We start from the raw sequence: 54,867 nt of genomic DNA, 5'->3' as shown, positions 1-54,867 counted from the left end.
CATGAGCTGTGCCTGGCAGGCAGTGAGACGGCGCTCGATGATTTCTTTGAACAATGCAGGGGCCTAGGCGATCGCCTCGGTTGTTTGTTGGTGCAGTTGCCCCCGTCACTGGCGTTTGATGACGTAATTGCCCAAGGGTTTTTCAGCGCATTGCGCGAGCGTTTTGCCGGGGCGGTGGTGCTTGAACCGCGTCACGCGTCGTGGCTTGCTGCCGAGCCGTTGTTGATGGCTCATCAGATTGCTCAAGCGGCGGTCGATCCCTCGCGCATCGGCAGTGACTCGTCTGCGAGTGGATGGACCGGCATTCAGTACTGGCGATTGCACGGTTCGCCGCGCATTTACCACAGCGCCTACGATTTGCCGTACCTGCAAAGACTTGCGCAGACGTTGCATATCGCAAGTGCCGAAGGCGGCTCGACCTGGTGCATCTTCGACAATACCGCCAGCGGCGCCGCGATCGGCAATGCGTTGACCCTGGCGAAGGAGCTCAACCAGTACGCGGCCATGACGCCGTCGAAACCCTCTCCCTGAGGGAGAGGGCTGGGGTGAGGGGGAAAGTCGAACGGACATCGCAAAAATCTCAGTTCCCGTCCGCCACCTTGCGCTCAATCTCATCGACCTTGCGTTGCAGCTCTTCGGCATCCTGTTCCTTGACCCGAGTGGAGGAGGGCGTGATGACCTCGTCCACAGCCTTGGTGTCATCGTCTCTGTCCGCCAGATCACGCTCGACCACATTTACTGGTTTGCCGGACGTATCGGTGGGCGGGGCATTCGGGGTTTTGCTGTCGTTGCTGTTCATATCGCTGACCTCCGTTGGTGTAAAACATTGGAGGAGGCGCAAAGGTGAGCGTTCGATTTTTCTACGAATCGCCAAATGAATCGAAGCAAAGAACCCATGTAGGAGCTGCCGCAGGCTGCGGCAGCTCCTGCACGCGGATCAGCGTCAATCCTTGAGAATGTCGCGATCCTTGGTTTCCGGCAGGAAGAACGTGCCGAGTATCGCCGTCATCACCGCAATCACGATCGGGTACCACAGCCCGTAGTAGATATCACCTGTGGCCGCGACCATCGCGAAAGCCACGGTCGGCAGGAACCCGCCGAACCAGCCGTTACCAATGTGATAGGGCAGCGACATCGAGGTGTAGCGGATGCGGGTCGGGAACAGCTCGACCAGCCACGCCGCAATCGGGCCGTACACCATGGTCACGTAGATCACCAGAATGGTCAGCAGCAGCAACATCATCGGGTAATTGGTTTTCGCCGGATCGGCTTTCTCCGGGTAGCCCGCTTCCTTCAGTGCGTTGCTCAGATTGGCGGTAAACGAATCGTTGCGCGCCTTGAAGTCAGCGGCGGGCAGGGTGCTGCCCTCGAAGCTCTCGACGACCTTGTCACCGATGCGCACCTGCGCGACGGTGCCGGGCTCGGCCTCGACGTTCTCGTAAGGGATCGCGCGTTTCGCCAGCAGGGTCTTGGCCAGGTCGCAGGAACTGGTGAATCTGGCCTTGCCCACCGGGTCGAACTGGAACGAGCACTGATCCGAATTGGCGATCACCTTGACCGGGTTTTTCTCTTGGGCGATGAACACGTCGGGGTTACCGTACTGGGTCAACGCATGGAAGATCGGGAAGTAAGTCAGCGCTGCCAGAATGCAGCCGACCATGATGATCGGCTTGCGGCCGATGCGGTCGGACAGGCTACCGAAGATCACGAAGAACGGCGTGCCGATCAACAGTGATCCGGCGATCAACAGGTTGGCGGTCTGAGGGTCGATCTTCAGCGTCTGCAACAGGAAAAACAGCGCGTAGAACTGCCCGGTGTACCAAACCACCGCCTGACCGGCCGTACCGCCGAGCAGCGACATGATCACCACTTTGAGGTTGTCCCAGCGCGCGAAGGATTCAGTCAGCGGCGCCTTGGAGGCCTTGCCTTCAGCCTTCATCTTCTGGAACACCGGCGACTCGCTCAGTTGCAGGCGGATGTACACCGAAACGATCAGCAGCAGGATCGACAGCAGGAACGGTATCCGCCAGCCCCAGGCTTCGAACGCTTCGGTGCCCAGCGCGGTGCGGCAGGCGAGGATCACCAGCAGCGACATGAACAGGCCCAGGGTCGCGGTGGTTTGAATCCATGAAGTGAAAAAGCCGCGTCTGCCCGGTGGCGCATGTTCGGCCACGTAAGTCGCCGCGCCACCGTACTCACCGCCCAGCGCCAGGCCTTGCAGCAGGCGCAGGGTGATCAGGATGACTGGCGCGGCGACACCGATGGTTGCGTAGCCGGGCAGCAAACCGACGATGGCCGTGGACACACCCATGATCACAATGGTGATCAGGAACGTGTGTTTGCGCCCGATCATGTCGCCGAGCCGGCCAAACACGATGGCGCCGAACGGCCGCACGGCAAACCCGGCGGCGAACGCCAGCAAAGCGAAGATGAACGCAGTGGTCTCGTTGACGCCGGCAAAAAAGTGCTTGGCGATGATCGCCGCCAGTGAGCCATAGAGGTAAAAGTCGTACCACTCGAACACCGTGCCCAGGGACGAAGCGAAGATGACCTTGCGCTCCTCCTTGGTGATGCCGCCGCTGCGAGGTGGATTGCCTGTGGGTGTCGTGTCGATTGTGGCCATGGGTGTACTCCGTCGTGCTTGTTTTTTAGGCCGGAGTCCCCCAATAACGCTCTATCGCACTCTGGCCTTGTGGCGTATGCCGCAATTGCTGTCGCGTGAAACTTGCACAGTCTGACCGCCTCGCGGGTGTGCGAGGTTTCCTGAAGCATAATCAGCTTCTGACAGATATCCACTCGCCAGCATCCGGACTTACGCCTTCACCCAGCGCTGGCGGCTCCACGCACTCAACCAGTCCACCGCAAACACCAGCACCAGCATCGCCAGAATCACCGTGCTGGCCTGTGCTTCCTGAAACAGGCTGAGGCTCACATACAGCATCTGCCCCAATCCGCCCGCGCCGACAAAACCCAGCACGCTGGCCATGCGGATGTTGTTTTCCCAGCGGTACAGGACGTAGGCGAGCAGTTGTGGGGCGAGGTTGGGCAGGGTGCCGTAGCAGAAGGCGAGGACGGGGTTACCGCCCTGCAAGCGGATCGCTTCGGCCGGTTGCGGCGGGGTGTTTTCCAGCGCTTCGGCGAACAAGCGGCCCAGCACGCCGGTGGTGTGCAGGGCGAGGGCCAGCGTTCCGGCGTTCGGGCCCAGCCCGGCGGCGAGCACCATCAACGCGGCCCAGACCAGTTCCGGAATCGCCCGCAGAGCATTGAGCAGCCATCGCGAAGCACTGCGCAGCGGCCAGCCGAAACGTCCGGCCGCGGGCAGGGCGAGGACGATGCCCAGCAGCGCGGCGAGCAGGGTGCCGAGCGCCGACATGGCGAGGGTTTCCAGCGAGCCATGGAGGATCGCTTTCAAGTAATCGGCGCTCAGATCCGGGCTGAGAAAGCGCTGCACATACGCGCCCATCTGTTTCAGGCTGGTGGCACTGCCGAGCTCGCCTAGGTCGAGCCCTAAGTAGATGAACGAAGCGATGACGGCCACGCCGATGCCGGCGATCAGCAGCAGATTGATCAGACGATTCATGCCAGCCTCCAGCGCAGCAAACGGCTGAGTTGATCGGCCACCAGCACCAGCAGCAGGAACGTCAGCAGAATGCTCGCGACCTCACCGCCGGCGAACATGCGGATCGACAGGTCAATTTGCTGACCCAGGCCACCGGCGCCAACAAAACCCATCACCACCGAAGCGCGGATCGCACACTCCCAGCGATAGACCGTGTACGAGAGCAATTCCCCGGCGACATTCGGCAGGATTCCATAAGCAAAACTCGCCAGTCGACCGCTGCCCGACTGCAACAGCGCGTGCGCCGGACGCTGGTCGGTGGATTCGAAAATCTCTGCGTAGACCTTGCCGAGCATGCCGCTGTAGGTGATCGCAATCGCCAGCACGCCCGCCGCCGGGCCGAGGCCCACGGCGCGCACGAACAATAGCGCCCAGACGATTTCCGGCACGCTGCGCAGGAAGATCAGCAACCCACGAACCGGCCAGCGCAACAACCGACCGAAACGACTAGGCACGCCACCCCGCGAAGCGGCAGATAGCGACAAGGCACGGCTGGCAAGCAAACCGGCGGGCACGGCCAGCAGCAGCGCCAACGCCATGCCCGCCGTGGCAATCGCCAGGGTTTGCAGCGTGGCCTTGAACAATAACTGCAAAAAATCTTCATCGTGGGCGGGCGGCCAGAACTGCGCGACAAACCGGCCCATTTCATTCTGACTGTCGGGCAGCAGCACGCCCAGATTCAGCTCGCTGAGCTGGATTCCCGGCCACAGCACCGCAATCGCCAAAACCGTCAGCAGCAGACGCGGCCACGCCGCAGGATCGCGTGAATCGGCTTTCAGCATCGTGGAATCTGCACAGGCAAAGGCGCAACTGCCGAGGGCGGCGATTGCAGATGTTCATTGGCGTACAGCGCGTCGAGCATGTCGTGGCTGACTTGATCGGCAGGGCTGTCGAACAGAATCTGCCCGTCACGCAAGCCGATGATGCGCGGGAAGTGCGACAGCGCGAGATCCACCGCATGCAGGCTCGCCACCAGCGTGACGTTATGTTCGCGGGCATGACGCGACAGCACCGTCAGCGTGTGCCCGGCCATGACCGGGTCCATCGCCGAAACCGGCTCATCAGCCAACAGAATCTCCGGCGCCTGATACAGCACCCGGGCGATGCCGACGCGCTGCAACTGGCCACCGGATAATTGCTGGCAGTGGGCGAACAATTTATCGCCCAGATCGAGCCGTGCCAATGCCGCGCGGGCGCCGGGTACGTCGAGTGGATGCAGCAGGTTCAGCAGGCTTTTACCCAAACTCCATTGTCCGAGCTTGCCGGCCAGCACGGCTGTGACCACGCGCTGGCGCAGCGGCAGGGGCGGCGCCTGATGCACCAGGCCAATACGCGCGCGCAGGCGTTGTCGCTGGCGGGCAGACAAGTGCCAGGCGCGTTCGCCGAGCACTTCGATCTCGCCGCTGCCGGGCCGCAGTGCGGTGGCCAGCAGGTTGAGCAAACTCGATTTACCGGCCCCGGACGGGCCGATGATCGCGACTTGTTCGCCGACGCCAATCTGCAAGTCGATGCCGCGCAGGGCATCGACTCCATTGGCGTGGCGCAGGCTGACGTGGGTGAGGCGTAGCGTCATTTCAGCAAATCGGCAGCGCGGGCGGCTTCCTCGATGCCCTTGTAGTTCTCAGGCTTGGTGTCGATGAAACGGCTGGCAGCCTGCAGATCGAGAATCTTCTTCTGTTCAGGGTTGGCCGGATCCAGATCGAGGAAAGCTTTTTTGATCTTCGCCGCCAGCGCCGGGTCGAGTGTGCCGCGCACAGTCCAGTTGTAATCGAAGTACGACGGGGTGGTGGCGAATACTTTGACCTTGTTGGTGTCGACCTTGCCGGCGTCCACCAGTTTCTGCCAGACACTGGCGTTCAACACACCGGCGTCGACCTTGCCAGCCTGCACCCAGGCAACCGTGGCGTCGTGGGCGCCGGAGTAAGCGACGCGGCTGAAATACGCCTCAGGCTTGATACCGTCATTTTTCAGCATGAAGTAACGCGGCATCAGGCTGCCGGAAGTCGACGACACGGAACCGAAAGCGAAGGTCTTGCCCTTCAGATCGGCCAGGCTTTTGACGTTCGGGTCGGCGGTGATGAATTTGCTGGTGAATTGCGCATCCTGTTCGCGCTGCACCAGCGGAATCACCGGGGTAGTGGCGTCGGTCTTCAAGCGCGCCTGCACGAACGTGAAACCACCCAGCCAGGCCATGTCGAGACGGTCGGTGGCCAAGGCTTCAACCACTGCCGGGTAATCGGCCACCGGAACGAACTGCACCTTCATGCCCAATTGCTGTTCCAGATACGCACCCAGTGGCTCGAACTTGCGCAACAGTTCGGTCGGCGCTTCATCAGGAATGGCGCTGACCTTCAATACATCAGCGGCTTGCGCCACCAGCGCGGAAAGGGACAGGGCCAGGCCGGCCGTCAGTGCCAGGGTTCGTTTGAGCATGGAATTCTCCGTTTCGTGAGCGTCAAAGTCGAAGCGCCGCCGTTGTGCAGTCGAGGCTGGGCGCAAAGTCAGGTTAGACGAAACGGCGAGGTTATACGCATTTGAGGGTTTAAAGGCCAGCGCGCATCAGCGTTGGTCACACTTGATGCACCCCGACGACCCCTGTAGGAGCTGCGGCACGCTGCGATCTTTTGATCTTGTTGTTAAAGATCAAAAGATCGCAGCGTGCCGCAGCTCCTACAAAGGGCAATCAGTGCTTTTCGGGGAGTCTGGCGATCACCTTGATCTCGAAGTCGAAACCATACAGCCAGGTCACCCCAACGGCGGTAACGGTCGGATGCGGCGCCTCGCCCCAGAACTCGGTCAGCACGATGTTCCAGATCGTCTCGAACTTCGATTGCGGATCAACCATGAAAAGGGTGACGTCGACCACATCCTCGAACGTGCAACCGGCCTCGTCGAGAATCGCGTTCAGGTTATTGAAAGCCTGACGCACCTGGTTCTGCAGATCCGGCTCGGGTGTACCGTCCTCCGTACTGCCGACTTGGCCCGAGACAAACAGAAAACCGTTGGAGCGGATCGCCGGTGAGTAGCGATGGCGCTCGTAAAGGGTTCGGCGGGTAGGTGGGAAAACAACATCGCGCTGTGTCATGGGGGGGGGCTCCATCAATGAGGTGATGGCCAAACTTTAGGGATTTGCAGGTGCGCGATAAACGCGCAAGCTTGGCGTTAACTGTTTGTGAAACCCAAACAATCGGAAGCCGAGCAATGGACCGTTTTGATGCAATGCAGGCGTTTGCACGGGTGGTCGAGGCGGGGAGCTTCACCAAAGCCGCCGAAACCCTGCACATGAGCAAGACCACCGTGACGCAACTGGTCCAGCAGTTGGAGGCGCGGTTGCGGGTCAAATTGCTCAACCGCACCACGCGCAAGGTCAATGTCACGGCTGACGGTGCGGCGTATTACCAGCGCGTGATCAAGTTGCTGGCCGACATGGAGGACGCCGAAACGAGCCTGCCCGGTGCCTCGGTATCGCCACGAGGACGATTGCGCGTGGATGTGCCGAGCCCGTTCGCTCGCTTGATTCTGATCCCGGCATTGCCCGAATTTCACGCGCGGTATCCAGACATTCAGATCGACATGGGCGTCAGCGATCGCATCGTCGATATCATCGATGAAAACGTCGACTGCGTGGTGCGCGGCGGCGAGTTGCTGGACCAGTCACTGATGGCGCGCAAGGTTGCGGATCTGCAATTGGGCGTGTTTGCCGCGCCCGACTACCTCGCTCGCTCCGGCACGCCGATGCATCCGCAGGAGCTGGAAGATTCCCATCATCGCGTGGTTGCGTTCCTGTGGGCACGCACCGGCAAGCCCATGCCGTATGCCCTGCATAACGATAAGCAAAGCCTGCAGATCAAGGGTCGCCATGTGTTGGCAGTCGACGACGGCAATGCCTACCTTGCGGCGGGTCTGGCCGGCATGGGCGTGTTGTGGCTGCCCAGGTACATGTCCGACGGCCCGGTGGCGCGCGGCGAGCTAGTGCCGCTGTTCGAGGACTGGCAACTTGAATCGATGCCTCTCTACATAGCGTATCCGCCGAACCGGCATATCAGTCTCAAGTTGCGAGTATTTATCGATTGGGTTGTGGAGTTAATGGCATAGCAGGCGTCTGGTGCGCTTTTTGCTTGGACGTGCTCAATGTCGTCAAATAACTAACACATCCGGCAACCCGAAAGCCTGCGGCGTTGACCAGAGTAGCGTTGAGCTCAAGGAGCTTTACTCATCATGAACATGTACATCGATATCGTCGGCGCCTGCAATCTGAGCTGCCCCTCTTGCCCGATGGGCAATTCGGAAAACCTAAACTTCAAAAAAGCCATGCAACTCGACATGTTCCGGCAGATCGTCGAGAAGGCCAAACGCGAAGGCGTTCGGGCGATTTTTCTCTACAACTGGACTGAGCCTTTGGTGCATCCGAAGATCGGCGAGTTCATCGAGATCATCAATGCGGCCGGCATGAACAGTGGCGTCAGCACTAACCTGAACCTGGCCAAGAACATGGAAAAGGCCTTGTTGGCCGAGCCGGGTTTCTTCCGTATTTCGCTGTCAGGGTTTTACCAGGAGACCTACGCGAAGGGGCATGTAGGGGGGGATATCGAAGTTGTAAAACAGAACATGATCACGCTGAGTGAAATCGTGCAGCGCCATGGTCTGAACACCCATGTCGAGGTTTATTACCATCGGTATCTGGACAACCTGGCAGAAGAAGCACTGATGCGCGAGTTCAGTGAGCGTCTCGGCTTTACATTCAGCACGGGTTATTCCGTGATGATGCCGCTGGAGAAGGCGCTGGCCATTGTCGAACGCGACCCTTCCGTGACCGACACTGACCACGAGACCCTGAAAAGGCTGGCATTGCCGCCTTACGATGATCTGGTCAATGTCGTACAACACTTCCACAAGCAAGCGTGCACACTCAAAGATGACTGGTTGGTGATCGACTGCAACGGCAATACAGTGCTTTGCTGCACCATCTTCAATCAAAGCGAATATCAGGTCGGAAAGTATCTGGACATCAATGTCGACGAATTGATGACGCGTAAAAACACGCAGAAAAACTGTGTCGACATGTGCAATCGGTGCGTAAAGAAGGGGATGCACATCTACGCGATGTACCCCGGCAAGGGCGTGCTTGAAAGTCATGCAATCAATCGCATGATCGATTTCCAGCAACGCACCATTGCGGGTTTGCCGATTGATAGCGAGCAACTCGGCCGGGCCGGCGAGGTCAGTTCCGAAAATTTCGATGAAGCCCAATACCTTCAACTGAACGATGACGTGCGCCACGCCGTTTCCACCGGCGCTTTCACCAGCGGCTATCAGCACTACGTGCTCTTCGGTCGCCTGGAAGGGCGAGTGGGCGCCGGGCTTTTTTCAGCGCTGTAAACGCAGTCAGGACGCCCCAGTAGCAACAGGCGTGATTGACTCCGGCGCGGTTCAGGCCAACTATCGGCGCATAACAACATGACCGATGGACCACACCTTGATCGAACGACGTCAATTCAGCGGAGGCATGAAGGGCAAAAACCTCCGCTATCTGAATGAGCAATCCGCTGACCAGACCCGCGTGACACGCGCGGGTTTTTTACTGCTTGAACACTTTTCGCTGCCGGCCTTCACCCAGGCGCTGGACACGATCATCACCAGCAATCTGTTGCGCGCAGAGCTGTTTTCTACGCGCACGTTTGGCTTGAGTGAAGCTGAGGTCGTCAGCGATCTGGGATTGGTGATTCGGCCAGATGCGCGGATTGATCTGGCGGCACTTCAGAATCTGGATTTGTTGGTGGTGTGCGGCGGTTATCGAACCGAACTGCGCGCCAGTGACGAGTTCATCAGCCTGTTGAAAGCAGCAGCTGAACGCGGTGTCAGCCTCGCCGGTTTGTGGAATGGCGCGTGGTTTCTAGGCCGCGCCGGATTGCTCGACGGCTATCGTTGCGCGATCCACCCGGAACACCGCCCGGCACTGACCGAAATCGCCAAGACCACCCACGTCAGCAGCGAACCCTACGTCATCGACCGCGACCGACTCACGGCATCGAGCCCGTCGGGGGCGTTTCACATGGCACTGGACTGGATCAAGAACCTCCACGGCAAGGCCCTGGTCGAGGGCGTCGAGGATATCCTCGCCTTCGAGGAATCGCGCTATCGACGGATCAAACCTGATGAAAACATCTGCGTCAGCGCACCGCTGCGTGAAGTGGTGAAGCTGATGGATGCCAACCTCGAAGAACCGTTGGAACTGGAGCAACTGGCAGTCTATGCCGGCCGCTCCCGGCGGCAGTTGGAGCGCCTGTTCAAGGAACAACTCGGCACCACGCCGCAGCGCTATTACCTGGAGTTGCGCATCACCGAAGCTCGGCGTTTGCTGCAACACACTGAGCTGTCGCAGGTGGAAGTGCTGGTGGCGTGCGGGTTTGTTTCGCCGAGTCATTTCAGTAAGTGCTATAGCTCGTATTTCGGGTATCGACCTTCGAAGGAAAAACGACTGGTCAAATAGCTCGAGCTGTTACTAACCCGAGTTCACCCGATATCCCAAGTCGGCGTAGCGCCCCCCATTCAACTCGGTCAGTTCCCTCTCCCTCCGGGCGGTCCGACGTGTCGGGAGGGCTAGGGTGAGAGGCTTTTTTCGGCGATTTGGCGGGCGCGCAGCTTTTGCCGGAACAGGTGTTCGCAATCAGTTTGATGGGCGCGCAAATGGCGGGCGAATTGGGCGAGGGTGGGGCGATTGTGCATGCTTCACGATCCTTGCGAAGTTGATGGGAATTTAACTGTAGACCACTTTCCCTCACCCCAGCCCTCTCCCTGAGGGAGAGGGGGCCGACCGAGATGTCTTACGTCATACATCGACCTGAAGCTCCGAGTCGATTATGGATTCGGTAGTTCACTGTCAGTTCGATCGCGGATTCGGTGTTGCACTTTCAGATCGACGTATTGCTGAAGCATCGCACGGTCAGTCCCCTCTCCCTCCGGGAGAGGGCTAGGGTGAGGGGGCTTTTCGATCCGCCGCGGTCTTTATAATCTGCTCCAGCACATCCCCCATCTGCTGAATCACCTCTAAGTTACTGAACCGCACAACTTCAATGCCCTGCCGCTGAAGAAACAATGTCCGGCGCTGGTCGTGAATCACGCCCGCTGATTCATAGTGCTGACCACCATCCAGTTCGATGGCCAGTTTCAGTTCGACGCAATAAAAATCCAGGACGTATGGCGGGCAGGGGAATTGCCTGCGGAATTTCAAGTTGGCGATTTGGCGGGCGCGCAGCTTTTGCCAGAGCAGGTGTTCGCAATCAGTTTGATTGGTACGCAAATGACGGGCGAATTGGGCGAGGGTGGGGCGATTGTGCATGCTTCACGATCCTTGTGAAGTTGATGGAGATTTAACTGTAGACCAATTTCCCTCACCCCAGCCCTCCCGAAACGTCGGACCGCCCAGAGGTAGAGGGGGCCGACCGAGATGTCTTGCGTCATACATCGACCTGAAGGACCGAGTCGATTATGGATTCGGCGCAGCGCTGCAATGTCGATCATGGATTCGGCAGTGCACTTTCAGGTCGATTATGGATTCGGCATTGCACTGTCAGGTCGACGTATTTCTGAAGCATCGCACGGTCAGTGCCCTCTCCCTCCGGGAGAGGGCTAGGGTGAGGGGCTCTTCTAAACACCACCCCGCACGCACGTTTAACTTACACCAACTGTTACGCCATAAAGGCTACAAAACCTTGTGCCTTTACCTACGCATACGCCAGAATCCGCCGGCTTGTGCGCTTTGCCCTCGGACTCTATCGTTTACCTGCCACTGCCTATCAGTGGTCGGGTTTAGTAGCCCGTTTGGTATTAGTAAGCGCACGAGTTCCATTCAGTCAGGCATGCCTATTCCTGCACTTGATGGTGGTTGTGCGCAGGGCGCTCTCGGGCGCGCCGGTTTTGCTAATTCCACCGGTCTACTAACCTGCGCACAGCTGCCTCCCTTCTTTTAGTAGAGAAAGGATGCGGCCCTACTTTTGGAATTAGACAATGTTCAAAATCACGCCCAACCCGCCAGAAACCGATCCAATCCCCTACGACGCCGCGCTCGAACCTCAAAACATCAAAGAGGCAACAGAACGCGCGATCAACTTCTATCTCAATCCCTCGGCATTGAAGACTTCAATCCCCACACGCAAGACCGGCCGAATCTACCTCATCGACCCCACGGTGGATGACGAAACGCTGCTCGTCGAGGCCTACGAAACCTTGTCGTCCGCCAGTGACATGGCGCGTGAGTTCGCCGAGTTGATGGAGGGGCCGTATCGCAAAAAGATGCTGGTGCTGCAGCAGGTGATCATGCTCAGCGAACTGGTGGTCGGGCGAATCCTGGATAACCAGCGCTTGCCGCAATAGTCACTATGCGGATGAGAGAGGGGGCTTGCTCCCTCACTGCACACAAGCGTCTACGGTCGCGATCGTAACGCTTCAGGCTTTCTGGCTCTTATGGAGTTTCAGCTGATGTCCAAGACACCCGAACCACCCGTCACAGATCCGGCATCGCCGTACGTATCACCCAACTCAAGAAAACTCCACGAAGCGGCAGAGCGTGCGCTTGACCATTACCTGCTGCCAGCTGCCGGGATCATGGCAACACCCTATACGCCCAGCACTATGTTCATGGTCAACCCGCAGTCCGACGCCGAGTCTTTGCTGACCAATGCCAGCGGCTCTTTAGCGTCTGCCACGGTCATGCTCGGTAATTTTGCAGGGCTGCTGGAAGGGTCGAACCGCCATACCTTGTTGGGTATCGCGCAAGTGGTCATGTTGGGAGAGTTGGCGGTCAACAAGGCGTTGGATATCGTTGTGCCAACGGAGTAATCACGCACGTTAGCCATTAAGCAGTCAGCCTGAGCGGTTGACTGCTTTTTTGTGCGGGTAGGGGAAGACTTTTAAAGGTGATCCGCATCAATCACAGCCTTGGCAAACGCCTGCGGATCTTCCTGCGGTAAGTTGTGGCCAATGCCACCGTTGATCAGCCGAAACTGGTACTTGCCGGTAAAGCGCTTGGCGTAATCCTCCGGCGCCGGGTGCGGTGCACCGTTGGCGTCGCCTTCCAGGGTGATGGTCGGCACGCTGATCGATGGGGCGGTGGCCAGTTTCTGCTCCAGCGCCGCGTATTTCGCCTCGCCCTGCACCAGGCCCAGACGCCAGCGGTAATTGAACACGGTGATGTCGACGTGATCAGGGTTCTCCAGCGCTTTGGCGGAGCGATCGAAGGCTGCGTCATCGAATTTCCACTGCGGCGAAGCGGTTTGCCAGATCAGCCTGGCGAAGTCGTGGGTGTTCTTCGCATAGCCCGCGCGGCCGCGGTCGGTGGCGAAGTAGAACTGATACCACCACTGCAATTCAGCCTTGGGCGGCAGCGGGTTCTGCCCGGCCGCCTGATTGCCGATCAGGTAGCCGCTGACCGACACCAGCGCCTTGACCCGTTCCGGCCACAGCGCCGAGACGATGTCCGCCGAGCGTGCGCCCCAGTCATAACCGCCGAGCACCGCTTGCTTGATCTTCAGCGCATCCATGAAGTCGATGACGTCACTGGCCAGCGCCGCTGGTTGGCCGTTGCGCAGGGTGTCTTTGGAGAGGAACTGCGTATCGCCATAACCCCGCGCATACGGCATCAATACGCGATAACCCTTGGCCGCGAGCAATGGCGCGACTTCATCGTAGCTGTGAATGTCGTAGGGCCAGCCGTGCAACAGAATCACCACCGGGCCGTTGGCCGGACCGGTTTCGGCATAAGCGACGTCCAGCACACCCGCCTTCACATGCTTCAGCGGACCGAACGGCGAGGGCGCGGAATAGCTCGCAGCCGCAGGTTCTGCGGTTTGGGCTTGAGCCGTACCCAAAGCGCCGAACAACGACAGCGCCAGAATCGAAAGTCTGAATGCGGTTTTGCGGGTGTGCAGTGCCATTTTCATGATGACGTCTCCTGTGCGAACTGTTGGTTGAGGGTTGCGAATGAACCCGTCAAACCTTGAGTGCATTTGAGCGCCGGGACGTATCTGGCCTGTGTCGAAGAGGGGCGATGTTGAAATCCGCTGTATCGCGGCGGGGTATGTACACAGTGTGATACACGCGCCAAACGGGCCGATCATTGGGCTAAATCCGGCCAAGAAAATAAGTCGCTGTTTTAAAACAAAAAATATTTCATTTCGGGCTTCCCAAACGTAACGAATGTTGATAAATTGCGCCCCGTTCTTGCAGTGATCCTCACGGAGCCGCTGACAAGTGCTGTAGGGGCGTCGCCAAGCGGTAAGGCAGCAGGTTTTGATCCTGCCATGCGTTGGTTCGAATCCAGCCGCCCCTGCCATCTATCAAAAAACGCCAACTTCGAAAGAAGTTGGCGTTTTTTTATGCCTGCGAATCTGGCCTCAATGGAGCAGGGCAGGCGTGCGCGGCGCCGAAGCACCGCGCACGCCGACCACTCAGTGCGGTGCGCGCGGGATGGTTTTCATCAGGTCTTCAGGGCTGATGTGGCCCACCACGCTGCCCAGTTGCGGCAGGTTGAGGATGTGGCCTTTCATTTTGCCGATGATGTGCATCTCGCACGGCTTGCAGTCGAACTTCAGCGTCAGCACTTCATCGCCGTGGATCAACTGCATCGGCGCGACTTTGGTACGCACGCCGGTCACGCCTTTGGCCTGTTTCGGGCACAGGTTGAAGGAGAAACGCAGACAATGTTTGGTGATCATCACCGGCACTTCGCCTGCTTCTTCGTGCGCTTCGTACGCCGCGTCGATCAGCTTCACGCCGTGACGATGGTAGAAGTCGCGCGCTTTCTGGTTGTAGACGTTGGCGAGGAACGTCAGGTGCGAATCCGGGTACACCGGTGGCGGCGTGGTTTCGGCTTTGCGGCCGCCGCGCGGATGAGCGGCAACGCGGGCAGCGGTCAGCGCTTCGATCACTTCACGGCGCAGGGATTTGAGCTGCGAGTTAGGGATGAAGAATGCCTGTGGCGCATCGAGTTTGATGTCGGTGGCGTGGTACTGCGTGGTGCCGAGTTGGCCGAGCAAATCGCGCAACTGCTCCAGTGCCTGCTCAGGTTTGTTGGCAACGCCAAACGGACCGTTCAGGGTGACGCTGGCGCTGATGCCTTCTTCACTGGTGGCGGTGACTTCCAGCTGCTCTTCACGCAGACGTGCAGCCCAGCTCAGGGCCACGCGACGCTCGGAAGAGGTTTTTTGCAGCGCCTGCTGCCAGTTGTGATCGAGGTTGCGATTCAACGGGTGGTTCGGACGCAGTTTGTACAGGCCTTCCGGCATTTCGTTGGGCTCGACGCGGTAGCGGTAACGCTTCTCGCCGTCTTCTTCGAACTCGCCTTTAGGCTCGGCGATGTTGGCGCGGAAACCGACCACTTCACGCTTGACCAGTACGTTCAGACCGTCGCCGTTGGACAGCGGTTCGTGGGTCACGACCTGCATGTCACGCTTGCCGACTTTCTCGACCGTGCCCACCGGCAAACCGGTAAAGGTCGGCGAATCGAAGGCGCCGATGTCGATCTTGCGATCAGTCACGAAGTAATCGGTGCTGCCGCGGTGGAAGGTTTTTTCCGGATCGGGCACGAAGAAGTGCGCGGTGCGGCCGCTGGAAGCGCGGGCCAGGTCCGGGCGATCTTCGAGCACGTCGTCGAGGCGCTGACGGTAATAGGCGGTGATGTTCTTCACGTAGCCCATGTCTTTGTAGCGACCTTCGATCTTGAACGAGCGCACACCGGCTTCGACCAGGGCGCGGATGTTGGCGCTCTGGTTGTTGTCCTTCATCGACAGCAGGTGTTTCTCGTAGGCGATCACGCCACCCTTTTCGTCTTTAAGGGTGTACGGCAAGCGACAGGCCTGGGAGCAATCGCCACGGTTGGCGCTGCGCCCGGTCTGCGCGTGGGAAATGTTGCACTGACCGGAGAACGCCACGCACAACGCGCCGTGAATGAAGAACTCGACGGCGGCGTCGGTTTCATCGGCGATCGCGCGGATTTCCTGCAGATTGAGTTCGCGAGCCAGCACCAATTGCGAGAAGCCGGCCTGATCGAGGAACTTCGCCCGTTCAAGCGTACGAATGTCGGTCTGGGTCGAGGCGTGCAACTCGATCGGCGGAATGTCCAGCTCCATCACACCCAGATCCTGGACGATCAATGCATCGACCCCGGCGTCGTACAACTGATGGATCAGCTTGCGCGCCGGCTCCAGTTCGTTGTCGTGCAGGATCGTGTTGATGGTGGTGAAGATGCGCGCATGATATTTGCGGGCGAACTCCACCAACTCGGCGATCTCGCTCACTTCGTTGCATGCGTTATGGCGGGCGCCGAAGCTTGGGCCACCAATGTACACGGCGTCGGCGCCGTGCAGGATCGCCTCGCGGGCAATGGCCACGTCGCGGGCAGGGCTGAGCAATTCCAGATGATGCTTGGGCAAGGACATAGTTTTTTTTAGTCAGGCTGTCACGGTTGAGGCGCGCATTGTAGCCCCGAAATGCGCGCCGGGCACGCCCGTGCTGCCCGATGGCAGATGCCACCCTGCCAAACCCAGTGGGGGCAAGGTTGCTCGCGAAGGGGGAGGCACATCCAGCATCAATGTTGCCTGACCCACCGCCATCGCGGGCAAGCCCGCTCCCACAGTGATTTGTGCCATACACAGATCTCGCGACCACCGCAAAACCCTGTGGGAGCGGGCTTGCCCGCGATGGCGGTGGATCAGTCAATAAAGATGTCGACTATCAGTGCATCGCGATCAGGCCTTGGCAGCCATCGCTGTCACTTCCACGCGCATGCCTTCAACGGCCAGCGAGGCAACGCCAACCGCCGCCCGCACCGGCCAAGGTTTGGCGAAGAAGCGCTTGTAAACTTCGTTGAACGCGGCACGGTCAGCCATGTCGGTGAGGTAGATGGTCAGATGCATGACCCGGTCCATCGAACTGCCCGCACGTTCCAGTGCAACTTTCAGCGCTTGCAGAGTGCATTCGCTTTGCTCGGTGATGCCGCCCAGTTCCAGGCTGCCATCGGCGCGGGTTGGAATCTGGGTGGAAACCATGATCCCGCCGAAGGTCGCGACGTCGGAGGAAATGGACCCGGCATCCGGATCGGGCGTGAAGGTGATGTCTTGGTTGGCCATGTGGGTCCCTTGTCTGTGCGAGTAAAGATCGCCGCAGTTTACAGATTCGTTGCCGACATGGCCCGTTTGGTCAATCGAATGGAGGCCAGTCACGCTTCGCACCTCAGGGGCGGTCGCTCCCGCACAGACAGAAAGACGAAACGTTTGTATAAGCGTGTATCAATCCCGGCCGGGTACACACGCCAATAACAAACCAAGGATTCACGACACATCAGCACTACAAGCCCTGTTCAAAGTGGCGTCACCACACACCACTGAGTTTGAGAGGGCAACATCATGCGCCGTCCATTGTTCCTGACTACTGCCGCCATACTTGCTTCGATGATCGGCATCGCACACGCCGCCGATACGCAGCCCAAAAGCTGGCAGCAAGGCCTGAGCCGAACTGATCTGGTTCGCCAGGACCTCGGCGCCGCCGACCGCGAAGTGATTCAGGCACGAGTCGATTTTGAACCTGGCGTGACCTCGCCACGCCATGCGCATCCGGGCGTGGAAGTCGCGTACGTGATCAGCGGCACATTTGAATATCAACTTGAGGGCAGGGCGCCCGTGACGCTGAAGGCCGGTGATTCGCTGTTCATTCCGGAGGGTGTGGCGCATATCGCCAAGTACATCGGTACTGACAAGGGCTCGGAGTTGGCGACTTACATTGTGAAGAAGGGCGACCCGCTGTTGATTCTCAAACCGTAGGGTTTAGTGCAGTGTCACAACCCGGCGGCTCTCGCCAATCCGGATCCGGTCGAGCGCACGGTTTAGTGCATCAAGTGCGTCGAGAAGAGCTTTGGCTTCCGCTTCTCGACCATCACCCCACAAGCGCTCGGCCATTTTGTTTAGCGCCTGGATCGATCGCTCGATGTCTGCGGCGGTTGCGGGCTCTTTACTGGCCGGTTGTTTCCTGGGCATTCGGTGACTTTCCTGCAAAACGGGTAGCTGCCGTTTTAGCACGATGCCTGCGTGCCGTGAAGTTCAAGGCAACATGGCGCCAACGTGCTTTAACTTTTTTAATCATGCTTTTAACAAAGGTTTACATCAGGTTTTTAATGCGGTCGATATAGTTTGCGTAACTAACGCGATGCAGAGAAAGTGGTAATGCAGTCGAGCAACAATCGAAACCCTGAACTAATAAAGATTCGACGGCTGTTCGCCACGCCTCTTGCAAGTATTCAGTTCCCCCGATGCATGAACCAATCCACAACATAGCCTGCCGCCGCGATGCCTATCCTGATTTATCTCTGGACAAGGTCGCTTTTGGCCATTGCAGACGGACGAGAACGACTGCTATTGCCCGAAAACGACCCAGCAGAACGCCTGCTGACGGCTGCTCTCTACCGGCCATGTCTCCACGCAGCTTGCTGGTCTGATACGGTGCACATGACTGGTCAGGTCGAATATAAATGGAGAAAGTCAGTGCAATTACCCATAAAAAAACCCGGCTGATCAGACCGGGTTTTCAGGTATCGCGGTGACGCGATTTGTTTATGCAGCGCGGCTTTCGATCAGACGGTCCGAGCCACCTTCAGCAACGCGTTTATCGATCAGACGATCCGAGCCGCCTTCGGCAACGCGTTTTTCGATCAGACGGTCCGAGCCACCTTCGGCAACGCGTTTTTCGATCAGACGATCCGAGCCACCTTCGGCAACGCGGCGTTCAATCAGCCGATCCGAGCCGCCTTCAGCGACAACCGGGTGAGTCGAGGTTGCGGCGAAAGCGTTAACTGCAAAAACCGAGAAAGCGATGCTGAGGATGGTTTGGCGTTTCATGATCGTGTGCTCCGGGGTGTTTTTGGTTGGTATGGAGCAGATGTTACGCCGCGGATTTTTTAAGAGAACTTCATTACCTTGATGGTGACCATCAATGGCATTGATTGGGCGAGCGGCCGGCCTCTGGTGAGCGGGACGAGAGGGGGCAGCCTTCGCAATCGGCATGTATCCGAGCGTTGATTACATTGCGTAGCAACTGTAATGCGCGACACCTCCATTCTCATTGCTGCCGGTGACAAATGCAGTAAGCCGCACGCGACTCGCCACGATTGGCGGTATAGGCTTATGGGCCAGGCAGCGTAGTGATACTTCCGGCCAATACGCCACATTTTCATTGGGCTAAATCAGGCGAGTACATTTCACAGGTTTACGGAACGGGTCCGCTAGGCCTTGAGTATGTGGTCGTCAGGAGGTTTTTCACGCGGCAAAAGTAAGCACTCTAGTTTCTTGAGTATCTTCAATTAACGCGACCACTTGCTCTTTTGGATGCGGTAAAAGTTCGGGGTATTCATCTGCTGGATATTCGATAGCCGCATCTGCGGGTGTAAATAATTTGAATCTGCACAAATCTATTTCCCGTATGTAGACAGCGGTCTGAATCGAGGCAAAACGAGTGTAAATCCTTTTTAGGAATGCCTGCCAGGCGGTGACGTATTGCCGAAAAAAAGTGGGCTGAGCGTCCGCTTCTGGCCGACTTCTGCACCTCACCAGGGGCAGAAAAAGACCCAAAACGGCCGTTTAATCAAGGCAAGGAATCTGATCCAGTGTTCAGGTCAAAAGCATTGGCATCAGGCCAGCGCTTTTGGGTCTACAGTCTTGTATATCGGGCAGTGGAAGCAGTTGAAATGAACGTGTCGTCTTCGATCTCGCCGCCAAGGCATATTGTCCTGCTGGGCTACGGTGGTTTGCTGCCGTTTATTGGTCTCGCGCTACTCATCCTCACGTCTGTGGAATATCGGCCGTTTTTGGCGGTGGCGCTGGTCAACTATGGTGCGGTCATCCTGAGTTTCGTCGGCGCGTTGCACTGGGGTTTCGCCATGTCAGTGCAAAACATGAGTGCTGAATTGCGCCGCGACCGGCTTATATGGAGCGTCATCCCGGCGCTTGTCGCTTGGCTCAGCACGTTGCTGCCGGTGGCAGTGGGTTGCTTGCTGTTGATCGTCGGATTTGTCGTCCACTTCTGGCAAGACCGGCAGTTGGTCCGGGTTGTGAACCTGCACGCTTGGTACCTGCCGATGCGATTTCGCCTGACAGCGGTGGTCAGCGTTTGCCTGCTTATTGGCGCAATCGCTGTAGTCATTTTTTCGTGAAACCGCGCCGGCCCGAATCGTCTGCAGTGCCAGGCAGTCGCTTGTCGCGGCTGTTGCGTTTTGGCAGTTTGGCCTCCGGCGTGGCGGGCGGCATGCTGGCCGAAGGTGTGCGGCAGTTGGCTCAAGGTAAACGTCCGGCGTTCAATGATCTGCTGTTGACCCCGGGTAATGCGCAACGGGTGGCCGAGCGACTGTCGCAATTGCGTGGTGCGGCCATGAAGGTTGGGCAGTTGTTATCAATGGATGCAGGCGATTTGTTACCGAGCGAGCTGAGCAACATACTTTCTCGTCTGCGTTCCGACGCGCATCCGATGCCCATGAGCCAGTTGGTAGCAGTCCTTGACGAAAGCTGGGGCAAGGGCTGGGAAGGACGCTTCGAACGGTTTTCCTTCACGCCTTTGGCGGCGGCATCCATCGGCCAGGTTCATGCTGCGAAAGGCAAAGACGGCCAACGTCTGGCGATCAAGGTGCAATATCCAGGTGTGCGCGAAAGTATTTCCAGCGATGTAGATAACGTCGCTGCTTTGCTGCGCATGTCCGGGCTGCTGCCTCCCGGCATGGACGTCACAGCACTGCTCCAGGAGGCCAAGTCTCAACTGCAAAATGAAGCCGATTACCTGAAAGAAGCTCAGCACTTACAGCGCTTTCATGAACTGTTAGCCGACAGTCCGGACTTTCTGGTTCCTCGTGGGTATGCCGAGTTCAGTAAGCCGAACATTCTGGTGATGTCCTTCGCCGACGGCGCCGCATTGGAGAGTCTTGAACACGCGCCACAGGCAGAGCGCGACCGGATCGTGACATTGCTGTTCGGCCTGCTTTTGCGCGAGGTGTTTGAGTTTCAGTGCGTCCAGACCGACCCCAATTTTGCCAATTACCTTTATCAGCAAGACTCCGGGAAGATCGTACTGCTCGACTTCGGTGCCACGCGCCTTTATAGCCGCAACAGCACCGAGGCATTTCGCAAACTGCTAGTTGCAGGCCTGCATGAAGACCGCGCCGCCATCACCGAGGCGGCGCTGGAAGTGGGCTACTTTCAGCATGAAACCCTGGCCAGGCATCGGTTATTGCTGACCGACCTCATCGCCCAGGCCTGCGAGCCACTGCGGTATCAAGGTGCCTATGACTTTGCGATGTCCGACCTCGCAGGACGCTTGCGCGATGCAGGGTGGCAACTGGGTGCTGATCGCGACTTCCGGTACACGCCACCAGTGGATGCTCTGTTTCTGCATCGCAAGGTGGGAGGGTTGTACTTGTTGGCTGCAAAGCTAAAGGCGAGGGTGGATGTGCGATGCCTATTCGAGCCTTACGTAATTTGAGCGATTCCCGAACGAAAAATTTCCCGGCAGGCTTACGTCTGGCCACTTCAGTTGCACATCGCTTCGCTGTCGAGCAATTCTCACACGACCGCTTTGGCTTCAGCCTTGATAGTTGATTTGCGATACGTCAGCAATACGATGCCGGTGACCACAATCACCCCGCCCAGAACCTGCCCTGTGCTGAGCATTTGGTCCAGCACAATCCAGCCCATCAACAACGTCGCCAAAGGCTCGATGTTCATGACCGGCGCATTGCGCGGCATGTCCAGCCGAGGCACGGAAATGAACAGGACGATGAAACCGGTGCCATACAGCACCACCAGCGTGGCAAGGGCCAGCCATCCGGTGGAGGTCGCGGGCAGGTTCAGTCCGCTTGGGAAGGCGCCCGTCAGTCCTGCCAGATTAATGCTGCTGAAGACGATAAAAATGGTCAACAGACTGCGCGCCGAGCCGCGTACCTGAGACAACTTGTGGTCGGTGATCCACAGCGCGCAGGCGAACACGCTGGCGGCGCAGAATGCGAGCGCGACGCCCAGCCACCATTCCAGGCCGACGCTGATCGTCGACGAAAGACGTCCGGGCACGTCCAGAACAAACACCAGCCCCACCAGAATCAAGCCCATCAGCGCTGCGGTGCGTGCGGTCGGTCTCGGGCCGCCCATCGCCCAGGTGAGCAGCGCCAGCAGAATGGGAAACACGTTGGCCACCAGCAGCGCCAGCGCCACCGGGATTCGAGCGACGGCGGAGTACAGACACAGGCTTTGCGCGGTAATCAGCAGACCCAGCAGTAATTGCCATCGCCAGGCACCTGCCGGCAGACGCAGACTTTGTCGTTGCCACAGCACCAGGATGGCGAGCACCAGTAAAGTCCCGCCCGAGCGCAGCAAGATCGCCAGCAACACCCCCGCGCCATCATCAAAAGCGACTCGTGCCGCCACATGGTTGCCGGCGAAGGCACAGCCCATGCACAGAAGAATGATCACAGCCAGATGGCGGGGGAAGGGTGTCGGAGCTGTTTGCGCAAGGGTAGGGCGGGGCATGGCAGATCTCGAACAGTGCTCGGCCATTCGGGATGGCGTGCGGGTTTTTTATGTTGTCGTACAACTGGGTGGTTTTGTACCGCAATTGAGTGTGTCGGGCAAGGCGCGTGGCATCCGGGCCTTTTGCGTACTGCAGCGACCTATGCCGGGGAGCTGGCGCAAATACCAGAAAGAGTTTTTTTACCGCTTTGCGGGCAGACAGTTTCGCGGCAACGTGCGAATTACAGGATTTGACTTGGATTGATTGCCGCTTTTCCACGAACGTGTTTTGCAGCGATAAAACAGTGGGTGTGAAAGCCGGTTGGGCTATCGGGCTTATCGTTTTTCCAGTGATAGGGTTAGTGGTTTGGGGCCTTGCTGGCCCCGTGGAATCAAAAAGGGGCCAACGTCGCCTGAACACAGCAAAGGGTAGATGTAACTCGTTCCACGACGCTGGAGAAACAGCCCTGGCTGGGTGGTTTAGACTTCATCGACACGGTGACGGTGGACGCACCGTCATCGTGTCGAGTTCATGAGTCAGCCATGGCTAGGCCTGTGTCCAAACCAACGTAGCTGTTTCGCGCCACTTCACTTCAGTGACTCCGAACCGCTCGGCTTGAGGTTTCGAAACGACCTTCAGCGGAGGTTTACCTGGCTTGGGGATTGGGGCAATACCCGCATCGCAACTTGCCCAATGCCAAGCATCAACATTACGCATTGACTTGGCGCGAATCACGAATGACTTTGACTGTCCGTGAAGTTTGTAATCGATGACGAAAATGTCTGTTTGGCTCATGAGTTCCTCCTTACGCTCATAAGCAAATGAGCTGTACTGGCAGAAAAAATTCCAACGTTTTTCAGCGTCGAAACAGAGCATGTCTTTTCGCCTGGTTCTCTGCCCATCGTCAGTGCCGAACTCTTTACCTCCAGTCGCTGTTCGGTGAGCGGGATTGCTGAATGGGCATGCCCCCGCCAACTGGACGCAGTCATCTGGGCTGCTCAGCCGCCACCCACTTTCAGACCCCGACTGGCTTGTTTTAAAGTCCAGTTCAAAGCCGTAGCGTGCCTGATGTGCCCATCGCGAGCATTTCCGGCGCCACTACCCACACGCTGCAAGGCATTTTGTACAACAGATGCTCCACCGTACTGCCGATCAGTCGGCCTATCCCTCGATGGGTAATACGGCCCATTACAATCACATCGACATCGTATGCATCGGCGTAGCTGGAAAGCACCGTGGCTGGATCTCCCATAATCATGTGCTGGTTTTCTGCGGGGATATTGTTGCGCGCAGCCAGCGCCTGGAAGGCTTCGCCTTGGGCGTCAAACAGGCTCTTGGCGGCGCTGGAGGAAAAGAACGCTGACGCGTTATCAAAGCCGAACTCGGCGGCGCTGAGGGACGACAGGTCATGGGCATAGATCACGTCGAGTTCGGCGTTGCAGGTGCTCGCCAGTTTTGCCGCTTCGCTCAGGATCCGGTCGTTGAGTCCCTCGTACTGGCCATCGCGATGGAAGGGATCGACGGCGGCAACGATCCGCCGCGGCAGGGCGTGTTGTACGTGACTGACAAAATGCAGCGGTACCGGGCATTCACGCAGCAGGTGGATGTCCAGCGGCGTGAACATAAGGCGTGATAGCAGCGATTCATGCTCCAGTGCTTTGATCAGCGCAGCCATTGGCTGTTCCCGCAGGTGGATGAGGATTTCCTGCAGGGGCCGTTCAACCCACACCACTTCAGTGGTAACGTGCACACCGATTTTGCGCAGTGGCCGGGCCTGGTCTTCGAGCCATTGGTGATGGCGCTCGACGTAGCCCAGGCGCATCTGTTCCAGGGCCTGTTCGTTGACCAGCCCGGCGGTCGCCAGACCCTCCAGATAATCGAACGCCACGATGTGCAGTGCGGCATCCGAGGCTTTAGCCAGTGCGGCGGCGCGGTCGAACGCAGGGCTGTTCTTCATCAGCGGCGAGGCGACGAGCATGAAGCGTGCTTGATCAGACATGACAAAACTCCCGTGGGTCATCACAGCAGTAATGCGCTCATGAACTCAAACGTTCAGGAGCAACGGCAGCGACATGTACCGATCCTGGCGCGGACGGCGGCGGGGCGCTTGATATTTGTCAAATGCCTGGCTGATCAATCACACCAGCGGATGCACGGTCGGGCATTCGGGCTCATTCACCGATTGTTGACCATTATCAATCTCCGGTCTGACGGCGCGGCGCAAGCTCCGGTGGAGTGCTGAACTCAAACGCGCCACTGGCGCAGGGAGAAGTCACCATGGCCACCATGAAAGCCGCGATCTTCGTTGAAAAGAACCGCATCGTGCTCGACGACAAACCGATCCCCGAAGTAGGGCCACTGGATGCCTTGATCCGCATCACCACCACGACCATTTGCGGCACCGATGTGCATATCCTGCGCGGCGAGTACCCAGTGGCCATAGGGCTGACCATCGGCCACGAACCGGTTGGCGTCATTGAACGATTGGGTTCGCAGGTACGTGGATTTGTCGAAGGGCAGCGGGTGATTGCCGGCGCCATCACCCCCAGCGGGCAAAGTTATGCGTGCCTGTGTGGTTGCGGCTCGCAGGATGGCCCCGAGACCCGGCATGGCTTCAAGGCGATCGGCGGCTGGAAGTTCGGCAATACCCTCGACGGCTGCCAGGCCGAGTACGTGCTGGTACCGGATGCGCTGGCCAACCTGTGCCCGATTCCCGATGGACTGAGCGACGAACAGGTGCTGATGTGCCCGGATATCATGTCTACCGGGTTTTCCGGCGCAGAACGCGGCGAGATCGCTATTGGTGACACGGTCGCCGTTTTCGCCTTGGGGCCTATCGGCCTGTGTGCCGTGGCCGGGGCTCGCCTGAAAGGCGCCACCCGCATCATCGGTGTGGACGCAGTGCCTGAACGAATGAGTGTGGCCCGCCAGTTGGGCGCAACCGATATCGTCAACTTCAATGACGGTGACGTGGTGGAGCAGATTATGGCGCTGACCGATGGCCGTGGCGTCGATGTGTCCATCGAAGCGCTGGGCACTCAGGGCACTTTCGAGTCGGCATTGCGAGTGCTGCGTCCCGGTGGGCGCCTATCCAGCCTCGGTGTGTATTCCAGCGATTTGCGTATCCCGCTCGGCGCGTTTGCCGCAGGCCTGGGCGATTACAGCATCGTCTCCACCCTGTGCCCGGGCGGTAAGGAACGCATGCGTCGCTTGATGGGCGTGGTGCAGAGCGGTGCGGTAGATCTTTCGCCGCTGGTGACTCACCGATTCAAACTGGACGATATCGAGGCCGCCTATGAACTGTTCGCGCATCAACGCGACGGCGTTATGAAGGTGGCAATCACTCCTTGAAAGCATATGGATGTGCCGCTGAAGTCGAGGTTTTCATGAACATCGAGATCACTGAAAGACAGACGCCCCATGTCTGGGTCGTGCACCTGGATGGCTGGGATGTGAACTTCAGGAGCGTCAAGACTGCGCAGGATTTTGTCGATGTGCTTCAGGCCCGCATCAATGCACCTCATGTCTGGCCAATCGCTTGTGCTCAGACGCCAACGAGGCCGATTGTGGCTCGCCGGATGGGTGCGAGCGTTGAATGATCGCTCTGAGCTGCGTACAGGGCAGTTCGCAAACCCTGCGGGGCGTTACCCATCATGAACGAAGTTTTCGATCTTTCCGGTGCCGCGGCGGCGCTGGGGATCGGCATGCTCATCGGCCTTGAGCGTGAACGGCACAAGGGCACTGGCGATGCGCGACACTGCGCCGGCTTGCGCACGTTCGCCATTACCGCTTTGTTGGGCTATGTCGCGCTGCAAGTCGGCGGTGGCCTGCTGTTGGGGATCATCGCCGCCTGTGTGACGCTGCTGATCAGCGTCGCGTATTGGCGCAGCCTCAGCGACGATCCCGGGGTAACCAGCGAGGTGGCGTTAATCACGGTGTTGCTTTTGGGCGCGTTGTGTACGACTGCGCCGGCGCTGGCAATTGCCCTTGGCGTGGTCATCGCGGGTTTATTGGCGTATCGCCAGACGCTGCATCATTTTGCCAACAGCCAATTGACCGAAGCTGAAATGCGCGACGGCCTGATCTTGCTGATTGCGGCGCTGGTCGTGTTGCCATTGGTGCCGGATCGGTACATGGGACCCTACGCCGCGATCAATCCACGCACTATCTGTACGCTGACGGTGTTGCTGATGCTGGTCGGCGCGACCGGTCATATCGCCGTGCGTATGCTGGGCACCCGCTATGGTTATGTGATCAGCGCAATCGCGTCGGGGTTCGCTTCGAGTACCGTAACGATCGCCACCATGGGCCAGCGAGTTGTCCATGAGCCGGACAACATCAGGATCCTCAGCGCGGCCGCTATTCTGTCCAATCTTGCCACGGTGGTTCAGGTCGGCCTGATCTTCGCCATGGTTGATCCGGACTTGCTGCGCGACGTGTGGGCGCCTTTGGGTTTCGGTTTGGTAGCGACAGCCTCTTATGGCGCCTGCCTGATGTTTCCCGACCCGACTCGGGGTACCCGCAGCGAGCCGATCAAGACCTCCGGCGCGTTCAATCTCAAACTCGCAATAATCGTGACGCTGACCCTGACCGGCATCACGCTGCTGTCATCGGTAATGCTCAACAACTTTGGCCAAGCGGGAATGATGCTCACGGCGACCCTGACAGGCTTTGCCGATGCGCATTCCGCCACGGCCTCAGTGGCGAATCTTGCCAAGGCGGGGCAGCTGCCATATGACGCCATAGCCGCGCCCGCGCTGATTGCCGTCAGCAGTAACTCGGTGAGTAAATGTGTAGTGGCCTGGATCAGCGGCGGCAGACGCTTCGCCGCCTATGTGATCCCGGGCCAGCTATTGCTGACGCTTGCGATGTGGGTCGGCTACGTGTTGATTTAATCGCAAGCGGACTCACAACCCGGCGCCGTCAAAATCCGTGCAGTTGCTGACAAAGATCAAAGTGCTTGCGGCCGCAGCGTTCACTCTGAAGGTCTATTCCTTATGGCTGGCCGCGTGCCGAGGTATCCAATGTCGCAAACTCAGCATTTACTGTTGATCGCTCCTCCCGTCATGGAGCGCACACCGGCGTTCGAGCGCGCGGCGGCGCTTGCCCAGGCCATGCAAGTGCCGCTGCACATCGTGGCCTTCGACTATGTGCAAGCGCTGGCGGTGGCAGGCCTGTTTGCCCCTGAGCAAATCCGCCTGGCCCGCGATGGTTATTTGCGCACTCATCGTCAGTGGCTCACAGAGCAGGCGTCATTGCTGGCAAGGCATCACATCAAGGTCACCACCGAGGTGGTCTGGGTTCAGGATCCCTTTGTCGAGATCCTGCAGTTCGTCAATGAGATACCGGTGATCTTGATCATCAAGGATGCCCAGCACGAGTCCGCTTTGAAGCGAATTTTTTATACCCCGCTGGATTGGCAACTGTTACGTGATTGTCCGGTGCCGGTTCACCTGGTAACTGACGACACTCATCCACGCCCGCGCAATGTACTGGCCATCGTCGATGTCTTGCGCAGCGAAGAACAGGATTGCCTGTTCAACGACCAGATCCTTGATGCAGCCACCCGATTGGCTGAGCAATGTGATGCCAGACTTGAGCTGGTGCATGTGTATGACTGGACGACGGTTTACACCACGGACATGGGTTTCGGCGCATTGCCGTTGGCCACCGGTATTCACGAAACGCTGGGTAGCGCTCAGCATGAGGCGTTTGCGGCCCTGGCCGAGCGTCACGGCGTACCAGATCCATGCCGACATTTCATCGAGGGCGCGCCGGTCCCAAGTATCTGCGAGTTCGCCGACAAGAAGCAGATTGACGTCATTGTGATGGGAACGGTGCAGCACCACGGCTTGAGCAAGTTGTTAGGCTCCACCGCCGAACAGCTGCTGCATCGAGCTCCGTGCAGTGTGTTGGCGATCAAGCCGCAACACACCTTGCAGTCCTGAAGCTGGATCGCCCCGTAATGAGTCGTTGGCCGACACATCACGGGGCGATTTTTTACAGGTGAAGTCGATGAATGACCTGGTGCGGATCGTCGGGATCATTCTGAGTCTCAAACCCTAGACTTTTTGCCAGATCACGCATCAACGCGTTACTCGCGGCGTCGACCGAATACATCTGGCGAAAACCGTTGTGGCGGGCAGCCTTGATCAAGTGCTCCATCAGCAATGTGCCCAGGCCCAAGTGCCGCCATTCATCGGCGACCGTCACGGCACATTCGCATTGATGTTCGCCGGTGGCGGCATAACGGCTGATGCCGATTTCGATCAACTTGCCGTGCTCGTGAACCAGTGCAATGAAGGCCGTACGCTGTTTGTTGTCGGTGTCCATCAACTGGTCGAGCAGGGCGGTGCCGGGCTCGCTGATCTGGGCAAGAAAGCGCATGTGCCTGGATTCGGGTGACAGGCGCTTGATGAAGTTGTACTCGCGCTCACGATCCTTTTCCGAGAGCGGGCGGATCAACACATGGCGGCCGTCCTTGAGCGCCTCAATCCAATATTGGCCGGAGACCGCCGCATAGGCGGCTACGGCCTGATCGTTGTGGTCTTTAACGGTGAGCATGGGTCATCCTCCATCCAGTTGAAAGGCTGGCGCGCGGTGAAAAAAAACGTCCGCTTGGCTTCCTTCTACACCGTTGCCCGCGGCTGCATCTGATCTAAGTCAGACACAGGCCATCGCGGTTTTTCATTGGCATCGGTTTGATGTAAATCGACATCAGGCAGGGGTTTTGGACAGGGCCGAGGCGTGCTTGCTCGACCTCTATTGCTGATCGGTTCAGTGGGGCTGGCGATTGCAGCCGGACACCATGTGCTTGAGGCCTTCCATGTTCTGGATGTTCACGTCGCGACCGGCGATTTCCACCAGTCCCTGATCACGCAAGTGGGCAATGCCACGACAGATGGTCTCCAGACGCAGCCCAAGGTAGGAGCCGATCTCTTCACGGCGCATTTTCAGCACAAACTCTTTGGAGGAATAGCCACGCACGCTTAGGCGTTGCGAGAGGTTGAGCAGGAATGCCGCCAGGCGCTCATCGGAGTTCATGTTGCCCATCAGCATCAACATGCTGTGGTCGCGCACGATTTCCCGGCTCAGCAGTTTGTTGAGGTTGTGCTGCAGGGAAGGAAGGCTTTGCGCCAGTTTTTCCAGTTGCGCGAAGTGAATCGGGCAGACTTCGCTGTCTTCCAGGGCATACGCAGTGCAAGCATGTTGATCGGCACTGATGGCGTCCAGACCGAGCATTTCGCCGGGTATATGAAACCCCGTCACTTGTTCTCGGCCATCGACGGACAGCACGCTGGTCTTGAACGAACCTATGCGCACAGCGTACAGCGAGCGCAGCGGGTCACCTGCCCGATATAGAGCAGTGCCTTTCTTCACCTTGTATCGCTGCACGATCAGTGTATCGAGTCGATCGACCTCCGAACCCGTCATGCCGATCGGCAGGCATAACTCCACCACACTGCAATTGGAACAGGCAGCTTTGAGCAGTGGCGGGGGAGAATGAGCTTCAAGCATGGGGAAGGAGCCTCCAAGGGTCGTGATAAGCATAGGCGTCGTAGCGGCGCGAGTACTTTTCATTTGGCCTTTCACCGTGATTGCAGACGAGCGGAGTGCCTGGATTAGCGAGGCGCTGGCAATTTCGCCTTTATTGAGCTTCAAGGTTGATGTTGATACTTGATGTAAATCAATCGTTGCCGAGTTTTTCAATTTCGGCAGCCAGTTGCTCAGGCGTAACGAACACTCGTAAAGAATCAACACAGCAGCGATCACCGCTACCCGTCGATGCTGTCGTTTGTTGACAAAAATCAGAGCCCGGAGCAGGCATCGTCAGATACTCAGTTCAGCGATTTAGCAGAGCAGTGATTCACCAAGGAGAAATCATGAACATGCGCTCGTCCATCATCGTGCTGAGTATCCTCTGTTGGCTACAGCCACCGGAGCGTGCAGCCGTCGAGGCCAATGAGCGCGTCAAGCGGATGGCCGAAAAGGCAGCGCGCAAGTAGTCGGCGATTACATCAAACCGGACACGGATGTCGGGCTGGCAATCAGGCCGGCGAAGCATTGTCAGGAGAAGTACGTCATGTTCAAGCTCAAACGCATTCTGTTGATCGCACCCGCCGAAATGACTCGCACTCCGGCGTTTGACCGCGCCCAGGCTCTGGCCCGGGCCAGCGGTGCGTTGTTGCACATCGTGGCGTTCGATTATGTGCAGGCCTTGGCGCTTGCCGGTCTGTTTGACCACAACGCCATGGCGCAGGCGCGCGAAGGTTATTTGCAGGTGCATCGGCATTGGCTGGAACAGCAAGCCCGATTCGAGCGTGGCAGCGGCGAGCAAGTCACTACCGAAGTGGTCTGGGCCAGGTCCACACCGGCGCGTGTGCTTGAGTACGTCAATGACTTCCACGCCGATCTGGTAATCAAGGACGCCCACCATGTTCCAGCCCTTGATCGGGCATTTCATCAGCCACTGGACTGGATGTTGCTGCGCGATTGCCCAGCCTGTTTGCACCTGGTCACCGATGCAGCGAACCCGAAGCCTTTGAAGATTTTGGCGGCCATAGACCTTTCCCACCTCGAGGACCTGACCCAAGGGCTCAACGACCGGATACTTGGCCTGGCATCGACATTGGCATCAGAGTGCGGAGCGTCGTTGCATCTGTTGAACGTGAGCAACTGGTCCGTAGTGGGTGATGCCGCGATGAGTGTGCCGAACCTGAGTATGGATCACAGCTTGCGCGATGCGATCACCGATACTCAGCAAGAGGCGTTCGATACCCTGGCCGAGCGCTATGGTGTCGATGAAAAACACAGGCACTTGCTGACCGGAATCCCTTACCGGGTGATCGAACAGTTTGCCCGACAGAATGCGTTCGACCTGATGGTGCTGGGCACGTCCTACCATCACGGCCTCGAGGATTTTATCGGCGGCACGGCGCAGTGCCTGATAAATCGCGCGCCGTGCAGCTTGATGATGGTCAGGCCGTCCGTGCACTTTTAGGCGAAAGCCGCCGATAGAAGACAGCCAAATCCCCTGAGCTTCGGGTCGAGACGACTAAATTTAAGGGGCGCGGCAGCAGCGTCGGAAGGGCAGGGTTGTGCAAATGGCCGAAAAGATGCGGAAACGATTCATAGAGCCAGGAGCCAGTTTCCTGAATGGCAGAATCCTGAGTTCAGATTGAACAAACCGGGCGCTCTCCCAAACGCTCTACCAACCTTACGAGATAGCCATCGGGATCCTGGACGATGAATTCGCGCTGACCGACTTCTACATTGTTAGCCCGATACCAGGTGTCTTTGCATTCTCGATAGAGTGGAAATCCAGCCTGACCAAGTTTTTGGATGATCGGGCCGACAGCCGCAACGTCAATCTGGAGGTTGATTCCTCTTCCAAACGGCTTGGTCAGGGGGGCTGTTAGCCATTGGCCAGCCTCCGGGTCAGCCTGCTCAAGCATTACTTGCGCACCGTTCAAGTCGAGGTAAGCGAATCCGTCTTCTGGGCGTTGATAAGCCACTTCAAGTCCCAGGCAAGAAACCCAAAAGGCCAGACTGCTATCCAGGTCAGTGACCATTAACTCTGGAACCAGTTTGCTACGTTCGAACATGAGATGACTTCCATTTCAATCGGCTCAATCGCCGGGGGTGAGCAGTGTAAAAAGCTGATTCGCGCAATCAGGCTGTGCTCTTTTGGCACGAGCCATGGGAGAAGGTGGCGAGCATCATGATGCATGGTCGGCTGAGTATTATCGAATCGAATCGAATCGAATCGAATTGAATGGTGGCTTATGGCCTAAAGCTGCCTGACGCATAGACAGTGCAAAGCCGCCCTATGGCTCCCTCCACGACTCCTGCTCGGCGTCAGGAAACTGCGGACTACCTCGACTGTCGACTTAATCCAGGCGTCTTGCCCGTAATGCGCTTGAATGCGCGACTGAAAGCGGCCTGAGATGTATAGCCCAGGCGCAGCGCCACCTCTTCAATTGGCAGCCTTTCTAGCGTCAGCCACTGGCTTGCAAGCCGCATTCGCAACTCAGTGACGTAGCGTAGTGGTGTCATGCCAATAGTCACTTGGAAACGGTCCGCGAAGACTGAACGCGAGGTATTGCATTGCTCCGCCAGCTGCGCAACGGTCCAGTTGCGTCCCGGTTGTTGGTGGAGCGCAAGAAGCGCATTTGCCAAGCGTGGATCGCGCAATGCGGCGACCAGGCCAGAGGCATTACCGCAGGCGCACTCCACCCAACCGCGAACGACCATGGCGGCCACCACGTCGGCCAGTCGCGCGAGGATGCCGGCGAAGCCGATACGTGCGGCGCTGACCTCGCGCTCCATGGTGGTCAAAATCGGCACCAGTCCGGGATAACGCTGGCCGCCGGCATCAATCAGCATCAGGCCGGGCATCAGGCTGCCCAGGCCATGGATACTGCCCAACTCAAACTCCATGCAGCTACTGAACAAAATGGTGGTCGGCGTGGGGTTGGCATCGGTTCCGGCATCTACCGCGCTGACGGTTTCACCGAGGGGTGCGCCGTCTAAACGGTCGATGTCCTGAACAGGCACGTCCGTATGGGAAAGCAGTTGATGGGCCGCACCATGGGAGATAAAAGCGGCGTTGCCGGCAGACAGCGCATAGGTTGTTCCGTCCTCCATCCGTAGCATCGCATTGCCGACCGCCAGGAAGTGGAACCAGGCATGCCCAGGTTTGGCCGCGAAGCCCAGGCCGAAGACTGGACCGGCTCGGATACGCCGGTGCTCAACGCCACGCAGGCGCATGCCGCGCAACAACTCGTTGATGAGTTCCGAGGAGAGAGCAAACTGATCTGTAGGCATCGTTAGGTGTTTCAGTCAAAAAATCGAGGTTTATGATCATAGATCATCCGGATTCTCGCGCCTAGACTGCGGGTCGCAATGAAGATTGGGAGATCCGTGCAATGACTGACCTTGTGTGTAATGCCGTACCCGACAGCCGTCCCGGCGCCGGGCAGGACGTAGAACCTGCAACCCCCGCGTGGATGGCCGTATTCTCGTTGGCAATGGGCGTGTTCGGCTTGCTGACCGCTGAGTACCTTCCGGCAAGCCTGTTAACACCGATGGCTACCGATTTGGGTGTGTCCGAAGCGCTAGCTGGCCAGGCCGTAACGGTAACTGCAGTGGTGGCGCTGTTCGCCGGCCTGTTGGTGCCAGGCCTGACTCGCAGTATCGATCGCCGTTGGGTGCTGCTGGGGTTTTCCACGCTGATGATCGCATCCAATCTGTTGGTCGCTATTTCCTCCAGTTTCGCGGTGCTGCTGTTGATGCGTATCTTGCTGGGTATCGCCCTTGGCGGGTTCTGGAGCATGGCGGCGGCAGTGGCGATGCGATTAGTACCGGCTGCTTTGTTGCCGCGAGCGCTCTCGATCATTTTCAGCGGCATTGCTATCGGGACGGTGGTTGCGGTCCCGTTGGGCAGTTTTCTAGGCGGGCTATATGGCTGGCGCAGCGCGTTCTTTGCAGCAGCGGCGGTGGGGGGCGTGACCCTGGCTTTCCAGTCGTTTACTCTGCCGCGGCTTGCGCCGCGCCGGCCTGCACGCCTGCGCACGGTGTTTGAGGTGTTGCTGCGCCCGGGCATCGCCATGGGGATGTTCGGTTGCGTGTTGGTGCACAGCGGCCACTTTGCGATGTTCACTTATATTCGGCCATTCCTCGAAGGTACGACAAGCATTGGCCCGCAAGGGCTGTCGCTGATGCTTCTGGGGTTCGGTGTGGCGAACTTTGTCGGCACGCTGGTGGCTGGATGGCTGCTTCCCCGTCACCCGTTGGCCACCCTGGTGTTGATGCCGGTGCTGGTGGGCGTTGCGGCACTGGCGTTGGTTCTTTTGCCGGCCTCGGTGCCGGGTCAGGCCATTCTGCTGGCGGTCTGGGGCTTGGCCTTTGGTGGTGTGCCAGTGGCATGGTCGAACTGGGTCGCCAGCGCCGTACCTGATCAGGCGGAAAGCGCCGGGGGCATGGTAGTGGCGTCCGTGCAGTCGGCCATCGCAACAGGCGCAGCCGCTGGCGGTGCGATGTTCAGTTTCGGTGGTAGCGCAGGTGTATTTGTAGCGGCGGCCGTGTTGATGCTGCTGGCCGCGTTGCTGATTGCGTTGCGTGTCCGGGTTCCTTCCCATGGCGGTGCCCAGGCCAGGCCGGCGCTGCATCTTTGATCCGACTCCCCGGGCGCCCCGATTCTGCCTGTAACCCGGACATAAAATAAGAACGATACGACGTCTCACCAAGGACGCCGGAAATTTTTTCACGCCGCAGGTATAGGCAATGCGCTCGGGTGGTTCGACTGGACGTTGTACGCAACCTTTTCGGTGTACCTGGCAGGCAATCTGTTCGACAAGGCCTGTCAATGTATCCGCGCTGATCAAGCATTCGACTTGGCCAAGACATCCTGTAGTGAAGAACGGCAGAGAATGGCCGAAAGCTGTCCGTTGAAGACAGCCACATCTTCAGATGTGTCGAGGTCGAACCAGTGATATCAGAAGGGCAGGGTTTCAAAAAGATGCGGAAACGATCCATAGAGAGAGGAGCAAATTTCCCAAATGCCAGAAACGACAAAGCCCTGAATAATCAGGGCTTTGTCGGTACAAATATGGCGGAGGCGATGGGATTCGAACTCATGGACCTGTTACAGTCGACGGTTTTCAAGACCGTTGCCTTAAACCACTCGGCCACACCTCCGTTGCGTTGCGGGCGCCATAATACCTGAATGAAACACACTGTCAAACTCTCTGCATGGCTTGTTACAGAGCGTCTGTTATGATCTTTGCGACTGAACGTTTCAAACCAACAGGAGTGTCGCCATGCGCGAACAGGATTACGCAGTTAATAACAGCGTGCAGGCTGAGCAGCTAGAGGTTAGCCGCGTCCTGCGCAACACTTATGGTCTACTCGCTCTCACCCTCGCATTCAGCGGCGTGATGGCGTTCGTTGCCCAGCAGATGCGTGTTGGCTACCCGAACATTTTCGTGGTGCTGATTGGCTTCTACGGGCTTTTCTTCCTTACCAACAAACTTCGTGATTCCGCGTGGGGCCTGGTGTCCGCCTTTGCGTTGACCGGTTTCATGGGTTTCCTGCTCGGCCCGATCCTCAATCGTTACCTGGGCATGCAGGGCGGCGCTGAAGTGGTCAGCTCCGCGTTCGCGATGACGGCACTGGTGTTCGGTGGTTTGTCGGCTTACGTGCTGATCACCCGCAAGGACATGAGTTTCCTGGGTGGTTTCATCACCGCCGGTTTCTTCGTCCTGCTGGGTGCAACGCTGGCGAGCTTCTTCTTCCAGGTCAGCGGCCTGCAACTGGCGATCAGCGCAGGTTTCGTGCTGTTCTCGTCGGTCTGCATCCTGTTCCAGACCAGCGCCATCATTCACGGCGGCGAGCGTAACTACATCATGGCGACCATCAGCCTGTATGTATCGATCTACAACCTGTTCATCAGCTTGTTGCAGATCTTCGGCATCATGAGCCGCGATGACTGATCGCAGTTCATGAAATAACAAAAAACCCGCCTAGGCGGGTTTTTTGTTGCCTGCAGAAAAGGTGATCAATTGATCACGATGCTGCCATCGGCCTGTTGTTTGTAGATCGTGTAAGGCAACAGCAGTGTGTCCAGCACCCCCGACAATGCGGCATCTACCAGCACGCCGGGCGTTGCGTTGTTGTAATTGAACGCATCGACATCATCCGGCCGCTCTGCGTGCAGCAGGCAGAAATCATAGGTGACGCCGCTGTAGATCCGCGGAACGGCGCCGCAGTGGGATTTCTTGTCTTTCAGGTAGTCCGCCGTATTCTGATCGCTGCGCACCACCGTCTGCACGGTCCCGCAACCGGCGAGCATCAGCGTCGCCAGCATCACTGCCTGAATTTTCATACCGCCAATCCTTAGCCGCAAAAACCTCAATCTACGCCGAACGCAGGTAAAAAGCATTCATCCCATGGGTGGCAGTCGGCGTTTGACTGGCGTCTTCTTGACGATCGCCGTGTTGGTTTCGGCCAGGTTGTTAAGGCGATCAAGCAGGGTGTCCAGCTGTTCCATCGAACGTACGTGCAGGCGGGCGATGAAACAGTCCTCGCCGGTCACCTTGTCGCATTCGGTGAATTCGGGAATCGCCAGAATCTGCCGCTCTACTTCTTGCAGTTGCCCCGGCAGCGGTCGCACACGGACGATGGCCTGCAATTGATAGCCAAAACACTTGGGGTCGATTTCGACGGTGTAGCCCTTGAGCACGCCGCGTTCTTCAAGTCGGCGCAAGCGTTCCGCGACGCTGGGCGACGACAGGCCGCTGATCTGCGCCAAGGCCTTTAATGAGCGCCGCGAATCCTCCATCAAGGCACTGATGAGGATCTGGTCGATGTCATCGGTCATGGTCAATCTCCAGCATTAGGCAATTGATAAAAACCACCCTCGATAAAAAAGGCAGAAACCGAGTTTAGCCTGCTTTTTGCGCTGGAATGGCCCTGCGTCCGATTGGCATACTTTTGCCACGCATTCGCCAAACGCTGAGGAGATTGATGATGGACAACCCGATCCGTCGCGGCTCATTTGAAATGACCGCGGCCATGCTGATATCCGGGACGATCGGCTGGTTCGTGCTGGTTTCCGGGCAACCGGTGCTGGACGTAGTGTTCTGGCGCTGTGTGTTTGGGGCCGGCACTTTGTTGCTGATCTGCGCGATTTTCGGTTTTTTGCGCCCCGGCTTACTGACACGCACTAAATTCTTGCTGGCGGTGCTCAGCGGCGTGGCGATTGTCGGCAACTGGGTGCTGTTGTTTGCGTCTTATTCCCGGGCCTCGATCGCCATCGGCACAGCGGTGTACAACGTGCAGCCGTTCATGCTGGTCGGACTGGCGGCGCTGTTCCTCGGCGAGAAAATTACCCTGCAAAAGCTGTTTTGGCTGGCAATTTCCTTTATGGGCATGCTGGCGATTGTCAGTGCCCACGGCCAGCAAGGCGATGGAGGTAGTCAGTACCTGCTGGGCATCGCTCTGGCACTGGGCGCGGCGTTTCTCTATGCGATTGCCGCGTTGATCATCAAGCGCCTGACGGGTACGCCGCCGCACTTGATTGCGCTGATTCAGGTCTGCACCGGCGTGCTGCTGCTCGCGCCGTTCGCGCACTTTTCGGCACTGCCGCAAGCGCCGAGTGCATGGGCCAGCCTGGTGACGCTGGGCATCGTTCACACTGGCCTGATGTACGTGCTGCTCTATGGCGCGATTCAGAAGTTGCCGACAGCGTTGACGGGCGCACTGTCGTTCATCTACCCGATTGCAGCGATTTTCGTCGACTGGTTAGCCTTCGGTCATCGCCTGGAGGTCCTGCAATGGGTGGGCGTAGCAGCGATTCTGCTGGCCGCTGCGGGGATGCAACAGGGCTGGGGTTTCAAGGCGCGGCGACTGGCTGCGCAGTAAAACGTCAGATGTTCCAGCGCGGCGCGGTTTTCGCCAGGCGCTGGCGCAACTCGCCGATGTTCGCGGCGAGTTGCCGGGTCAGCAATCGATAGCCATCCAAAGCACTATAAACCGGTGCGTCAAGGCTGGCGTCCGGCAACTCCGCTGGCCGATCCAGACGCTGCGTCGCTCCCGACTTGAGTGCGCGGGCCATACCAATCAATTGCACGCGAATCTGCCGGTGCTCGGCCTTCAACGCTGATTGCAGATGGGCCATGGCTTCGGGGTCGTTGGCGTCGGGGCGCGTGTTACCGAGGATCTCCAGTGTGCTGATGCACATGCGCAAGTTGCGCTGGATGGCATCGAGTTCGGTCATGGAAATCTTCACTTCCTTGGATACCGACGGCATCAGCGAACGCAGTTGCACCATCACCGCACCCAGGCGGCCCATCAGTTTCAGATGTTCGTCGGCGCTGACCGGTTGGCCGCTGATGATGCGTCCGTATACCGTGGCGCAATCGCGCAAGGCATTGGCCAGGTTGTAGCGCCACGAGTACACCGCGTACAGCGGCAGGGCGAAGGAAAATGCCAGCGCCAGGGCAATGCCGATCAGGATATCGACCCCGCGCCACAGCCCATCCGTGATCGGGTTGTCGCCGTGCCCGGCGACGATAAATACCGTGATCGCCGAGAGCAGGGCGGTGTAGCCACCCTTGCCGATGGCGTGATACGAGAAGAAGCCGCACACCACGGCCATGGCAAAGTAGGTCAGCCACGGCATGCCGAGCCACGCCTCCTGCGCCACCAGCAACAAACCGACGCCGGCGCCGATCAAGGTGCCGGTGGCGCGTTCGGCGGCTTTTTTGCCGATGTTGCCGTGGTGCTGCAAACCGCCGATGACCACCAGCATGGTCACCGATGCCCACTCGCCATGAGGCAGGTTGATACCGGTGGTCAGCAGGATGGTTGCCAGCAACCCCAGTGCCACCCGCACCGCGTGGATCAGTCGGGCGTGACGGTAGCGCCGGTACGGGTCCAGCAGCGGACGCAGGATTCGGCGCAACAGCGGTGGCAGTCGGTGGGTGCTGAACGTACTCAGTGCAAGGCCCTCGTCAGAAGATGTAGTCGGTGGTCAGGAAGCTCGAATCGCGTCCGCGAATGATCTCGCTGATCAGATCCTTGTTGCTGTCCTGGTATTTGGTGGCCACCAGTGTGCGGATCGAAAACACCCGCAGTGCATCGTGTACCGACAGCGTGCCTTCGGCGGAGTTCTTGCGGCCGTTGAACGGATAAGTGTCCGGGCCACGTTGGCATTGGGCGTTGAGGTTGATCCGGCCGACCTGATTGGCAAATGTGTCGACCAGCCGTCCGACGGCCACCGGGTTGGTGCCGAAGATGCTCAACTGCTGGCCGAAGTCCGATTCCAGCACGTAGTCGATCACCGTATCGAGGTGACTGTACGGCACGATCGGCACCACCGGGCCAAACTGTTCTTCCTGATACACACGCATCTGCGGGTTCACCGGGTACAGCACCGCCGGGTAGAAAAACGACTCGCGCGACTCGCCGCCATTGGGGTTGACCACTTCGGCACCCTTGCTGCGCGCATCCGCGACCAGCCCATGCAAATAATCGACCTTGCCCGACTCCGGCAGCGGTGTCAGCGACACTCCGCTGTCCCACGGCATGCCCGGTTTCAGCGTGGCCAGTTTTGTGTTGAATTTTTCGATGAAGCTGTCGACCACATCCTCATGGACAAACAGTATTTTCAGCGCGGTGCAGCGCTGGCCGTTGAACGACAGTGACCCGGTGACCGCCTCGCTGACGGCGTTGTCCAGATCGACTTCCGGCAGGACGATGCCGGGGTTCTTCGCATCCAGCCCCAGTGCGGCGCGCAAGCGGTGCGGTTTTGGGTGCAGTTTCTTCAGGTCGCTGGCGGCCTTGTTGGTGCCGATGAAGGCGAAGATGTCGATCTTGCCGCTGGCCATCAGTGCGCTGACGGTTTCGCGGCCGCTGCCGTAGATGACGTTGATCACACCGGTAGGGAAGCTGTCGCGGAACGCTTCGAGCAATGGGCGAATCAGCAGCACGCCAAGCTTGGCCGGTTTGAACACCACGGTGTTGCCCATGATCAGCGCCGGAATCAGCGTGGTGAAGGTCTCGTTCAGCGGATAGTTGTAGGGGCCCATGCACAGCGCCACGCCGAGCGGCACGCGGCGAATTTGCCCCAGCGTGTCCTGCTCCAGTTCGAAACGGCTGGAGCGGCGATCGAGTTCTTTCAGCGCATTGATGGTGTCAACGATGTAGTCGCAGGTGCGGTCGAACTCTTTTTCCGAGTCCTTGAGGTTCTTGCCGATTTCCCACATCAGCAGCTTGACCACTGCGTCACGCTGCTGGCGCATGCGCCCCAGGAACGCTTCAACGTGCTGGATGCGTTCGGCCACACGCATGGTCGGCCACAGGCCCTGGCCACGGTCGTAGGCGCGGACGGCGGCGTCCAGCGCGGTGAGGGCAGTGTCGGCGTCGAGCAGGGGTGTGCTGCCGAGAATCACTTGTTCATCGCCATTGTCGCCGTGCAAATAAACCGGGCTGCGAACCGTGGCGAGCGGGCCGTCCCAGCGGCGCAATTCACCGTCGACCAGATATTCGCGCTGCTCGACCTGACCGTCGAGGCGGTATTTTTCCGGGATGTCGCTGACAGAAGGGAACAGGTTGCCAAGGATGTTTGCTGTGGTCATGTCGCTACCCCGTGTTGATGTCCGCGTGCAGATCAAAAAGTCTGTACAGGTTATACGCCTGAATGCGGCGAAATTTAAACCCGTAAATGTCACTCGAATGTCACGCAAAGGCGCAGAACAGAGGGGCTGGCAACACCGCGAACTATGTGGGAGCTGGCTTGCCAGCGATGTGGTCGGTACTTTCATTATCTTCATTGACTGACACACCGCTATCGCTGGCAAGCCAGCTCCCACAGGGTTTTATGGTGTGCCCAATACTGAGGTGTGCCCAACTGGCCCCGTAAGTCCCCCTCGCTGTCCCGCAATGCCCTCAACCCTCTGGCGTCGCTGTCTTAAGGTGTGATCACAACAACAAGTGATGCCACACAAGAGGATCGTTATGCGGGCAATCCGATTCACTTTACTGCTGGTGTTGGCCATGACACTGCCCGGGTGCGGCGACGATGCCAAACCGGCGGTCACTTCCAGCATCGCCAGCAGCGCTACCCCGTCCGACCCGGCGCTGGCACAGATCTACGCCAACAGTTGCCAGCTCTGCCACGCCAACCCGGCTGCCAATGCGCCGCTCACCGGCGACCGCAAAGCCTGGGAACCGCGCATCCAGCAGGGCGCCGACACGCTGCTCGACCATGCCATCAACGGCTACAACGGCATGCCGCCGATGGGCCAATGCGTTGAGTGCTCGCAAGAGCAGTTCCTGCAATTGATCGGCTTCATGGCCGACCAGCCTCTTCCACAATAAGGTGCGCGCATGACGATGGATCTGACACGGCGTCAGTTGTTGCAACGGGCGAGCATTGTTGGCGCGCTCAGCGCGTTGGCGAGCAACCCGGCATTGGGCCAATTGATGCGCGCGCCACGGCTGATCCCTTGGCGCAACTGGTCGGGCGCGCAGAGCTGCCTGCCGGCGGCGCGTCTGGCACCGAAAAATCTGGATGAGCTGACGAAAGTGATTCGTCAGGCTCAAGGCACGATTCGTCCGGTCGGCTCGGCGCATTCGTTCAGCGCCCTGGTTCCCACCGACGGCACGCTATTGTCGTTGAGCTACTTCACCGGGCTGCTCGATCACGACCCGAAAACCCTGCAAGCCGAATTCGCCGCCGGCACACCGATGTCGCGCATGGGCATGCCCCTGAAGGACGTTGGCCAAGCGCTGCAAAACATGGCCGATATCGACTATCAGACCCTCGCCGGCGCGATTGCCACCTCGACTCACGGCACCGGCAAAAACTTCCAGTCCTACTCGGCCCACGTCTGCGGCATGCAGTTGGTGACGGCCAGCGGCGAGGTGCTGGACTGTGACAGCCAGCGCCATCCTGAGGTGTTCAATGCCGCCCGCGTATCCCTAGGTGCACTCGGCGTGGCGACAAAAATTCGCCTGCAAAACCGCCCGGCCTATCGCCTGCGTGAACGCCAGTGGATCGCCAAAACCGAAGAGCTGCTGGAAGACCTCGACACCAACACCCGCGAAAATCAGCACTGGGAAATGCTCGTGGTTACCCATTCCGACTACGCCTTGTCCATCGCCCTCAATGAAACGGACGACCCGGCCTCACCGCCGATCAGTCCCGAAGAGGAGGGCGGCAACGAGTTCGTGACCCTGATTGAAAAGATTGACAAGTACGCCAGCGATTTCCCCGAGCTGCGTCGTACCATGCTCAACAGCCTGCGGCATCTTGCGAGTTTCGATGACCGGGTCGGCGACTCGTTCGACATCTACGCCAACGTACGCACCGTGCGCTTCAACGAGATGGAGTACTCGGTGCCTGCCGAGCATGGCCCGGCCTGCCTGCGCGAGATTCTCAAGCTGATACATGACAAGGACCTGCGCACCTGGTTTCCCATCGAGTATCGCTACGTCAAGGCCGACGACATCCCGCTGAGCATGTTCGAGGGCCGCGACAGCTGTTCGATCTCGGTGCACCAGCATTACCAGATGGACCATCACAATCTGTTCGCGGCAGTCGAGCCCATCTTCTGGAAATACAACGGCCGCCCGCACTGGGGCAAGTTGCACACGCTCAATGCGAAAAACCTGCAACCGCTGTACCCGCGCTGGCGTGAGTTTGCCCAGGTGCGCGAGGCGCTTGATCCGCGTGGGCGGTTTCTCAATGCGCATTTGTCGTCGATTCTGGGGGTGAGCTGATGGCGGTCAATCGACGTAACTTTGTGCTCGGCACGTTGGGTGTCGGAGCTTTATTGGTGGGCGTCGGCGCGTGGTTGCGGCCGGGGGATCGCGGTGGGCCCTATAGCGACTATTTCCGGGCGCTGAATAGAGAATTGAGGGAAAAGGGGCCGATGCGCCCGGTGCTACTGATCGATCTGGATCGTCTCGATCACAACATCGACGTGGTCATGCAGTCGGTCAAACGTGGCGGCAAGCAGTTGCGATTGGTGGAGAAGTCGCTGCCATCGCCGGGGTTGCTCAGCTACATCGCGCAACGTGCCGGAACGCAAAAGCTGATGTCGTTTCATCAGCCGTTTCTCAATCACGATGCGGTGACGTTTGCGCAGTCGGATATCTTGCTCGGCAAACCGTTGCCGGTGCGTTCGGCCGAGCTGTTTTATCAGATCCACAAAGGCCCGTTTGATCCCGCCAGGCAGTTGCAATGGCTGCTCGACAGCCCTGAGCGTTTGCAGCAGTACCTGGCGCTGGCGCAGGGTTTGGGCACGCGGATGCGCATCAACATCGAGCTGGATGTGGGCCTGCATCGCGGCGGGGTCAGTGACGTGAACGTGCTGGGGCAGATGCTCGCGCTGATCAGTGCCAACCCGCAGCACCTGCAGTTTTCCGGGTTCATGGGTTACGACCCGTTCGTGGGCATGGGGGTGCCGGGGATTCTGGGTTCGCCCGAGGAATTGTTTGCCAGAGTCATGGTGATTTATCAGCGCTGCGTTGATTTCACCCGCCAGCAATTTCCGGGGTTGTGGCATGACGGTTTGTGCCTGAACACCGCTGGCAGCCCCAGTTATCGCATCCATGAAAAGGAAACCCTGAGCACGGAAGTTTCAGTCGGTACGGCAATGCTCAAGCCGACGCACTACGATCTCCCGTCCCTGGCCGATCATGTACCGGCCACTTACATTGCCACGCCCGTGCTGAAAAGCACCGGAGCGGTCAACATCCCGGCGCTGGACGACAAGTCGACACTGTTCTCGTGGTGGGACCAGAATCAGCGACAGACCTTTTTCATCTACGGCGGTAACTGGATGGCCGAGTTCGAATCGCCGCAGGGGCTGCAAAGCAACACTGTTTACGGCCGCAGTTCGAATCAGGAAATGGTCAACGGCTCGAACGCGGTGGGCCTGAAGATCGAGGATCAAGTCTTCCTGCGCCCGACCCAGACCGAAGCCGTCCTCCTGCAATTCGGTGATTTGCTGGCGGTGCGTGGCGGCAAGATCGTCGACACCTGGGCGGTGTATACCTGAAAACACATCCACGCTAAACGCCACGTCCCCTGTGGGAGCTGGCTTGCCAGCGATGGCGTCAGGTCAGCAACCTTGGTGGTTGGCTGACACACCGCCATCGCTGGCAAGCCAGCTCCCACAGGGTTTTTTGGTGTATGTGAGACCCCATTCAAACTTTCGAGTAATGAAGCTTTTATGACAAAAGTTCGGTAGCCCATCGCCTGTCCGGTCATGCCTATGTAACGCGCTTGAGGGCCCCAACGGGGCGCTTTTCACAAGCCGAGGCGGGACGCCGGGAGTGAGGCAGTGGGAACTATGGAACGCTACTCGAAAGTGGGCATGCAGGAACTCGATCAACGCCTGTCGAAGATCGTCGAAGCCGCGCGCAAGAAGCCGGTTTCGGTGTATCGCTATGGCGCGCCGTGGGTCTGGATCGTCTCGCAGGATGACTGGCAGGGCGCCTTGAAAGAGGTGTCCAGCTACATTCCGCCGGGCCATTCACTGGTTTTGCTGCGCCCACAGATCGAGGACTTGCTCGATATCCACCGCGACGTTCTGCACGACCTCAATGCCGAACCCGGCATGCTCATTCCCGCGCAAACGGTCATGCACATCCTGCTCCTGCAACTGCTGTATTCGGTGCCCAGCGAACAGCAACTTTATGAACAGCTCAGTTACAACCTGCTGTTCCGCTGGTTCGTAGGCCTGGGCCTGAGCCAGAAAGTCTGGAGTTTCAACGTCCTCAGTCGCGACATCGCCACGCTGCTCAACAACCCGCGTGCGGTGCAACTCATCCAGAAAATCATCGGCGAAGTGTTCTGCGGCGCCTTGCTGCAAATGCCCGAGTTCTCCTTGAACTTCGCGCTGTTGCACACCTGGCTCGGCAAGCATGCCGGCGCCTCGATAGCCAATAACTGATGCAACAGGGCGTTTGAACGCCGACACGTCAACGCGAATTTCAGGGGGTAGTGTGGAACAGATTTTCACGTCACGGCTGGTGCTGTGGGGCTGGCTGCTGGTGACGGCGGGCGTGCAGCCGGCGTTGGCCGAAGAGGCTGGCGAAAGTGCAGCGGCGCAGCGTCTGGTCGACGTCAACGAATACTTTGTGCGCGGCAATACCGTGCTCGATGCACGGGCGATTGAAGAGGCGGTGTACCCGTTTCTCGGCCCGCAAAAAGCTCTGGCCGACATCGAAGGCGCGCGTGATGCGTTGCAGAAGGCCTATCAGGAACGCGGTTATCAATCGGTGTTCGTCGAGTTGCCGGAGCAAGCGGTAGCGGACGGCATCGTCTATCTGCAAGTCAGCGAAACCAAGGTCGGACGAGTCCGTGTGGTCGGCGCCAAACATTATTCGCCGCTGGATATCCGCGACGACGTGCCGGCGCTGAAGGAAGGCGAGGTGCCGGACTTCGCCAAGGTCCAGGGCGAACTGGCGCAACTGAACAAGACCCCGGGCCGCCAGGTCATGCCGCTGGTTCGCGAAGGTCAGCGCCCCGGCACCATGGACGTTGATTTGCAGGTCGAAGACCAGAACCCCTGGACCGCCAGCGTGGGTCTGAACAACGACTACAGCGCCGACACGGAAAAACTGCGCACCGTCACCAGCCTCGGTTACAACAACCTTTGGCAGCTTGGTCACAGCGTCAACCTGACGTTCTTCACTGCACCGCAAGAGACCGACAACGCCAAGGTCTGGTCAGGTTCATACACCGCGCCACTCACGGATCGCTGGAGTGTGCAGTTCTCCGGTTACCAGTCCGACAGCAACGTCGCCACCATCGGCGGCAGCAACGTGTTGGGCAAGGGTCATTCCTATGGTGTGTCGGCCATTTACACGCTGCCGTCCAGCGGCAACTGGTCGAATTCGCTGTCGGCCGGCATCGATTTCAAAGACTTCGACGAGCGCCTGACCCTGTCCGGCGAAAGTGACAAGGTGCCACTGCAGTACGCGCCATTCACCTTTGCCTACAACGGGTATCGCTACAGCGAAAAAAGCCAGCTTGGTCTCGGCCTGAGTCTGGTCGCGGCCACGCGCAGCGTCTTCGGCTACGGCAGCGATGACGAAGACTTCGACTACAAACGCTACCGCGCCAAGCCGAGTTTCGCTGTGCTCAAGGGCGACACCAGTTACACCTGGACCTTCGACAGCGATTGGCAGAGCGGGAGCAAAGCCGCGTTTCAAATCGCCTCTGGGCCACTGATTTCCAACGAGCAGTTCTCCGCCGGCGGTGCGACGTCGGTGCGTGGCTATCTGGCCGCCGAACGCACTGCCGATGACGGCTACCTGCTGAGCCAGGAACTGCGCACGCCATCGCTGGCCAGGTTCGCCGGCACGTGGATGCAGGACTGGCGTTTCTACGCCTTCGCCGAAGGCGCGCAACTCTACCTGCGCGACGAACTGCCGGATCAGGACGCCAATTACGCCCTGGCCAGCGTTGGCCTGGGCACCCGCGCCAGCCTGAGCAAATGGCTGTCCGGCAGCCTCGACTGGGGCTACCCGCTACTCGAAGGGCCGAACACCTCGAAACAGGAATCGCGCCTGCACTTCAACCTTCAAGCCACTTTCTAAAGGAGCACGTTCATGCAGCGCCTCATTCTTTCGTTGTTGATCTGCCTGGGCTTCGTGCTCCCGGCCACGGCTCAGGCCTGGTGGCAGGACGACTGGCATTACCGCAAACAGATCGCCGTCGACACCACGCCGCAAGGTGCGGCAATCAATCAGCCGATTGGCCGCACCGCGCTGCTGGTGCGTCTGCACACCGGCAACTTCACCTTCGACGGGGTGAAAGAGGATGGATCGGACCTGCGCTTCGTCAGCGCCGATGACAAGACCGTGCTCAACCATCAGATCGAAAGCTTCGATGCGCTGATGGGCATGGCGCTGATCTGGGTCGATGTGCCGAATGTCGAGGGCGGACAGCGCCAGGATATCTGGATGTATTACGGCAACCAGAAAGCTCCGGCGACCGGCAACGGCCAATTGACGTTTGACCCCAATTACACGGCGCTTTATCACTTCGACGGCGCCACCGGCACCCCGGCCAAAGACACCACCGCTTACGGCAACACCGCTCAGAGCGCCACCGGCACGGCGATTGACGGCGTAGTGGGGCGAGCGTTGCAGTTCAGCGGCCAACCATTGTTGCTGCCGGCCAGCCCTTCGTTGCAACACAACGCAGGCAGCGCATTCACCGTCAGTGCCTGGCTGCGACTGGACCAGGCCACTGGCGAGCAATTGATTCTGGCCCGCCGTGAAGGCGCCAACAGCCTGCTGATTGGCGCCAACCAAGGCGTGCCGTTTGTGGAAATCGACGGCCAGCGCGCCGTCGCCACTCAGCCGCTGAATCCGGGCCAATGGCAACACGTTGCACTCACCGCTGAAGGCGCCAAAGTCACGCTGTTCATCAACGGTCGCGAAGGGGCGACATTGGCGTTGGCGATGCCGGCGTTCAATTCGGTCATGGCCGTGGGGGCGGATCTGCAAGAAGGGCCTTTCCAGCCGTTCGTGGGTGCCATCGATGAGCTGCGCCTGTCGAAAGTCGCGCGTCCGGCGCCGCTGTTGCTGGCCGACGCAACGTCGCAAGGTGCCGAGTCGAAACTGGTGGCTTACGGCGTCGATGAAGAGCAGTCCGGTTACGGTTTCGGCAGCCTCGGCTTCCTGCTCAACGCGGTACCGGTGGACGCCTGGGTAATCATCGCCGTGCTGGTGCTGATGATGTTCCAGTCGTGGATCATCATGCTGCGCAAGAACCGCACCCTGGGACGTGTCAGCAAAGCCAACGAGGATTTCCGCGAGCAGTTCGCCAAGGTCGGCACGCGTCTTGAAATGTTCGCCGACGACACCCAACTCGCCCAGCGCTTGCAGCATTCGTCGCTGTGGCGCCTGTATCTGGTGGCGGTGAAAGAGATTCGCACCCGCCGCGAGCAGGGCGCCGATACCTCTTCGGTTTCTGCCGCGACCATCGAAGCCATCCGCTGCTCAATGGACGGCGTACGCACCCGCGAGAATCAAGCCCTCAGCTCAAAACTCTCGACCCTGTCCAACGCCATTGCCGGCGGCCCGTACATCGGCCTGCTCGGCACCGTGCTGGGGATCATGGTGGTGTTTCTCGGCACCGCGATGGCCGGTGACGTCAACATCAACGCCATCGCCCCGGGCATGGCCGCAGCCTTGCTCGCCACCGCCATGGGCCTGTTCGTCGCGATCCCGGCGCTGTTTGGCTACAACCGCCTGATCACCCGCAACAAGGAAGTCAGCGCCGACATGCGCGTGTTCGTCGACGAGTTCATCACTCGTCTGGCGGAGATGCATGGCGAGAGCCAGTTCAGTGAGTCGGCGCATCAGCGCGGCCATCACGCCAACACTTCCGTACTGGCCTGAGGAGCACTGACATGGCGTCCGTAAATGCCTCCCACGACGATGATGAAGATGCAGCGGTGGACAGCATCAACATCACTCCGCTGGTCGACGTGCTGATGGTGGTGCTGGTGATGTTCATCCTCACTGCCACCGCGCAAGTCTCCGGCATCCAGATCAACTTGCCCAAGGCCAGCGCTTCGGTGTCGCTGTCGGAGGCCAAGACCAAGGCGATTTCGGTCAACGATGGCGGCCAGGTGTTCCTCGATGCCTACCCGGTGACACTGGCCGAGCTGGAGGAACGCCTGCGCATCGAGAAGGCGCAGAGCCCGGATTTTCCGGTGATCGTGCGCGGCGACGCGACGGTGCAGTACCAAAAGGTCATCGAGGTGCTGGATCTGTTGCGCCGGCTCGAACTGTCCCAGGTCGGTCTCGTGACCGGCAAACCGAGTCAGGGCTGAGACATGACCGCACAACTGCCCATCGAGCCGCTGCCCGTGAAAAAGTCGCCGCTGCGTTTTGTGAAGTGGGGCGCCGGGCTGCTGCTCGGCGCGCTCGCCGCGTATCTGCTGTGGCAGTGGGCCAACGACATGAGCGGCATCCGCCGCGAAGCGCCGAAGGTGCCGACGATCATTCCGTTGCCGCCACCATTGCCACCGCCGCCGGAGAAACCACCCGAACCAGAAACCCCGGTGGAAGAAAAAGTCGTCGAGCCCGAGCCGACGCCTGAGCCCGAAGAGGTCAAGCCTGAAGAAGAGGCGCCGCCATCGCCGGCGGACGATCTGGCCAACCCGATGCAAATGGACGGCGATGCGCAGTCTGGCAACGACGCTTTCAACATCGGCGCCGGCAAGGGGGGCGGCATGGCGGGTGCCGGGGGCGGACGCTTGGGGACGGGCACGTACAGCCAGTTTCTGGCGTTCACGTTTCAGAAGCTGCTGCGCGAGAACCCAGACCTGCGCAACCTCGCGTTCACCTTGCAGGCCGATGTCTGGCTGAGCAGCGTCGGTGAAATCACCCGGGTCGAGCTGATCAAGTCCAGCGGCAACCCTGAAATAGACACCCAGGTTTTAGCGGCGCTGCGCAATGCGCCGCACTTAAGCGAACGGCCACCGGCCTCCATGACTTTGCCCGTGCGCCTGTCCCTGCAAGGGCGGCGTCCGGGTTAACCGAATTCTTACAGTTTTGCCAAAAGGAGTTGTGTGCAGATGATTTCCAACGTGAATCGATTGTCCCTGGCGGTCGGCATGGTCATCGCGACCCTGGTCGGTCAGGCCGTGGCAGCGCCTGCGCCCTCGGAGAACGCCACGATCAATCTGATCCGCTTGCTGGTCGAGCAGGGCATTCTGAAACAGGACAAGGCCGACGCGCTGATCGCTCAGGCGCAAAATGAAGCCGCACAAGCCAGGCAGGCTGCGGCCTCCACGGCGGTCGCAGCCGGGCCGGTTGCAGCGCCGGGCGACGTGCGTGTGCAGTACGTGTCTGCGGCGGTGCGTGACCAGATTCGTGATCAGGTCAAAGCTGAAGTCATGGCCACCGCCAAGCAGGAAAACTGGGCTGCGCCCAACACTTTTCCGGAATGGGCCTCGCGCATCAGCTTCGACGGCGACATTCGTCTGCGTGACGAATCGCGTTACTACTCGGGCAACAACAGCAACGAAATCGTCGACTTCGCCAAGCTCAACAATAACGGCCCGTACGACGTGAACCCCAACAGCAGCACCAGTCTGCCGCCGTTGCTCAACACCCGCGAAGATCGCGAAAACCAGTTCCGCATCCGCGCACGCCTTGGCATGAAAGCGCTGATCTCGCCGGAATGGACCGCGGGTATCCGCATCGGCACCGGCTCCGACAACAATCCGGTATCGACCACGCAAAACCTCGGCGGCGGCTTCGCGAAAAAGGATATCTGGCTCGATCAGGGTTACCTGAACTGGAAGCCGACAGAAGAACTGACCCTGACCGGTGGCCGCTTCGCCAACCCGTTCATGTCCACCGACATGCTTTATTCAAACGACCTCAACTTCGATGGCGTGGCAGCGATTTTCGACCACAAGCTCAACCACGATTGGGGCGTGTTCGGAACCGTCGGTGCGTTCCCGGTGGATTACACCAACGACACCACCAGCAGTAACGGTTTCGACAAGGAAGAGAGCGATAACAAGTGGCTGTACGGCGCACAGCTTGGCGCCAAGTGGGCGATCAACAGCAACAACCGCTTGAAGGGCGCATTGGCTTACTACCGTTTCGACGATATCGAAGGTCAGCGGTCCGGCCCGTGCGAACCGTGGGCCGGCGCGCCCGGTTGCGACAGCGACGGCAGCCGCGCGGCGTTCATGCAGAAGGGCAACAGCGTATTCCTGCTGCGTGACATCACACCGAACCCGCTCAACCCGACCACCACCGCGCAACCGCAATTCGTCGGTCTCGCGTCCGAGTTCAACCTGCTCGACTTGAACGTGGTGTGGGACGCCGATCTGCCGGCAGACTTCAAGTTGCGCAGCCAGGGCAACTACATCCACAACCTCAGTTACGACGAAGGCGACATGCGCAAGCGTTCGGCCGGACAGATCGTCAACAACCTCGACAGCAACGGCGAGATCGAAAGCGGCGCCAATGCCTGGATGGTGCAATTCACCCTCGGCAATGAACTGGACCTGAAAAAGCAGGGCGACTGGAACCTGTTCGCCGGCTACAAGTACATCCAGCCCGATGCCTTGCCGGACGGCTTCAACGATTCGTCATTCCACCTAGGTGGCACCAATGCCAAGGGGTATTTCCTTGGCGGCAACTACGGTCTGGCGAAGAACGTCTCGGCGACCGGTCGCTGGATGAGCACCGAGGCGGTGTATGGCGCGCCGTTCGACATCGACGTCTTGCAGCTTGAGATCAACACGCGCTTCTAAGGCGCCGGGAGAGGGTTATGCGTACGCGATTTTTGTGGCTGGGGCTTGGGATGTTGATCGCCACAGGTGCCAGTGCCGAAGGCATGGAAGAACGCTTGCGCACGCAATTGCGCAGCACCACCCAGCAGCTCCAGGCCCTGCAAAGTCAGCAGGCCCAGGCCAGCGCCGCACAATTGGCGGCGCAGAACGAGGTGAAGGCCGCGCAGGCGCAAATCAAGCAATTGACCGCTGAACTGGCCAAGACCAGAAGCCTTGCCGACCAATTGGTCGGGCAGCAGCAGAACCTGCACAGCCAGGCGCAGGCGCAAGTGGCGGCCAGCAACGAGCAGACCGGCAAGTTCAAAAAGGCCTATGACGAGTTGCTGGTCATGGCCCGTGCCAAAGAAGCAGAACGGTCTAAGCTTCAAGCGCAATTGACTGAACGTGACACACAAGTGCAGCAATGTTCAGCCAAGAATCAGCAGATGTACGGCGTCGCCAAACAGATCCTCACGGCCTACGAAAACATCGATGTCGCCGAGGTGATGAAGATCCGCCAGCCCTTTGCGGGCAGCGCACGGGTCAAGTTCGAAGAACTGGCCCAAGGGTTTGGCGATGACCTCTACAAGACTCAATTCGACGCGCCGCAAGCCGCGCTCTCGCACTGATTAAAAAGCCTGATAAACAAGGAAGAAACAATGACTCAATTGATCAGCCACGTTTCCCCGCAATCGTTGACCGATGTCCTGCAAGCCGCCGGTTATCGCGTCAATCAGACGGAACAGAACGGCATCGTCCAGTTGCTCAGCGCCAGCCAGGGCATTGGTTACGCCGTGCGTTTCGGCAACCCTGCGGTGGAGCAGGGCAGTTACGTCGATTTCACGTTCAGTTGTGCGCTGCGCGTGCAGGGTGAGTTGCCGCAAGGTGTGGCCGAGCAGTGGAACGCCACCCGGCGCTTTGCACGGTTGTCGTTGCAGGGCGAGTTTCTGGTGATGGAAATGGACGTGGTACTGGCCGCCGGCGTGAGCAACGACCACCTGCGTGGCAACCTCGAATTGTGGGATCGCCTGCTGCAGGAGTTCATCGTCTATCTGCGTGATTTCGCCCAGAGCGGTGCAACGGCTCAGACCGCCAAAGTGGCTGTCGCAGAGCAAGAGGAAGTTGCGCTGTGAAAAAACCAGCCATGGTGATCGGCGCGGGAGCTGTAGCGCTGTTGGTGGTGGCCGTGGCGCTGGTGGTGCGATCGGGCAGTGACCCGGTCGCCGCCCAGCAATCGTCGTCGGTGGCGGCGGTTGCTACGGGGCCGGCGGTGGCTCGGTTGGGCAGTCAGCAGGTCACACCGGCGGAACTGCAGGCGTTGCTGGCAACCGTTCCACCCGCGACCCGTGAGCAACTGCGCGGCAATCGCGAAGCGCTGGAGCGTTTGATCCGCGCACGACTGGCCGAGAAAGCGGTGCTGGAACAGGCCGACGCGCAGGGTTGGGCGCAGCGTCCGGACGTCGCGCAACAGACCCGAGCGGCGACCGAGCAAATCGTCTTCCGCGATTATCTGCGTTCGGTCAGCGAGGTGCCGGCGGACTACCCGAGTACGGCCGAACTGCAGAAGGCATATGACGAAGGCAAGGCGAATTGGCAGACCCCGGCGTTGTATCGGGTCAGCCAGATTTTCCTCGGGGTAAATGATCCGCAGAACCTTGATGCGGTGCGCAAACAGGCTGCGGAACTGAGCAAAAAGGCGCAGGCGACGCCGGGGGATTTTGCGGCGCTGGCGACCCAGTATTCTCAGGATCGCGTGACGGCCGAACTTGGCGGCGACACTGGTTTGCAACCATTGCAGCAACTGGTGCCGGAGGTGCGTGGCGCGGTGGCGCGGCTCAAGGTCGGCGCAGTGTCTGACCCTGTGCAAAGTGCGGCCGGTTTCCATGTGATCAAGCTCACCGAGCAGCAACCGGCGCGCACCGCGACGCTGGATGAACTGCGCGATCAGCTGACTCAGGCGTTGCGTGCCCAGCGCCAGGAGCAGATTGCCCAGGCTTATCTGGACGGGATGCTCAACACCGCGACGCTGAGTATCGATGGTGCCGAACTCAACAAAGTCCTTGAGGAAAAACAGTAATCCAGGTTCAACACTGAACCCCTGTGGGAGCTGGCAACCCAGTTCCTACAGGGGTCTCTATTGGGTTCAGAATATTTTCAAAGTGCTGGAAGCCATCAAACAACAAAGATCGACAGGGAGTCATCGATGTCATTCACCGAACCCGCAGGACGACAGGGCAGCGCCGAATTTCGCTGGGCACAGGACGGCAGCGAACCCTGGCTGGCAAACGCCGCGAGCATCGACACCGACGTCGCGCAATACTTTCTGGTCAGCGCCCGCTGCGGTTGCTTCATGCAGGCCGCGCGTAGCCTCAACGTGCGCTCGACCTTGCTGCGCAAACAATTGGCGCAGCTTGAGCAGGAACTCCAGCGCACCTTGTTCAGTTTTCAGGGCAGTGTGCTGAGCCTGACCCGAGAAGGCCAGCAGTTGCAGGCAAAACTGACCGCCCTGGCCCACGAACGCAAACTGCCGGTGGTCGAGCAGCCGTTGATTCGCCTCGCCGTCGCCGAGTCGATCCTGCACGATATTCTCGGTCGCGACCTGATCGCGCTGTTGCGTCGCAACGCCAGTGTGCGCCTTGAGATCATCTCCCTCGACAGTGAACTGTCCTTGCGCGCGGTCAGCGCCGACGTCGTCCTGTGGCTTGCTCCCGGAGACTCACCCAGCCCCGGTCCGTCCTTCGCCACCCATCAACCGCAACGGCTGGCGAGCCTGGACTATCTGCCGCACATCGCCAAACGCTATTCGCGTGTCACTGCACGCCCGGACAGCCCCGACGACCTCGCTGATTTCATGTTGGTGCAATGGCAGCACGACCGCCAGATCGACAGCTTTCGCCCGTGGAACGAGCTGGTGGAACAGCGTCTGGCCGGGGTGGTGCAGATGCAGTCCTACGAACTGATGCTGGAGATGATCCGTTGCAGCGCGTGCATCGGATTGCTGCCCATGTACATGAGTCGCTACGACCGCGGGCTGGTGGCGCTGCCGGGCCTGTTTGAGCAGCCGATGCAACTGAATGCCTGGCTGGCCGTGAATGCCGACTCGCAGAACGTCAGCGAAGTGCAAACCCTCATCGAACTCATCCACCACACCTTCAATGAGCGCCAGGAATGGTTCCAGCCCTGAACCAAACCCCGTATCTCCTACACATTGTGCTTATTCCATATCGCGGTTTAGAGTGGCCAGCCACACATCGATCCAGGAAGGATCTGCCATGCCTGACCACGACCCCGCCATTCACCTCGAGCGCTTCAACGAATCCCACGTCGAGGGTGTCACCGCGCTGTACAACGATGCCGCCGTCGCCCGGCAGGTGTTGCAGATGCCGTTTCAGTCCGCCGAGGTGTGGCGCCAGCGGGTACTAGCCGATAACGAGCGGGCGGTGAAACTGGTGGCGCTCCATCAGGGTGTCGTGATCGGTCACTTGGGCCTGGAGCATTTTTCGCGGATTCGCCGCAGCCACGCCGGCAGCTTCGGTATGGGTGTCGCGACCGCGTGGCAGGGCAAGGGCGTTGGTTCGACGTTGTTGGCGGCAGCGCTGGATGTGGCCGACAACTGGATGAATCTGCACCGCGTCGAGCTGTCGGTGTACGCCGATAACGAGGCGGCTATCGGTCTCTACCGCAAGTTCGGTTTCGAGACCGAAGGCCTGTTCCGTGATTACGCGGTACGCGACGGGCAATGGGTCGACACCCTGAGCATGGCCCGCCTGCGCAATCGTCCGAAAACCTGACTCAGTCGCCCAGCGCGAACGCCACCGCCGACTGCGCATGCAGCTCGGTGGTGTCGAGCAGGGGCAGGGCGCTGTGTTCGGGTTTGATCAGCATGCC

Annotated in this window: 57 protein-coding genes, 2 tRNA genes and 2 pseudogenes (2 of these 61 running past the window's edge); 35 read left to right on the top strand and 26 right to left on the bottom strand. The window is 59.1% G+C overall.

The genetic code is table 11. The annotated features are described in order from the left end of the window. Positions 1-531, top strand: the 3' portion of a protein-coding gene (locus IEQ42_RS11955) for a DUF72 domain-containing protein (protein ID WP_210703671.1). The gene continues 219 nt to the left of window position 1, outside the view; 531 of the gene's 750 nt are visible here — the last part of the coding sequence; the start codon falls outside the window, past its left edge; it ends in the stop codon at positions 529-531. A gap of 49 nt (positions 532-580) precedes the next feature. On the opposite strand, the gene IEQ42_RS11950 is transcribed toward IEQ42_RS11955, so the two are convergent. The 7 genes from IEQ42_RS11950 to IEQ42_RS11920 form a co-directional block, all read right to left on the bottom strand. After that, positions 581-799: a hypothetical protein gene (locus tag IEQ42_RS11950; RefSeq protein ID WP_150591635.1), complete on the bottom strand. Its 219-nt coding sequence runs from the start codon at positions 797-799 to the stop codon at positions 581-583. A gap of 144 nt (positions 800-943) precedes the next feature. Next, on the bottom strand, positions 944-2,623 hold the full coding sequence (locus IEQ42_RS11945) for an MFS transporter (protein ID WP_210703670.1): 1,680 nt from the start codon (positions 2,621-2,623) through the stop codon (positions 944-946). A 189-nt stretch (positions 2,624-2,812) separates the two neighbouring features. Continuing rightward, a complete protein-coding gene (gene phnE, locus IEQ42_RS11940; protein ID WP_200617070.1) occupies positions 2,813-3,580 on the bottom strand; it encodes a phosphonate ABC transporter, permease protein PhnE in 768 nt (255 codons plus the stop codon). Continuing rightward, positions 3,577-4,401, bottom strand: a complete 825-nt coding sequence (locus tag IEQ42_RS11935; protein ID WP_210703669.1) for a PhnE/PtxC family ABC transporter permease — start codon at positions 4,399-4,401, stop codon at positions 3,577-3,579. Before IEQ42_RS11935 ends, phnE begins: the two co-directional genes overlap by 4 nt. Next, positions 4,395-5,192 (bottom strand): phosphonate ABC transporter ATP-binding protein, encoded by a 798-nt coding sequence (locus tag IEQ42_RS11930; protein ID WP_210703668.1) that lies wholly within the window; start codon positions 5,190-5,192, stop codon positions 4,395-4,397. Before IEQ42_RS11930 ends, IEQ42_RS11935 begins: the two co-directional genes overlap by 7 nt. Then, positions 5,189-6,052, bottom strand: a complete 864-nt coding sequence (locus tag IEQ42_RS11925; RefSeq protein WP_150591641.1) for a putative selenate ABC transporter substrate-binding protein — start codon at positions 6,050-6,052, stop codon at positions 5,189-5,191. Before IEQ42_RS11925 ends, IEQ42_RS11930 begins: the two co-directional genes overlap by 4 nt. A gap of 250 nt (positions 6,053-6,302) precedes the next feature. Next, positions 6,303-6,704 carry a RidA family protein gene (locus IEQ42_RS11920; protein WP_210703667.1) on the bottom strand — a complete coding sequence of 134 codons (402 nt, stop codon included), beginning with the start codon at positions 6,702-6,704 and terminating at the stop codon, positions 6,303-6,305. Between the two features lie 116 nt (positions 6,705-6,820). Between IEQ42_RS11920 and IEQ42_RS11915 the strand changes: the two genes are divergently transcribed. The 3 genes from IEQ42_RS11915 (at position 6,821) to IEQ42_RS11905 (ending at position 10,109) form a co-directional block, all read left to right on the top strand. Continuing rightward, on the top strand, positions 6,821-7,714 hold the full coding sequence (locus tag IEQ42_RS11915) for a LysR family transcriptional regulator (RefSeq protein ID WP_210703666.1): 894 nt from the start codon (positions 6,821-6,823) through the stop codon (positions 7,712-7,714). A gap of 123 nt (positions 7,715-7,837) precedes the next feature. Next, a complete protein-coding gene (locus tag IEQ42_RS11910; RefSeq protein ID WP_210703665.1) occupies positions 7,838-8,998 on the top strand; it encodes a radical SAM/SPASM domain-containing protein in 1,161 nt (386 codons plus the stop codon). Positions 8,999-9,083: 85 nt separating this feature from the next. Then, positions 9,084-10,109, top strand: coding sequence for a GlxA family transcriptional regulator (locus IEQ42_RS11905; protein WP_210703664.1), 1,026 nt, complete (start codon positions 9,084-9,086; stop codon positions 10,107-10,109). 480 nt (positions 10,110-10,589) lie between these two features. On the opposite strand, the gene IEQ42_RS11900 is transcribed toward IEQ42_RS11905, so the two are convergent. Further along, positions 10,590-10,958, bottom strand: a complete 369-nt coding sequence (locus IEQ42_RS11900) for an endonuclease domain-containing protein (RefSeq protein ID WP_210625152.1) — start codon at positions 10,956-10,958, stop codon at positions 10,590-10,592. A 668-nt stretch (positions 10,959-11,626) separates the two neighbouring features. Here IEQ42_RS11900 and IEQ42_RS11895 point away from each other — a divergent pair. Further along, positions 11,627-11,992 carry a DUF6124 family protein gene (locus IEQ42_RS11895; protein WP_210703663.1) on the top strand — a complete coding sequence of 122 codons (366 nt, stop codon included), beginning with the start codon at positions 11,627-11,629 and terminating at the stop codon, positions 11,990-11,992. Between the two features lie 105 nt (positions 11,993-12,097). Then, positions 12,098-12,457: a DUF6124 family protein gene (locus tag IEQ42_RS11890; protein WP_210703662.1), complete on the top strand. Its 360-nt coding sequence runs from the start codon at positions 12,098-12,100 to the stop codon at positions 12,455-12,457. Positions 12,458-12,528: 71 nt separating this feature from the next. Here the strand turns inward: IEQ42_RS11890 and IEQ42_RS11885 are convergent, their stop codons facing one another. Continuing rightward, a complete protein-coding gene (locus IEQ42_RS11885) occupies positions 12,529-13,557 on the bottom strand; it encodes an alpha/beta fold hydrolase (protein ID WP_210703661.1) in 1,029 nt (342 codons plus the stop codon). 317 nt (positions 13,558-13,874) lie between these two features. On the opposite strand from IEQ42_RS11885, the gene IEQ42_RS11880 reads away from it, so the two are divergent. Further along, positions 13,875-13,949 (top strand) — tRNA-Gln (locus IEQ42_RS11880). Between the two features lie 115 nt (positions 13,950-14,064). Here the strand turns inward: IEQ42_RS11880 and IEQ42_RS11875 are convergent. Further along, entirely contained in the window at positions 14,065-16,053 is a 1,989-nt protein-coding gene (locus IEQ42_RS11875; protein WP_210625155.1) for a peptidase U32 family protein, read from the bottom strand. 309 nt (positions 16,054-16,362) lie between these two features. Continuing rightward, positions 16,363-16,743, bottom strand: a complete 381-nt coding sequence (locus tag IEQ42_RS11870; RefSeq protein ID WP_210703660.1) for a RidA family protein — start codon at positions 16,741-16,743, stop codon at positions 16,363-16,365. Between the two features lie 276 nt (positions 16,744-17,019). On the opposite strand from IEQ42_RS11870, the gene IEQ42_RS11865 reads away from it, so the two are divergent. Further along, positions 17,020-17,433: a cupin domain-containing protein gene (locus IEQ42_RS11865; protein WP_210703659.1), complete on the top strand. Its 414-nt coding sequence runs from the start codon at positions 17,020-17,022 to the stop codon at positions 17,431-17,433. Positions 17,434-17,436: 3 nt separating this feature from the next. Here the strand turns inward: IEQ42_RS11865 and IEQ42_RS11860 are convergent, their stop codons facing one another. Both IEQ42_RS11860 and IEQ42_RS11855 read right to left on the bottom strand, forming a co-directional pair. Continuing rightward, positions 17,437-17,646 carry a hypothetical protein gene (locus IEQ42_RS11860; protein WP_210703658.1) on the bottom strand — a complete coding sequence of 70 codons (210 nt, stop codon included), beginning with the start codon at positions 17,644-17,646 and terminating at the stop codon, positions 17,437-17,439. Between the two features lie 576 nt (positions 17,647-18,222). Continuing rightward, positions 18,223-18,504 (bottom strand): annotated as a pseudogene (locus tag IEQ42_RS11855) (phage infection protein); the annotation flags it as partial. An 845-nt stretch (positions 18,505-19,349) separates the two neighbouring features. On the opposite strand from IEQ42_RS11855, the gene IEQ42_RS11850 reads away from it, so the two are divergent. Beyond that, complete coding sequence (locus IEQ42_RS11850) at positions 19,350-19,814, top strand: DUF3429 domain-containing protein (RefSeq protein WP_210703656.1); 465 nt, start codon at positions 19,350-19,352, stop codon at positions 19,812-19,814. 41 nt (positions 19,815-19,855) lie between these two features. Beyond that, entirely contained in the window at positions 19,856-21,130 is a 1,275-nt protein-coding gene (locus IEQ42_RS11845; protein WP_228731978.1) for an ABC1 kinase family protein, read from the top strand. 80 nt (positions 21,131-21,210) lie between these two features. Here IEQ42_RS11845 and IEQ42_RS11840 read toward each other — a convergent pair whose 3' ends face one another. Then, positions 21,211-22,170, bottom strand: a complete 960-nt coding sequence (locus IEQ42_RS11840) for an EamA family transporter (RefSeq protein WP_210703654.1) — start codon at positions 22,168-22,170, stop codon at positions 21,211-21,213. On the opposite strand from IEQ42_RS11840, the gene IEQ42_RS11835 reads away from it, so the two are divergent. Beyond that, positions 22,169-22,414 carry a hypothetical protein gene (locus IEQ42_RS11835; protein ID WP_210703702.1) on the top strand — a complete coding sequence of 82 codons (246 nt, stop codon included), beginning with the start codon at positions 22,169-22,171 and terminating at the stop codon, positions 22,412-22,414. The genes IEQ42_RS11840 and IEQ42_RS11835 overlap by 2 nt on opposite strands. Further along, a pseudogene (locus IEQ42_RS11830) lies at positions 22,401-22,582 on the top strand (PLDc N-terminal domain-containing protein). The gene IEQ42_RS11835 and the pseudogene IEQ42_RS11830 overlap by 14 nt, the downstream one beginning before the upstream one ends. A gap of 114 nt (positions 22,583-22,696) precedes the next feature. Here the strand turns inward: IEQ42_RS11830 and IEQ42_RS11825 are convergent. Next, entirely contained in the window at positions 22,697-22,945 is a 249-nt protein-coding gene (locus tag IEQ42_RS11825; RefSeq protein WP_210703700.1) for a DUF6555 family protein, read from the bottom strand. Between the two features lie 253 nt (positions 22,946-23,198). Then, positions 23,199-24,149, bottom strand: a complete 951-nt coding sequence (locus tag IEQ42_RS11820) for a universal stress protein (protein ID WP_210703653.1) — start codon at positions 24,147-24,149, stop codon at positions 23,199-23,201. Between the two features lie 278 nt (positions 24,150-24,427). Here IEQ42_RS11820 and IEQ42_RS11815 point away from each other — a divergent pair, with 278 nt between their 5' ends. From IEQ42_RS11815 to IEQ42_RS11800, 4 genes are all read left to right on the top strand, one after another. Beyond that, positions 24,428-25,501, top strand: a complete 1,074-nt coding sequence (locus IEQ42_RS11815) for an NAD(P)-dependent alcohol dehydrogenase (RefSeq protein WP_210703652.1) — start codon at positions 24,428-24,430, stop codon at positions 25,499-25,501. A gap of 35 nt (positions 25,502-25,536) precedes the next feature. Then, positions 25,537-25,749: a hypothetical protein gene (locus tag IEQ42_RS11810; RefSeq protein ID WP_210703651.1), complete on the top strand. Its 213-nt coding sequence runs from the start codon at positions 25,537-25,539 to the stop codon at positions 25,747-25,749. A 54-nt stretch (positions 25,750-25,803) separates the two neighbouring features. Then, a complete protein-coding gene (locus IEQ42_RS11805) occupies positions 25,804-27,045 on the top strand; it encodes an MgtC/SapB family protein (RefSeq protein ID WP_210703650.1) in 1,242 nt (413 codons plus the stop codon). Positions 27,046-27,174: 129 nt separating this feature from the next. Next, entirely contained in the window at positions 27,175-28,098 is a 924-nt protein-coding gene (locus IEQ42_RS11800) for a universal stress protein (protein WP_210703649.1), read from the top strand. Between the two features lie 52 nt (positions 28,099-28,150). Here the strand turns inward: IEQ42_RS11800 and IEQ42_RS11795 are convergent, their stop codons facing one another. Continuing rightward, complete coding sequence (locus IEQ42_RS11795) at positions 28,151-28,714, bottom strand: GNAT family N-acetyltransferase (protein WP_042558939.1); 564 nt, start codon at positions 28,712-28,714, stop codon at positions 28,151-28,153. A 213-nt stretch (positions 28,715-28,927) separates the two neighbouring features. Further along, entirely contained in the window at positions 28,928-29,668 is a 741-nt protein-coding gene (gene fnr / locus IEQ42_RS11790; protein WP_210703648.1) for a fumarate/nitrate reduction transcriptional regulator Fnr, read from the bottom strand. A gap of 365 nt (positions 29,669-30,033) precedes the next feature. On the opposite strand from fnr, the gene IEQ42_RS27470 reads away from it, so the two are divergent. Both IEQ42_RS27470 and IEQ42_RS11785 read left to right on the top strand, forming a co-directional pair. After that, a complete protein-coding gene (locus IEQ42_RS27470; protein ID WP_258558328.1) occupies positions 30,034-30,156 on the top strand; it encodes a hypothetical protein in 123 nt (40 codons plus the stop codon). 77 nt (positions 30,157-30,233) lie between these two features. Beyond that, a complete protein-coding gene (locus tag IEQ42_RS11785; protein WP_210703647.1) occupies positions 30,234-31,151 on the top strand; it encodes a universal stress protein in 918 nt (305 codons plus the stop codon). A 172-nt stretch (positions 31,152-31,323) separates the two neighbouring features. Here IEQ42_RS11785 and IEQ42_RS11780 read toward each other — a convergent pair whose 3' ends face one another. Beyond that, a complete protein-coding gene (locus IEQ42_RS11780; protein WP_210703646.1) occupies positions 31,324-31,755 on the bottom strand; it encodes a bleomycin resistance protein in 432 nt (143 codons plus the stop codon). A 268-nt stretch (positions 31,756-32,023) separates the two neighbouring features. Further along, positions 32,024-32,977, bottom strand: a complete 954-nt coding sequence (locus IEQ42_RS11775; protein ID WP_210703645.1) for an AraC family transcriptional regulator — start codon at positions 32,975-32,977, stop codon at positions 32,024-32,026. A 101-nt stretch (positions 32,978-33,078) separates the two neighbouring features. Here IEQ42_RS11775 and IEQ42_RS11770 point away from each other — a divergent pair, with 101 nt between their 5' ends. Further along, complete coding sequence (locus tag IEQ42_RS11770) at positions 33,079-34,326, top strand: MFS transporter (RefSeq protein WP_210703644.1); 1,248 nt, start codon at positions 33,079-33,081, stop codon at positions 34,324-34,326. Between the two features lie 435 nt (positions 34,327-34,761). Here the strand turns inward: IEQ42_RS11770 and IEQ42_RS11765 are convergent. Further along, positions 34,762-34,849: transfer RNA gene (locus IEQ42_RS11765), tRNA-Ser, on the bottom strand. A gap of 122 nt (positions 34,850-34,971) precedes the next feature. Between IEQ42_RS11765 and IEQ42_RS11760 the strand changes: the two genes are divergently transcribed. Next, positions 34,972-35,643 (top strand): Bax inhibitor-1/YccA family protein, encoded by a 672-nt coding sequence (locus IEQ42_RS11760; RefSeq protein WP_007915443.1) that lies wholly within the window; start codon positions 34,972-34,974, stop codon positions 35,641-35,643. Between the two features lie 65 nt (positions 35,644-35,708). On the opposite strand, the gene IEQ42_RS11755 is transcribed toward IEQ42_RS11760, so the two are convergent. Next, on the bottom strand, positions 35,709-36,035 hold the full coding sequence (locus IEQ42_RS11755; RefSeq protein WP_150603202.1) for a YceK/YidQ family lipoprotein: 327 nt from the start codon (positions 36,033-36,035) through the stop codon (positions 35,709-35,711). A gap of 57 nt (positions 36,036-36,092) precedes the next feature. Then, positions 36,093-36,530 carry an Lrp/AsnC family transcriptional regulator gene (locus tag IEQ42_RS11750; RefSeq protein WP_210703643.1) on the bottom strand — a complete coding sequence of 146 codons (438 nt, stop codon included), beginning with the start codon at positions 36,528-36,530 and terminating at the stop codon, positions 36,093-36,095. A 149-nt stretch (positions 36,531-36,679) separates the two neighbouring features. Between IEQ42_RS11750 and IEQ42_RS11745 the strand changes: the two genes are divergently transcribed. Next, positions 36,680-37,573: a DMT family transporter gene (locus tag IEQ42_RS11745; RefSeq protein WP_210703642.1), complete on the top strand. Its 894-nt coding sequence runs from the start codon at positions 36,680-36,682 to the stop codon at positions 37,571-37,573. 4 nt (positions 37,574-37,577) lie between these two features. Here IEQ42_RS11745 and IEQ42_RS11740 read toward each other — a convergent pair whose 3' ends face one another. Next, positions 37,578-38,618, bottom strand: coding sequence for an FUSC family protein (locus IEQ42_RS11740; protein WP_210703699.1), 1,041 nt, complete (start codon positions 38,616-38,618; stop codon positions 37,578-37,580). Positions 38,619-38,664: 46 nt separating this feature from the next. Continuing rightward, positions 38,665-40,290 carry an NADP-dependent glyceraldehyde-3-phosphate dehydrogenase gene (locus tag IEQ42_RS11735; RefSeq protein ID WP_210703641.1) on the bottom strand — a complete coding sequence of 542 codons (1,626 nt, stop codon included), beginning with the start codon at positions 40,288-40,290 and terminating at the stop codon, positions 38,665-38,667. 379 nt (positions 40,291-40,669) lie between these two features. Here IEQ42_RS11735 and IEQ42_RS11730 point away from each other — a divergent pair, with 379 nt between their 5' ends. From IEQ42_RS11730 to IEQ42_RS11665, 14 genes are all read left to right on the top strand, one after another. Then, the gene (locus tag IEQ42_RS11730; protein WP_210703640.1) at positions 40,670-41,032 is read left to right on the top strand and encodes a c-type cytochrome; all 363 of its coding nucleotides are present in this window, start codon (positions 40,670-40,672) and stop codon (positions 41,030-41,032) included. A 75-nt stretch (positions 41,033-41,107) separates the two neighbouring features. Further along, positions 41,108-42,436, top strand: a complete 1,329-nt coding sequence (locus IEQ42_RS11725) for a D-arabinono-1,4-lactone oxidase (protein WP_210703698.1) — start codon at positions 41,108-41,110, stop codon at positions 42,434-42,436. A gap of 74 nt (positions 42,437-42,510) precedes the next feature. Then, positions 42,511-43,719 (top strand): DSD1 family PLP-dependent enzyme, encoded by a 1,209-nt coding sequence (locus IEQ42_RS11720; protein ID WP_210703697.1) that lies wholly within the window; start codon positions 42,511-42,513, stop codon positions 43,717-43,719. A gap of 285 nt (positions 43,720-44,004) precedes the next feature. Next, entirely contained in the window at positions 44,005-44,616 is a 612-nt protein-coding gene (locus tag IEQ42_RS27745) for a transposase (RefSeq protein WP_210703639.1), read from the top strand. Positions 44,617-44,668: 52 nt separating this feature from the next. Then, positions 44,669-46,267, top strand: coding sequence for a ShlB/FhaC/HecB family hemolysin secretion/activation protein (locus IEQ42_RS11710; RefSeq protein ID WP_210703638.1), 1,599 nt, complete (start codon positions 44,669-44,671; stop codon positions 46,265-46,267). 12 nt (positions 46,268-46,279) lie between these two features. Further along, positions 46,280-48,079, top strand: coding sequence for a DUF2341 domain-containing protein (locus IEQ42_RS11705; protein ID WP_210703637.1), 1,800 nt, complete (start codon positions 46,280-46,282; stop codon positions 48,077-48,079). 11 nt (positions 48,080-48,090) lie between these two features. Beyond that, a complete protein-coding gene (locus tag IEQ42_RS11700; RefSeq protein WP_007915482.1) occupies positions 48,091-48,516 on the top strand; it encodes an ExbD/TolR family protein in 426 nt (141 codons plus the stop codon). A 3-nt stretch (positions 48,517-48,519) separates the two neighbouring features. Next, positions 48,520-49,224, top strand: a complete 705-nt coding sequence (locus IEQ42_RS11695) for an energy transducer TonB family protein (protein WP_210703636.1) — start codon at positions 48,520-48,522, stop codon at positions 49,222-49,224. A 39-nt stretch (positions 49,225-49,263) separates the two neighbouring features. Then, positions 49,264-50,961 carry a putative porin gene (locus tag IEQ42_RS11690; RefSeq protein ID WP_210703635.1) on the top strand — a complete coding sequence of 566 codons (1,698 nt, stop codon included), beginning with the start codon at positions 49,264-49,266 and terminating at the stop codon, positions 50,959-50,961. Positions 50,962-50,978: 17 nt separating this feature from the next. Continuing rightward, positions 50,979-51,608, top strand: coding sequence for a DNA repair protein (locus tag IEQ42_RS11685; protein WP_210703634.1), 630 nt, complete (start codon positions 50,979-50,981; stop codon positions 51,606-51,608). Positions 51,609-51,638: 30 nt separating this feature from the next. Then, complete coding sequence (locus IEQ42_RS11680) at positions 51,639-52,112, top strand: YbjN domain-containing protein (protein ID WP_210703633.1); 474 nt, start codon at positions 51,639-51,641, stop codon at positions 52,110-52,112. After that, entirely contained in the window at positions 52,109-53,056 is a 948-nt protein-coding gene (locus tag IEQ42_RS11675; protein WP_210703632.1) for a peptidylprolyl isomerase, read from the top strand. Before IEQ42_RS11680 ends, IEQ42_RS11675 begins: the two co-directional genes overlap by 4 nt. A gap of 126 nt (positions 53,057-53,182) precedes the next feature. Further along, a complete protein-coding gene (locus IEQ42_RS11670; RefSeq protein WP_210703631.1) occupies positions 53,183-54,163 on the top strand; it encodes a LysR family transcriptional regulator in 981 nt (326 codons plus the stop codon). 88 nt (positions 54,164-54,251) lie between these two features. Then, a complete protein-coding gene (locus tag IEQ42_RS11665; RefSeq protein ID WP_047300894.1) occupies positions 54,252-54,770 on the top strand; it encodes a GNAT family N-acetyltransferase in 519 nt (172 codons plus the stop codon). A gap of 1 nt (position 54,771) precedes the next feature. On the opposite strand, the gene IEQ42_RS11660 is transcribed toward IEQ42_RS11665, so the two are convergent. Continuing rightward, on the bottom strand, positions 54,772-54,867 hold the 3' portion of the coding sequence (locus tag IEQ42_RS11660) for an aspartate/glutamate racemase family protein (RefSeq protein ID WP_210703630.1). Its footprint extends 597 nt past the window's final position; 96 of the gene's 693 nt are visible here — the last part of the coding sequence; the start codon falls outside the window, past its right edge; the stop codon is at positions 54,772-54,774.

The sequence above is a fragment of the Pseudomonas iridis genome (genome assembly GCF_017980685.1).
Classification (GTDB): domain Bacteria; phylum Pseudomonadota; class Gammaproteobacteria; order Pseudomonadales; family Pseudomonadaceae; genus Aquipseudomonas; species Aquipseudomonas iridis.
This window is presented reverse-complemented; position numbering and strand designations above follow the sequence as displayed.

Coding starts and splice junctions, on each gene's coding strand:
- IEQ42_RS11760 (WP_007915443.1), top strand. CDS start 34,972: ATGCGCGAACAGGATTACGCAGTTAATAACAGCGTGCAGGCTGAGCAG.
- IEQ42_RS11770 (WP_210703644.1), top strand. CDS start 33,079: ATGACTGACCTTGTGTGTAATGCCGTACCCGACAGCCGTCCCGGCGCC.
- IEQ42_RS11850 (WP_210703656.1), top strand. CDS start 19,350: ATGAACGTGTCGTCTTCGATCTCGCCGCCAAGGCATATTGTCCTGCTG.
- IEQ42_RS11755 (WP_150603202.1), bottom strand. CDS start 36,035: ATGAAAATTCAGGCAGTGATGCTGGCGACGCTGATGCTCGCCGGTTGC.
- IEQ42_RS11895 (WP_210703663.1), top strand. CDS start 11,627: ATGTTCAAAATCACGCCCAACCCGCCAGAAACCGATCCAATCCCCTAC.
- IEQ42_RS11665 (WP_047300894.1), top strand. CDS start 54,252: ATGCCTGACCACGACCCCGCCATTCACCTCGAGCGCTTCAACGAATCC.
- IEQ42_RS11685 (WP_210703634.1), top strand. CDS start 50,979: ATGCGTACGCGATTTTTGTGGCTGGGGCTTGGGATGTTGATCGCCACA.
- IEQ42_RS11750 (WP_210703643.1), bottom strand. CDS start 36,530: ATGACCGATGACATCGACCAGATCCTCATCAGTGCCTTGATGGAGGAT.
- IEQ42_RS11885 (WP_210703661.1), bottom strand. CDS start 13,557: ATGAAAATGGCACTGCACACCCGCAAAACCGCATTCAGACTTTCGATT.
- IEQ42_RS11915 (WP_210703666.1), top strand. CDS start 6,821: ATGGACCGTTTTGATGCAATGCAGGCGTTTGCACGGGTGGTCGAGGCG.
- IEQ42_RS11900 (WP_210625152.1), bottom strand. CDS start 10,958: ATGCACAATCGCCCCACCCTCGCCCAATTCGCCCGTCATTTGCGTACC.
- IEQ42_RS11800 (WP_210703649.1), top strand. CDS start 27,175: ATGTCGCAAACTCAGCATTTACTGTTGATCGCTCCTCCCGTCATGGAG.
- fnr (WP_210703648.1), bottom strand. CDS start 29,668: ATGCTTGAAGCTCATTCTCCCCCGCCACTGCTCAAAGCTGCCTGTTCC.
- IEQ42_RS11920 (WP_210703667.1), bottom strand. CDS start 6,704: ATGACACAGCGCGATGTTGTTTTCCCACCTACCCGCCGAACCCTTTAC.
- IEQ42_RS11805 (WP_210703650.1), top strand. CDS start 25,804: ATGAACGAAGTTTTCGATCTTTCCGGTGCCGCGGCGGCGCTGGGGATC.
- IEQ42_RS11695 (WP_210703636.1), top strand. CDS start 48,520: ATGACCGCACAACTGCCCATCGAGCCGCTGCCCGTGAAAAAGTCGCCG.
- IEQ42_RS11890 (WP_210703662.1), top strand. CDS start 12,098: ATGTCCAAGACACCCGAACCACCCGTCACAGATCCGGCATCGCCGTAC.
- IEQ42_RS11680 (WP_210703633.1), top strand. CDS start 51,639: ATGACTCAATTGATCAGCCACGTTTCCCCGCAATCGTTGACCGATGTC.
- IEQ42_RS11815 (WP_210703652.1), top strand. CDS start 24,428: ATGGCCACCATGAAAGCCGCGATCTTCGTTGAAAAGAACCGCATCGTG.
- IEQ42_RS11835 (WP_210703702.1), top strand. CDS start 22,169: ATGGCAGATCTCGAACAGTGCTCGGCCATTCGGGATGGCGTGCGGGTT.
- IEQ42_RS11780 (WP_210703646.1), bottom strand. CDS start 31,755: ATGTTCGAACGTAGCAAACTGGTTCCAGAGTTAATGGTCACTGACCTG.
- IEQ42_RS11840 (WP_210703654.1), bottom strand. CDS start 22,170: ATGCCCCGCCCTACCCTTGCGCAAACAGCTCCGACACCCTTCCCCCGC.
- IEQ42_RS11745 (WP_210703642.1), top strand. CDS start 36,680: ATGGACAACCCGATCCGTCGCGGCTCATTTGAAATGACCGCGGCCATG.
- IEQ42_RS11930 (WP_210703668.1), bottom strand. CDS start 5,192: ATGACGCTACGCCTCACCCACGTCAGCCTGCGCCACGCCAATGGAGTC.
- IEQ42_RS27470 (WP_258558328.1), top strand. CDS start 30,034: ATGAACATGCGCTCGTCCATCATCGTGCTGAGTATCCTCTGTTGGCTA.
- phnE (WP_200617070.1), bottom strand. CDS start 3,580: ATGAATCGTCTGATCAATCTGCTGCTGATCGCCGGCATCGGCGTGGCC.
- IEQ42_RS11935 (WP_210703669.1), bottom strand. CDS start 4,401: ATGCTGAAAGCCGATTCACGCGATCCTGCGGCGTGGCCGCGTCTGCTG.
- IEQ42_RS11785 (WP_210703647.1), top strand. CDS start 30,234: ATGTTCAAGCTCAAACGCATTCTGTTGATCGCACCCGCCGAAATGACT.
- IEQ42_RS11825 (WP_210703700.1), bottom strand. CDS start 22,945: ATGAGCCAAACAGACATTTTCGTCATCGATTACAAACTTCACGGACAG.
- IEQ42_RS11910 (WP_210703665.1), top strand. CDS start 7,838: ATGAACATGTACATCGATATCGTCGGCGCCTGCAATCTGAGCTGCCCC.
- IEQ42_RS11860 (WP_210703658.1), bottom strand. CDS start 17,646: ATGCCCAGGAAACAACCGGCCAGTAAAGAGCCCGCAACCGCCGCAGAC.
- IEQ42_RS11870 (WP_210703660.1), bottom strand. CDS start 16,743: ATGGCCAACCAAGACATCACCTTCACGCCCGATCCGGATGCCGGGTCC.
- IEQ42_RS11865 (WP_210703659.1), top strand. CDS start 17,020: ATGCGCCGTCCATTGTTCCTGACTACTGCCGCCATACTTGCTTCGATG.
- IEQ42_RS11670 (WP_210703631.1), top strand. CDS start 53,183: ATGTCATTCACCGAACCCGCAGGACGACAGGGCAGCGCCGAATTTCGC.
- IEQ42_RS11730 (WP_210703640.1), top strand. CDS start 40,670: ATGCGGGCAATCCGATTCACTTTACTGCTGGTGTTGGCCATGACACTG.
- IEQ42_RS11925 (WP_150591641.1), bottom strand. CDS start 6,052: ATGCTCAAACGAACCCTGGCACTGACGGCCGGCCTGGCCCTGTCCCTT.
- IEQ42_RS11690 (WP_210703635.1), top strand. CDS start 49,264: ATGATTTCCAACGTGAATCGATTGTCCCTGGCGGTCGGCATGGTCATC.
- IEQ42_RS11945 (WP_210703670.1), bottom strand. CDS start 2,623: ATGGCCACAATCGACACGACACCCACAGGCAATCCACCTCGCAGCGGC.
- IEQ42_RS11700 (WP_007915482.1), top strand. CDS start 48,091: ATGGCGTCCGTAAATGCCTCCCACGACGATGATGAAGATGCAGCGGTG.
- IEQ42_RS11875 (WP_210625155.1), bottom strand. CDS start 16,053: ATGTCCTTGCCCAAGCATCATCTGGAATTGCTCAGCCCTGCCCGCGAC.
- IEQ42_RS11820 (WP_210703653.1), bottom strand. CDS start 24,149: ATGTCTGATCAAGCACGCTTCATGCTCGTCGCCTCGCCGCTGATGAAG.
- IEQ42_RS11705 (WP_210703637.1), top strand. CDS start 46,280: ATGCAGCGCCTCATTCTTTCGTTGTTGATCTGCCTGGGCTTCGTGCTC.
- IEQ42_RS11735 (WP_210703641.1), bottom strand. CDS start 40,290: ATGACCACAGCAAACATCCTTGGCAACCTGTTCCCTTCTGTCAGCGAC.
- IEQ42_RS11775 (WP_210703645.1), bottom strand. CDS start 32,977: ATGCCTACAGATCAGTTTGCTCTCTCCTCGGAACTCATCAACGAGTTG.
- IEQ42_RS11795 (WP_042558939.1), bottom strand. CDS start 28,714: ATGCTCACCGTTAAAGACCACAACGATCAGGCCGTAGCCGCCTATGCG.
- IEQ42_RS11905 (WP_210703664.1), top strand. CDS start 9,084: ATGGACCACACCTTGATCGAACGACGTCAATTCAGCGGAGGCATGAAG.
- IEQ42_RS11950 (WP_150591635.1), bottom strand. CDS start 799: ATGAACAGCAACGACAGCAAAACCCCGAATGCCCCGCCCACCGATACG.
- IEQ42_RS11810 (WP_210703651.1), top strand. CDS start 25,537: ATGAACATCGAGATCACTGAAAGACAGACGCCCCATGTCTGGGTCGTG.